General features: G+C 59.3%; 54 protein-coding genes and 1 tRNA gene (1 of these 55 cut by a window edge). 44 read left to right on the top strand and 11 right to left on the bottom strand.

All coding sequences use genetic code 11. From position 1 onward, the window contains the following. The 5 genes in view from lptF to ACWKWE_RS11425 are tightly spaced (at most 30 nt apart) and all read left to right on the top strand, a layout consistent with a single transcriptional unit that may run on beyond the window. Window positions 1–413 carry the final stretch of an LPS export ABC transporter permease LptF gene (gene lptF, locus ACWKWE_RS11445; protein WP_166594841.1) on the top strand. 664 nt of this gene lie to the left of the window's left edge, so only the last 413 of its 1,077 coding nucleotides appear in the window; the start codon falls outside the window, past its left edge; the stop codon is at window positions 411–413. Beyond that, window positions 410–1,489 (top strand): LPS export ABC transporter permease LptG, encoded by a 1,080-nt coding sequence (gene lptG, locus ACWKWE_RS11440; protein WP_483850960.1) that lies wholly within the window; start codon window positions 410–412, stop codon window positions 1,487–1,489. Before lptF ends, lptG begins: the two co-directional genes overlap by 4 nt. A 6-nt stretch (window positions 1,490–1,495) precedes the next feature. Continuing rightward, entirely contained in the window at window positions 1,496–2,530 is a 1,035-nt protein-coding gene (locus tag ACWKWE_RS11435; protein ID WP_166594839.1) for a diacylglycerol kinase family protein, read from the top strand. Window positions 2,531–2,542: 12 nt separating this feature from the next. Beyond that, the gene (locus ACWKWE_RS11430) at window positions 2,543–3,508 is read left to right on the top strand and encodes a hypothetical protein (protein ID WP_483850569.1); all 966 of its coding nucleotides are present in this window, start codon (window positions 2,543–2,545) and stop codon (window positions 3,506–3,508) included. A 30-nt stretch (window positions 3,509–3,538) separates the two neighbouring features. Next, on the top strand, window positions 3,539–4,297 hold the full coding sequence (locus ACWKWE_RS11425) for an aspartyl/asparaginyl beta-hydroxylase domain-containing protein (protein WP_166594838.1): 759 nt from the start codon (window positions 3,539–3,541) through the stop codon (window positions 4,295–4,297). 67 nt (window positions 4,298–4,364) lie between these two features. Here the strand turns inward: ACWKWE_RS11425 and ACWKWE_RS11420 are convergent, their stop codons facing one another. The 3 genes from ACWKWE_RS11420 to ACWKWE_RS11410 form a co-directional block, all read right to left on the bottom strand. Then, on the bottom strand, window positions 4,365–4,895 hold the full coding sequence (locus ACWKWE_RS11420; RefSeq protein ID WP_483850568.1) for a putative ATP-dependent zinc protease: 531 nt from the start codon (window positions 4,893–4,895) through the stop codon (window positions 4,365–4,367). 159 nt (window positions 4,896–5,054) lie between these two features. Continuing rightward, entirely contained in the window at window positions 5,055–5,564 is a 510-nt protein-coding gene (locus tag ACWKWE_RS11415) for a ProQ/FinO family protein (protein WP_483850567.1), read from the bottom strand. Window positions 5,565–5,892: 328 nt separating this feature from the next. Continuing rightward, window positions 5,893–5,983, bottom strand: a tRNA-Ser gene (locus tag ACWKWE_RS11410). 256 nt (window positions 5,984–6,239) lie between these two features. On the opposite strand from ACWKWE_RS11410, the gene ACWKWE_RS11405 reads away from it, so the two are divergent. From ACWKWE_RS11405 to ACWKWE_RS11345, 13 genes are all read left to right on the top strand, one after another. Next, entirely contained in the window at window positions 6,240–6,914 is a 675-nt protein-coding gene (locus ACWKWE_RS11405) for a Bax inhibitor-1/YccA family protein (protein WP_166594835.1), read from the top strand. 110 nt (window positions 6,915–7,024) lie between these two features. Next, window positions 7,025–7,417 carry a sulfurtransferase complex subunit TusD gene (tusD, locus tag ACWKWE_RS11400; protein WP_483850566.1) on the top strand — a complete coding sequence of 131 codons (393 nt, stop codon included), beginning with the start codon at window positions 7,025–7,027 and terminating at the stop codon, window positions 7,415–7,417. Between the two features lies 1 nt (window position 7,418). After that, entirely contained in the window at window positions 7,419–7,781 is a 363-nt protein-coding gene (gene tusC / locus ACWKWE_RS11395; RefSeq protein WP_401144454.1) for a sulfurtransferase complex subunit TusC, read from the top strand. Then, window positions 7,781–8,080 (top strand): sulfurtransferase complex subunit TusB, encoded by a 300-nt coding sequence (gene tusB, locus ACWKWE_RS11390; protein WP_483850565.1) that lies wholly within the window; start codon window positions 7,781–7,783, stop codon window positions 8,078–8,080. Before tusC ends, tusB begins: the two co-directional genes overlap by 1 nt. Continuing rightward, on the top strand, window positions 8,077–8,412 hold the full coding sequence (locus ACWKWE_RS11385; RefSeq protein WP_483850564.1) for a TusE/DsrC/DsvC family sulfur relay protein: 336 nt from the start codon (window positions 8,077–8,079) through the stop codon (window positions 8,410–8,412). Before tusB ends, ACWKWE_RS11385 begins: the two co-directional genes overlap by 4 nt. Beyond that, window positions 8,409–9,410, top strand: coding sequence for a glycosyl transferase family protein (locus ACWKWE_RS11380; RefSeq protein ID WP_483850563.1), 1,002 nt, complete (start codon window positions 8,409–8,411; stop codon window positions 9,408–9,410). The genes ACWKWE_RS11385 and ACWKWE_RS11380 overlap by 4 nt, the downstream gene beginning before the upstream one ends. Before the next feature lie 96 nt (window positions 9,411–9,506). Beyond that, on the top strand, window positions 9,507–10,505 hold the full coding sequence (locus tag ACWKWE_RS11375) for a glutathione S-transferase family protein (RefSeq protein WP_483850562.1): 999 nt from the start codon (window positions 9,507–9,509) through the stop codon (window positions 10,503–10,505). 621 nt (window positions 10,506–11,126) lie between these two features. Next, on the top strand, window positions 11,127–12,116 hold the full coding sequence (locus ACWKWE_RS11370; RefSeq protein WP_483850561.1) for a fatty acid desaturase: 990 nt from the start codon (window positions 11,127–11,129) through the stop codon (window positions 12,114–12,116). After that, window positions 12,113–13,195 carry an ABC transporter ATP-binding protein gene (locus tag ACWKWE_RS11365; protein ID WP_483850560.1) on the top strand — a complete coding sequence of 361 codons (1,083 nt, stop codon included), beginning with the start codon at window positions 12,113–12,115 and terminating at the stop codon, window positions 13,193–13,195. The genes ACWKWE_RS11370 and ACWKWE_RS11365 overlap by 4 nt, the downstream gene beginning before the upstream one ends. Then, window positions 13,188–13,817, top strand: coding sequence for an ABC transporter permease (locus ACWKWE_RS11360; RefSeq protein ID WP_483850559.1), 630 nt, complete (start codon window positions 13,188–13,190; stop codon window positions 13,815–13,817). Before ACWKWE_RS11365 ends, ACWKWE_RS11360 begins: the two co-directional genes overlap by 8 nt. Then, window positions 13,817–14,500 (top strand): ABC transporter permease, encoded by a 684-nt coding sequence (locus ACWKWE_RS11355; protein WP_341963500.1) that lies wholly within the window; start codon window positions 13,817–13,819, stop codon window positions 14,498–14,500. The genes ACWKWE_RS11360 and ACWKWE_RS11355 overlap by 1 nt, the downstream gene beginning before the upstream one ends. Before the next feature lie 42 nt (window positions 14,501–14,542). Continuing rightward, window positions 14,543–15,442, top strand: coding sequence for an ABC transporter substrate-binding protein (locus ACWKWE_RS11350; protein ID WP_483850558.1), 900 nt, complete (start codon window positions 14,543–14,545; stop codon window positions 15,440–15,442). Window positions 15,443–15,490: 48 nt separating this feature from the next. Then, on the top strand, window positions 15,491–16,816 hold the full coding sequence (locus ACWKWE_RS11345; RefSeq protein WP_483850557.1) for an NtaA/DmoA family FMN-dependent monooxygenase: 1,326 nt from the start codon (window positions 15,491–15,493) through the stop codon (window positions 16,814–16,816). Window positions 16,817–16,871: 55 nt separating this feature from the next. On the opposite strand, the gene cysG is transcribed toward ACWKWE_RS11345, so the two are convergent. The 6 genes from cysG to ftsK all read right to left on the bottom strand — a co-directional run bounded on the left by cysG (window position 16,872) and on the right by ftsK (window position 24,411). After that, window positions 16,872–18,266, bottom strand: coding sequence for a siroheme synthase CysG (gene cysG, locus ACWKWE_RS11340; RefSeq protein WP_483850556.1), 1,395 nt, complete (start codon window positions 18,264–18,266; stop codon window positions 16,872–16,874). Next, window positions 18,267–19,547 (bottom strand): serine--tRNA ligase, encoded by a 1,281-nt coding sequence (serS, locus tag ACWKWE_RS11335; protein WP_166594826.1) that lies wholly within the window; start codon window positions 19,545–19,547, stop codon window positions 18,267–18,269. Window positions 19,548–19,591: 44 nt separating this feature from the next. Beyond that, window positions 19,592–19,966 carry a fluoride efflux transporter CrcB gene (gene crcB / locus ACWKWE_RS11330; RefSeq protein ID WP_166594825.1) on the bottom strand — a complete coding sequence of 125 codons (375 nt, stop codon included), beginning with the start codon at window positions 19,964–19,966 and terminating at the stop codon, window positions 19,592–19,594. Then, entirely contained in the window at window positions 19,966–21,288 is a 1,323-nt protein-coding gene (locus ACWKWE_RS11325) for a replication-associated recombination protein A (protein WP_483850555.1), read from the bottom strand. The genes crcB and ACWKWE_RS11325 overlap by 1 nt, the downstream gene beginning before the upstream one ends. A gap of 18 nt (window positions 21,289–21,306) precedes the next feature. Beyond that, window positions 21,307–21,930: an outer membrane lipoprotein periplasmic chaperone LolA gene (gene lolA / locus ACWKWE_RS11320; protein WP_166594823.1), complete on the bottom strand. Its 624-nt coding sequence runs from the start codon at window positions 21,928–21,930 to the stop codon at window positions 21,307–21,309. A gap of 75 nt (window positions 21,931–22,005) precedes the next feature. Continuing rightward, window positions 22,006–24,411: a DNA translocase FtsK gene (gene ftsK, locus ACWKWE_RS11315; RefSeq protein ID WP_166594822.1), complete on the bottom strand. Its 2,406-nt coding sequence runs from the start codon at window positions 24,409–24,411 to the stop codon at window positions 22,006–22,008. A gap of 450 nt (window positions 24,412–24,861) precedes the next feature. Here ftsK and aat point away from each other — a divergent pair, with 450 nt between their 5' ends. The 3 genes from aat to infA all read left to right on the top strand — a co-directional run bounded on the left by aat (window position 24,862) and on the right by infA (window position 26,626). Continuing rightward, on the top strand, window positions 24,862–25,551 hold the full coding sequence (gene aat / locus ACWKWE_RS11310) for a leucyl/phenylalanyl-tRNA--protein transferase (RefSeq protein WP_483850554.1): 690 nt from the start codon (window positions 24,862–24,864) through the stop codon (window positions 25,549–25,551). Between the two features lie 47 nt (window positions 25,552–25,598). Next, window positions 25,599–26,306: an arginyltransferase gene (locus tag ACWKWE_RS11305; protein ID WP_166594820.1), complete on the top strand. Its 708-nt coding sequence runs from the start codon at window positions 25,599–25,601 to the stop codon at window positions 26,304–26,306. A 101-nt stretch (window positions 26,307–26,407) separates the two neighbouring features. Beyond that, a complete protein-coding gene (gene infA, locus ACWKWE_RS11300; RefSeq protein WP_002553999.1) occupies window positions 26,408–26,626 on the top strand; it encodes a translation initiation factor IF-1 in 219 nt (72 codons plus the stop codon). A gap of 109 nt (window positions 26,627–26,735) precedes the next feature. On the opposite strand, the gene clpA is transcribed toward infA, so the two are convergent. Both clpA and clpS read right to left on the bottom strand, forming a co-directional pair. Further along, window positions 26,736–29,006: an ATP-dependent Clp protease ATP-binding subunit ClpA gene (gene clpA / locus ACWKWE_RS11295; RefSeq protein ID WP_166594819.1), complete on the bottom strand. Its 2,271-nt coding sequence runs from the start codon at window positions 29,004–29,006 to the stop codon at window positions 26,736–26,738. A 29-nt stretch (window positions 29,007–29,035) separates the two neighbouring features. Then, on the bottom strand, window positions 29,036–29,398 hold the full coding sequence (clpS, locus tag ACWKWE_RS11290) for an ATP-dependent Clp protease adapter ClpS (RefSeq protein WP_166594818.1): 363 nt from the start codon (window positions 29,396–29,398) through the stop codon (window positions 29,036–29,038). Between the two features lie 222 nt (window positions 29,399–29,620). On the opposite strand from clpS, the gene cspD reads away from it, so the two are divergent. The 23 genes from cspD (at window position 29,621) to nuoN (ending at window position 56,629) form a co-directional block, all read left to right on the top strand. Further along, window positions 29,621–29,884 (top strand): cold shock domain-containing protein CspD, encoded by a 264-nt coding sequence (cspD, locus tag ACWKWE_RS11285; protein ID WP_483850553.1) that lies wholly within the window; start codon window positions 29,621–29,623, stop codon window positions 29,882–29,884. Between the two features lie 631 nt (window positions 29,885–30,515). Continuing rightward, on the top strand, window positions 30,516–32,741 hold the full coding sequence (locus ACWKWE_RS11280) for an NADP-dependent isocitrate dehydrogenase (RefSeq protein ID WP_483850552.1): 2,226 nt from the start codon (window positions 30,516–30,518) through the stop codon (window positions 32,739–32,741). A 261-nt stretch (window positions 32,742–33,002) separates the two neighbouring features. Next, complete coding sequence (locus ACWKWE_RS11275) at window positions 33,003–33,443, top strand: NUDIX hydrolase (RefSeq protein WP_483850551.1); 441 nt, start codon at window positions 33,003–33,005, stop codon at window positions 33,441–33,443. A 71-nt stretch (window positions 33,444–33,514) separates the two neighbouring features. Beyond that, window positions 33,515–34,645: a tRNA 2-thiouridine(34) synthase MnmA gene (gene mnmA / locus ACWKWE_RS11270; protein WP_166594814.1), complete on the top strand. Its 1,131-nt coding sequence runs from the start codon at window positions 33,515–33,517 to the stop codon at window positions 34,643–34,645. Beyond that, window positions 34,645–35,265 carry a high frequency lysogenization protein HflD gene (gene hflD, locus ACWKWE_RS11265; RefSeq protein ID WP_483850550.1) on the top strand — a complete coding sequence of 207 codons (621 nt, stop codon included), beginning with the start codon at window positions 34,645–34,647 and terminating at the stop codon, window positions 35,263–35,265. The genes mnmA and hflD overlap by 1 nt, the downstream gene beginning before the upstream one ends. A gap of 132 nt (window positions 35,266–35,397) precedes the next feature. Continuing rightward, complete coding sequence (gene purB, locus ACWKWE_RS11260; protein ID WP_166594812.1) at window positions 35,398–36,768, top strand: adenylosuccinate lyase; 1,371 nt, start codon at window positions 35,398–35,400, stop codon at window positions 36,766–36,768. An 84-nt stretch (window positions 36,769–36,852) separates the two neighbouring features. Beyond that, on the top strand, window positions 36,853–38,019 hold the full coding sequence (locus ACWKWE_RS11255) for a ribosomal protein uL16 3-hydroxylase (RefSeq protein ID WP_483850549.1): 1,167 nt from the start codon (window positions 36,853–36,855) through the stop codon (window positions 38,017–38,019). Further along, entirely contained in the window at window positions 38,012–38,443 is a 432-nt protein-coding gene (locus ACWKWE_RS11250) for a GNAT family N-acetyltransferase (protein ID WP_166594810.1), read from the top strand. The genes ACWKWE_RS11255 and ACWKWE_RS11250 overlap by 8 nt, the downstream gene beginning before the upstream one ends. A 169-nt stretch (window positions 38,444–38,612) precedes the next feature. Beyond that, complete coding sequence (locus ACWKWE_RS11245) at window positions 38,613–39,401, top strand: secretin N-terminal domain-containing protein (protein ID WP_341963462.1); 789 nt, start codon at window positions 38,613–38,615, stop codon at window positions 39,399–39,401. A gap of 482 nt (window positions 39,402–39,883) precedes the next feature. Beyond that, window positions 39,884–41,209, top strand: a complete 1,326-nt coding sequence (gene aceA, locus ACWKWE_RS11240) for an isocitrate lyase (protein ID WP_341963461.1) — start codon at window positions 39,884–39,886, stop codon at window positions 41,207–41,209. A gap of 485 nt (window positions 41,210–41,694) precedes the next feature. Then, complete coding sequence (locus ACWKWE_RS11235; protein WP_108239282.1) at window positions 41,695–42,108, top strand: NADH-quinone oxidoreductase subunit A; 414 nt, start codon at window positions 41,695–41,697, stop codon at window positions 42,106–42,108. Between the two features lie 10 nt (window positions 42,109–42,118). Then, window positions 42,119–42,793 (top strand): NuoB/complex I 20 kDa subunit family protein, encoded by a 675-nt coding sequence (locus ACWKWE_RS11230; RefSeq protein ID WP_074755324.1) that lies wholly within the window; start codon window positions 42,119–42,121, stop codon window positions 42,791–42,793. Between the two features lie 72 nt (window positions 42,794–42,865). Then, entirely contained in the window at window positions 42,866–44,647 is a 1,782-nt protein-coding gene (gene nuoC, locus ACWKWE_RS11225; RefSeq protein ID WP_166594807.1) for an NADH-quinone oxidoreductase subunit C/D, read from the top strand. Between the two features lie 2 nt (window positions 44,648–44,649). Further along, on the top strand, window positions 44,650–45,147 hold the full coding sequence (nuoE, locus tag ACWKWE_RS11220) for an NADH-quinone oxidoreductase subunit NuoE (protein ID WP_341963455.1): 498 nt from the start codon (window positions 44,650–44,652) through the stop codon (window positions 45,145–45,147). Then, the gene (gene nuoF / locus ACWKWE_RS11215) at window positions 45,144–46,505 is read left to right on the top strand and encodes an NADH-quinone oxidoreductase subunit NuoF (protein ID WP_341963453.1); all 1,362 of its coding nucleotides are present in this window, start codon (window positions 45,144–45,146) and stop codon (window positions 46,503–46,505) included. The genes nuoE and nuoF overlap by 4 nt, the downstream gene beginning before the upstream one ends. Window positions 46,506–46,645: 140 nt before the next feature. Then, the gene (gene nuoG / locus ACWKWE_RS11210; protein WP_166594804.1) at window positions 46,646–49,363 is read left to right on the top strand and encodes an NADH-quinone oxidoreductase subunit NuoG; all 2,718 of its coding nucleotides are present in this window, start codon (window positions 46,646–46,648) and stop codon (window positions 49,361–49,363) included. Further along, window positions 49,360–50,349 carry an NADH-quinone oxidoreductase subunit NuoH gene (nuoH, locus tag ACWKWE_RS11205; protein WP_166594803.1) on the top strand — a complete coding sequence of 330 codons (990 nt, stop codon included), beginning with the start codon at window positions 49,360–49,362 and terminating at the stop codon, window positions 50,347–50,349. Before nuoG ends, nuoH begins: the two co-directional genes overlap by 4 nt. An 11-nt stretch (window positions 50,350–50,360) precedes the next feature. After that, on the top strand, window positions 50,361–50,909 hold the full coding sequence (gene nuoI / locus ACWKWE_RS11200; RefSeq protein WP_062380730.1) for an NADH-quinone oxidoreductase subunit NuoI: 549 nt from the start codon (window positions 50,361–50,363) through the stop codon (window positions 50,907–50,909). Window positions 50,910–50,918: 9 nt separating this feature from the next. Beyond that, on the top strand, window positions 50,919–51,419 hold the full coding sequence (nuoJ, locus tag ACWKWE_RS11195) for an NADH-quinone oxidoreductase subunit J (protein WP_062380728.1): 501 nt from the start codon (window positions 50,919–50,921) through the stop codon (window positions 51,417–51,419). A 4-nt stretch (window positions 51,420–51,423) separates the two neighbouring features. Then, window positions 51,424–51,735, top strand: a complete 312-nt coding sequence (gene nuoK, locus ACWKWE_RS11190; RefSeq protein ID WP_166594802.1) for an NADH-quinone oxidoreductase subunit NuoK — start codon at window positions 51,424–51,426, stop codon at window positions 51,733–51,735. Beyond that, complete coding sequence (nuoL, locus tag ACWKWE_RS11185; RefSeq protein WP_483850548.1) at window positions 51,732–53,579, top strand: NADH-quinone oxidoreductase subunit L; 1,848 nt, start codon at window positions 51,732–51,734, stop codon at window positions 53,577–53,579. Before nuoK ends, nuoL begins: the two co-directional genes overlap by 4 nt. A 52-nt stretch (window positions 53,580–53,631) precedes the next feature. Beyond that, on the top strand, window positions 53,632–55,164 hold the full coding sequence (nuoM, locus tag ACWKWE_RS11180; protein WP_166594800.1) for an NADH-quinone oxidoreductase subunit M: 1,533 nt from the start codon (window positions 53,632–53,634) through the stop codon (window positions 55,162–55,164). A gap of 7 nt (window positions 55,165–55,171) precedes the next feature. Next, window positions 55,172–56,629, top strand: coding sequence for an NADH-quinone oxidoreductase subunit NuoN (nuoN, locus tag ACWKWE_RS11175; protein WP_483850547.1), 1,458 nt, complete (start codon window positions 55,172–55,174; stop codon window positions 56,627–56,629). The last annotated feature ends 657 nt before the right edge of the window (window positions 56,630–57,286 follow it).

Here is a 57,286-nt window from a genome sequence, read left to right as displayed (position 1 = left end):
ACGTGGTAAATACTTTCGACAACAAGCTGCAACTGCAGCTGAAACCTTTGGAACTTGAACCCGACAACAAGCGCAAATCAACCTCGACTGCGATGTTGAGCATTTCGGCGCAGCCTCAAGACAAGGCCGAGCTTCAATGGCGTGAAACCCGCGGCATCAGTGCAATGCTCCTGGCCCTGCTTGCAGTGCCGCTGAGCCGGACGGCGCCCCGCAAAGGACGCTTTTCCACGCTACTGCCCATCGCGATTGTTTTTGCCGTGATCTTCTACGCCGGCAACATCTGCAGAACACTGGTGGGTAACGCAGCTATCCCCCTCTTGCCTGGCGTGTGGCTCGTTCCGCTGGCCATGAGTATCGCGTTGCTAGGTTTCCTGACCAGAGACCTCGCACTTTTGCGTCGTCGTCGCAAATGATAAGACTCAGCTTCTATCTGATTCGCAACGTGCTGATCGGATTCGCGGCCGCTGCCCTGTTGTTGCTGCCATTGTTCACGACGTTCGATCTTATCGCTGAGCTCGATGACGTGACTTCCGGGGGCTATCGCTGGACGCAAGCGGTTGAAGTCGTCCTGATGACATTGCCCCGCCGGGCAGTCGATCTCGGGCCTTTCATCGCCTTGCTGGGAGGCATCACCGGGCTTGGTCAGCTTGCGTTGACTCAGGAACTGACGGCCATGCGTGCGGCCGGCGTATCGATCATGCGCATCGCTGTTACGACCATGGCGGCCGGTTTGATCGTGGTCGTCGCACTCGGCGCCATGGACGAATGGCTGGCGTCTCCACTCCAGCAGCATAGCGTTCAGCTGCGCAATACTGCGCTGGCCATTTCCGGCGAAGCGGCGAAGCCTACCGGCAGCATCTGGGCGCGCCGAGGCAACGAGGTTGCACGAATAGGTGCGATGTCACGCCACAACACGCCACTGAACGTTGAAATCTTGCGCCTCACCTCTGACATGCGCCTGGCCTCTTACATTTTCGCGGACAGCGCGGAAGTCCGCCCGGACGGTTCGTGGCTGCTCCACCATCCACGGATCAAAGAGTGGGAGCAAGACAATGAGGTGACGCGCGAAGAAGATCAGATGCTATGGAACTCTGTGTTTTCAGATCGCCGCTTGAAAGAACTGTCGCTACCGACGGACAGCTTCTCGATTCAGCAACTGAGTCACTACATCGCCTTTCTCAATGGGTCCGACCAACCCTCGGGCGAGTACCAGATGGCAATGTGGCAAAAACTGGGAAGGCCGATCCTCACATTGGCCATGATTCTCTTTGCCGTTCCATTCACCTTTGTCCAGCAACGCTCACCGGGATTGGGCGGTCGATTGGCCATCGGAGCCGTTGTGGGTCTGCTGATCTATGTGGCGAATCAGATTGTGGCCAACCTCGGTCTGCTCCTGAACGGGAACGTGATCGTCACTACGTTGGCGCCCTCGATTGTGCTGCTGGCCCTCGCCTTGTGGCTGGTCTACCGATTTGACCGTGCAGCGTGACATGACATGACTATTGCTCCTATCACCCAACAAGACACCGCCTCGAATCCTCCACAGGCTTTCGTAACCCTAAATCATGACAACGCCCCTTCAGCACAACGAATAGGCGTGGTGCTCAATCCCAAAGGGGGCTACGTACGTCGGCATCTTGTTAAATTCAGACACCACGTCGCTCAGCTCACCGACGCCCATGTTGTGGAGGCGTCAACGCCGACGCAAATCAGTGCGGCCATTCAATCCTTCGCACTCGAACCACAGGATCTCTTAGTCGTGATCGGTGGGGATGGGAGCCTGCAGGCGGCATTGACGGCCCTGATGCATCTACAGCCCATGAGTATGCCTGACGTACTCATTGTCCCGGCAGGCACCACCAACATGAGTGCAATCGATCTGGGCGTGCGGCGACGCCCACTGCAAGTGCTCCTGGCGCTCCATCGTTGGCGAAGTGGCACACGCTCGGCTCCCGCATCGAGATTGCGCAATGTGCTCAAAGTATTCGACCCAGACTCACTACAGACTCAATGCGGTCTGTTCTTTGGAGCCGGGGCGGTGGTTGAAGGCGTCAGGTATTTTCACAGCCGTGTCCGTAGCAAAGGTATCCGCGGAGCCTTGGGCCCGTCACTGGCGTTCGGCAGAATGTTGGTGTCGCTGCTCTGGAAGCGAAGCCTGCCGTTTGAGTCTGCCGCCACGGCCAGGCTGCACCTTGCGCAACACACCTTGAACGCCAAGTGGATGGTCATTCTCGCCACCACACTGGACACCCTGCTGCTCAGAAGCACTCCCTACTGGGGCACTGAGAAGGCGCCGATCCATTTCACGGCAATTGGTCACCGTGCTCCTGAGCTCGTGCGCTCCCTGTTTCATGTGCTGCGGGGCAAAACGAGTCCGGTCATCACGCAGAATCAGGCTTATGTGAGCCACAACCTCAACGCTACCACCATCGACGGGTTAACCGAGTACCTGCTGGACGGCGAGATATTCTCCACGCAAGGCCAGCTTGAGTTGTCTGCGACCCTCCCTGTCCGTTTTGTGATGTTTTAAGAGAAGCTGAACGTGGAACAGGCCTCCCCTACTTCAACAATCAGCGTCCTGATCGGCGTTATGTCCGAGGAATGCGCGCGCCCGGTCGCAGCCCCATTGAATGCACTGACTGATGAATTGGTATCGCGATTTGGCAACGCCGTCAGTGCCGTTCTTCTGTATGGATCCTGCCTTCGCAGCAGCAATTTTTCAGATGGCCTGGTCGACCTTTATGTCCTTGTAGACAGCTACGCCAACGTAAGGACAAGCAAGATCAAGGAGCTGGTGGACGCCTGGCTTCCCCCTACCGTTTTTTCGATCAATGTGCTGGCGCCGGACGGTTCGCTGCTAAGGGCAAAATGCGCGCTGATTACACTGGCGGACTTCGAGAAGGGAACCGCATCGTGGTTCCACGGTTATCTGTGGGGACGCTTTTCGCAGCCCTCTCGACTGGTTTTTTCTCGCGATCAAGCCGTTAGCACCCGTGTGCATACGGCCTTGGCCAACGCAGTGAAAAGAATGACGTCCGAAGCACTGCCTGATAAACCGCAAGTGCTGGATAGCGCCACATTGTGGGAACACGCCCTCACGTTGACCTATCGCACGGAATTGCGCCCGGAGCGCGCCAGTCGCCCGGCAGAAATCGTAGGGCATGATGTCGGCTACTACAGGCGTATCACCCTCGCGGCGGTGCAATCCGTACCAAGGCTTTCCCTTCTGCCTGGGCAGGATGACCGATACTCAGTGTCCCCCGCAGATGCAGGAGCGGTTCCCCACGCTGTCCGGTGGCAACGTAGACGAGTCGCCGGTCGCCTACTCAATGTGCTGCGCCTGATCAAATCGTTCTACACATTCGAGAATGGTCTGGATTACGTCATCTGGAAGCTTGAACGCCACCTTGGGGAGCCTGTGCCGATCAGCCCGCGCCTGCGTCGTTATCCACTCATCTTTTGTTGGCCGCTGCTGTGGCGGTTATTGAGAAACCGCCAGCTTCGCTAAGTCTTCTAAAAATCGTCGCCAGGATCAGATATGCAAACAGAGCCCACGCAGCTTCCACACAAAAAAGCCAAACGTAAGCATCGGCCAAGCGTCGCAGTAGGGTTGTGGATCATCAAAAAGCTTGAGCGGTTCATTCGCCGGCACTCCTCGGTCGGAAACACACCGTTTTTCGATCCGTCACAGTTCGAGTGGGCAAAGACGCTGGAGTCCAACTGGCCTGTGATCGTCGACGAGTTGAATGCCGTACTCAAAAATCACGACGGCATCCCAAACTTCCAAGACATTTCCAAAGACCAGCGCAACCTGACACAAGATGACCGATGGAAGACCTTCTTCCTGCATGGCTACGGTTACAAAATGGATGGCAACTGCGTCAAGTGCCCCAAAACTGCAGAGATTGTTGAATCAATCCCAGGCATGTTTACGGCTTTCTTTTCCATCCTGAGCCCTGGCAAGCACATACCTCCGCACCGGGGGCCCTACAACGGGCTGCTCCGCGCACATCTGGGATTGATCATCCCTGAGCCCAGGGAGAATTGTCGTATCCAGGTAGGAGATGAAATCAGGCATTGGCAGCCCGGCAAGGTGATGGTGTTTGACGACACCTACCGCCATCAGGTCTGGAATGACACCGACGGCATCCGCGTCGTGCTTTTCCTCGACATCCACCGCCCGCTCGACCGCTTTGGCACTGTGCTCAACAAATGCGTGCTGAAGCTGATCCAGTGGTCTCCCTTCATTCAGGATGCACGGAAAAACCATAAGGCGTGGGAGAAAGGCCTCCACTGAGACGGAGGTCGGCGCCTTCGCCCCTCTGCTTGCTTTGAACTGAAACAGAGGGACGGCAATAGAAAACTCAGGCTGATGGCTTAGCGGCAGAACTGCTGCAATCCGGTTTGACCGTGTTCGACCGCGAGGCATCCACAGCGCCTATGTGCTGCAAGGCACTTCTGCCCAAGCTCACGTTGTACCCTTTTTTACCCGGAGGCTTGAGACTGAACTCCTCCTGATAGACCTGCGTACCCAGGCACACACTCATCTTCACCACCTGGCGATGACTGCTGCCAATCACCCCCTTGGCTTTCGCATTGCGAACGATCTTTTGCTCGAAAGTGACGTCGGATAAAGACCCGGTGAGACCGGTCGGTATTTGTAAAACAAACCGCACCCACTTCTCGTCACCCTTGTCGAAAGGGACAATATTGACAGCCCCCAGAGACGAGTTTTCGGAGCCCGTATCGAGTTCTACTTTGACCGGGGTTCGATCAGGCAACAGTACGCCCTGCTCCTCCCAGCCAAAGGCTTGGTTGGGAGACGCTGAGTATGAAATGGAAGGCAGCAAAAGCGAAAAAGCGACACCAGCTATCACTTTTTTGAAGATTTTCATGAGGGATATCCCGAAGCACGCACAGGCAAACTCACCTGCGTCATAAGGCCATGGTTTAGGGCGGATTTCAAATTAAAAAAGCCGCAATGACTCTCCATAAATCCCTGGAATTCCCACCCATTTCAGCCCCAGAAAACACCCTACCAAATTGCCGGGGATTCAGTTTGTATCCTGCTCCACCGCAGCAACGGCAGCGGGAGCCTGGCCACCCTCTTTCAGCTTCGCACGGTGTCGACGATCTTGACCGCGTTGCCGCGAGGCCTGCTGCCTGGCATGCAGAGCCTGTGTGGCAGTTACTACGCCAACTGGTTGACCACTCAAGTCCAGGCGCGGCGCATTCTCCACCATGCTTGCCCAATACCGGGTTCCCCGGCACCAGGTTGAGACACCTAGCTTTAATTGTTCGTGGGTCAACCCGAGTAGCTCCAAGTGCTGCTCTGCATCGTGAAGAATGCCCTCTTTGAGCGGAACTTTAGGAGCCGGATTGACGGGGAACGCCAGTGGAAAATGCTTCTGCAATGGCCAGATGGCTTCCACAGCGGGATCATGGTTACGAGGCTTCGCCCGCGTTGAGGAATTACGCTTGATGTGTTGAGTGCCATCCACCTGTTGCGGCTTTTTTTCAGCCCGCAGTTGGTCACGTAGCCCAGCCAGTTGTTCAAAACCCATCGTTCTATTCACTACTCTTAAGCGACTGCGGAGTGCAAGGATATTCCATACAACGCTGGGGAGCAGCAGAAAGAATACTCGTCTCTTCTTCACCCCCCTACCAAGGCGAAGAACGTGACGGAATCCAGGCTAGTCGTCCCAACCCCGTCAGATGTGCCTCCGAAATGGTTTTCTCGCGGCCGTGTCCGAGAAAACAATCAAACGAACCCGATGTGAGCGGCGCATGAGGCTGTGCTTGGCTACCAAAGCAATCGCGTGCCTTTCAGCATGAAATGCAAAACACAAAAAAAGGGCCCAGATTTCTCTGAGCCCTTGATGTTACTGCGTTTGGCGGGAAACCAGGGATTCGAACCCTGGGAACGCTATTAACGTTCGCCGGTTTTCAAGACCGGTGCATTCAACCACTCTGCCAATTTCCCGAGGCATCCGATCAATGAAGGTGTAGTGTGCAGCTGTAGAGATCCTAAAATAGGAACTCAGGGACCTGTTACAGTCGGCAGTCTTCAAGACTGCTGCCTTAAACCACTCGGCCACACCTCCCATTGCGTTGCGGGCGCCATAATACCGTAATGAAACAAGCTGTCAAACTCTCTGGCTCGCGTGTCACTGCGGCTCTGTTATGATCTTTGCAACTTGAGATTTCAGATCCCCCTTTCAACCACCAGGAGTAGCGCCATGCGCGAACAGGATTACGCAGTCAACAACCGCGTGCAGGTCGAGCAGCTAGAGGTTAGCCGCGTCCTGCGCAACACTTACGGCCTTCTGGCCCTTACCCTCGCGTTCAGCGGGATCATGGCATTCGTCGCTCAGCAGATGAACGTTCGTTATCCGAACGTGTTCGTCGTGCTGATCGGTTTCTACGGGCTGTTCTTCCTCACCAACAAACTGCGCGATTCGGCGTGGGGTCTGGTGTCGGCGTTCGCACTGACCGGTTTCATGGGCTTCATTCTCGGCCCGATCCTCAACCGTTACCTCGGCATGCAGGGCGGCGCTGAAATCGTCTCTTCCGCCTTCGCGATGACGGCCCTGGTGTTCGGCGGTCTGTCGGCGTACGTGCTGATCACCCGCAAGGACATGAGCTTCCTGGGCGGTTTCATCACTGCCGGTTTCTTCGTCCTGCTGGCAGCGGTGCTGGCGAGCATGTTCTTCCAGATCAGCGGTCTGCAACTGGCAATCAGCGCGGGCTTCGTCCTGTTCTCGTCGGTCTGCATTCTGTTTCAGACCAGCGCCATCATCCACGGTGGTGAGCGCAACTACATCATGGCGACCATCAGCCTGTATGTGTCGATCTACAACCTGTTCATCAGCCTGTTGCAGATCTTCGGCATCATGGGCAGCAGCAAAGACTGATCCACAGCCTCAATAAAAAGCCCGCTTCGGCGGGCTTTTTGCTGTCTCTGCTCTTTGAATTCTTTATCATTGGCCCCATTCACCCTGCCACCCCGCTGACCGAGCCGCCCATGAAGTTCGCCATCGCTCTCTATTCACCCGCTCACGCGCCCTCTTCGCGCCGGGCTTTGCGATACGCGCAGGCCGTGCTGGAAGGCGGGCATGAGATCGTGCGGTTGTTCTTTTATCAGGATGGGGTGCACAGCGCGTCGGCCAATGTGGTCACGCCTCAGGATGAACAGGATATCCCCGCGCAATGGCGCGACTTCGTGAACGCCCACCAACTGGACGGCGTGGTGTGCATCGCCGCCGCCCTTCGTCGGGGCGTACTGAATGAAGAAGAAGCCGAGCGTTATTCGCGCCCCGCTGCCAATCTTTCTGCTCCGTGGGATCTGTCCGGTCTTGGACAGTTGCACGACGCCGTGCAGGCGGCCGACCGTTTAGTCTGCTTCGGAGGGCCTTGAGATGCCGAAGTCGTTGCTGATCATCAGCCGCCAATCGCCATGGTCCGGCCCCAGCGCCCGCGAAGCCCTGGACATTGCATTGGCGGGCGGGGCGTTCGATTTGCCGTTGGGCATGTTGTTTCTGGACGATGGCGTGCTGCAATTGTTGCCCGCTCAACGCGCCAGCCAATTGCAACAGAAAGACCTGACGGCCAACCTTCAGGCCCTGGAAATGTTCGGCGTCGAAGACTTGTACGCCTGCAATACCAGCCTGGCCGAACGCGGCATGTCGCCGAGCGCACTCAGCGTCGAGACACTACAGGTGCTGCGTGATCATGAAATCGCCGCACTCATTGACCGTTATGACCAAGTGATCACGATCTGATGTCGACCTTGCATGTGTTATCTCATTCCCCGTACGCCGACTCCCGCCTGAGCAGTTGTTTGCGCGTGCTCGGTCACGAAGACGCGATCCTGCTGTGCGGCGACGCGACGTATGCCCTGACGCCTTCAACCGCTGCGCGCAAGTCGCTGGACGACAAAGCAGACAGTCTGCGCGTGTTCGTGCTCGATGAAGACGCCCAGGCACGAAACCTGACGCTGCCCGACTGGGTGAAAAGCGTCGATTATCCTGGGTTCGTCGAACTCTCGGTGCTGTTCGACAAGGTCAACAGCTGGCTATGAAGCAGCTCATCGTCAACGGCCGCACCCTGCCGCTGGACAAGGACGGCTACCTCGAAGACCTGCACGACTGGTCCCGCGAAGTCGCCGAGGCCCTGGCGCTGGAGGAAGACATCGTCCTGAAGCCCGAACATTGGGAAATCCTTGAGCTGCTCCGCGCGTTTTACGCCGAATACCAGTTGTCTCCCGCCACTCGCCCGCTGGTGAAATACACCGCGCAAAAGCTCGGAGCTGAAAAAGGCAACAGCCTGCACCTGAATCGCCTGTTCAACGGCACTCCCGCCAAACTTGCCGCCAAGCTGGCGGGCCTGCCAAAGCCGACCAATTGCCTATGAACGATGTCGCCCCACTCCTGACTGAAACGCCCGCCGAACACCCCTTTGCGCCGTTCGTGCGCATCCTCGGAAAAGGTAAGCGCGGTGCCCGCAACATGACCCGCGAAGAAGCGCGCGAGGCCATGGGCATGATCCTTGATGAAAAGGTCGAGGACACACAACTGGGCGCGTTCCTGATGCTGCTGCGCCATAAAGAGGAAAGCCCGGAAGAGCTGGCGGGCTTTACCGAAGCGGTACGTGAACGCCTGACCGCCCCGCCGCTGACCGTCGATATCGACTGGCCAACCTACGCGGGCAAGAAACGGCATTTGCCGTGGTACCTGTTGGCAGCCAAATGCCTCGCGCAGAATGGCGTGCGCGTGTTGATGCACGGCGGCGGCGCACACACGGCGGGTCGGCTGTACAGTGAGCAATTGCTGAAGCTGCTGGGCATTCCGTTGTGTCGCGACTGGGCTTCGGTGGAGCAGGCACTGGAGCAGCACAACATCGCGTTCATGCCATTGGGAGACTGGGCACCGCAGTTGCAGCGCATGATCGACCTGCGCAACACCCTGGGCCTGCGCTCGCCGATCCACTCACTTGCACGCATTTTGAACCCGTTGGGCGCCCGCTGCGGACTCCAGAGCATCTTCCATCCCGGCTATCAGTCAGTGCACCGCGACGCCAGCAGCCTGTTGGGCGATCACGCCATCGTCATCAAGGGTGACGGCGGCGAAGTGGAAATCAACCCGGACACGATCAGTCATTTGTACGGCACTACCGACGGCCAGCCATGGGATGAGGAATGGCCTGCGATGTCCGAACGCCGCCACGTCAAGCCGGCAACGCTCGACCCGCAGCAGCTCGTCGGCATCTGGAAAGGTGAGGTCCAGGACAGCTACCCGCAACTGGCCCTGATCTCGACCATAGCCCTCGCCTTGCGCGGCCTCGGAATACCCCGCGCAGAGGCCTTCGAGCAGGCTGAGCGTTTTTGGGAAAACCGTAACAGATCGATTTAACCGATCATTACACCCGACTCTTTGCGCTATTTGTTCGAACGATTGTCTCTAGACTGACCTCCAACGTACGAACGTACTCAGTGATTGGAGTCAGACATGGGCCTTCTCGTTGAAGGGCGCTGGCAAGACCAGTGGTATGAAAGCAAAGACGGCGCGTTTCAGCGCGAGCAGGCGCAGCGCCGCAATTGGGTGACCGCAGACGGCCGTCCAGGACCGTCTGGCGAAGGCGGCTTCAAGGCCGAAGCAGGCCGTTATCACCTCTACGTATCGCTGGCCTGCCCATGGGCCCATCGAACGCTGATCGTGCGCAAACTCAAAGGCCTCGAAAGCCTGATCGACGTTTCGGTGGTCAGCTGGCTGATGCGCGAAAACGGCTGGACCTTCGACAAGCAGACAGGCTCCACGGGCGATGCGCTGGACGGTCACACCTTCTTCTATCAGCGTTACCTCGCTGACAACCCGAATTACACCGGTCGCGTGACGGTGCCCGTGCTGTGGGACAAGAAGCTGGAGCGCATCGTCAGCAATGAGTCCTCGGAAATCATCCGCATGTTCAATTCGGCGTTCGATGATCTGACCGGCAACCGTCTGGATCTGTACCCCGAGTCGCTTCGTCCGGAGATCAACCGGCTGAATGACGCGATTTATCCCGCCGTCAACAACGGCGTGTATCGCGCCGGATTCGCCACCACGCAGAAGGCTTACGAACAAGCCTTCGACGAGGTATTCGCTGAGCTGGACGTGCTGGAAAACCTGCTGGGCGAGAAACGTTACCTGGCTGGCGAATACCTGACCGAAGCCGACGTGCGCCTGTTTACCACGCTGATTCGGTTCGACGCGGTTTACCACGGGCACTTCAAATGCAACCTGCGTCGTATTGCTGACTATCCGAACCTGAGCAACTGGTTGCGCGAGCTGCACCAATGGCCGGGCATTGCCGAGACGGTCGACTTCGTGCACATCAAGCATCACTACTATGCCAGCCATGCCACCATCAACCCGACGGGCGTAGTGCCCAAGGGACCGGCGCAAGATTTTGCCGGTGGCCATGATCGCGCACGCCTTCCGGGTCTTGGGATCGTTCAGCACCTCTGATCGTCCACCCGTAGACCTTCACACGCAGGCGATCCCCTTGGGATCGTCTCGCGGGTCACCTTCCCCTGCTGGAAAAGACTGTCTTCTCCTGCTCTAACCCGCGCTTCAGCGACACCCTGCAACCGCTGCAAAACAAATTGCAGGTCGCACTGTGTAGCCACCACATATGACATTTCCTCATAAGCATAAGCGAACTTATTATTTTGAGGAATCACACAACGTGATAGTTTGAACTCACTTAAAACTGCCACCTAGCTGTTGTGATGCGATCATGCCCAAGTACGCGAATCTGAACATTGGAAATAAAAGCACGGCTTTTTTAAATCCGATGTCCACGGTCGCCTGCGCATCTAAAATATCGCTCCTCTCGCCGTCTCCCGTGCCTTGCCAAGCCAACAGTGAAACCTCCAGTGCGGTAGGTGAGGGCCTGGCGTTTCTCCTTTACGCCATGTGAAGGCTTTGCCGGACCGCTCGTTTAAATAACGTTCGACTTTTCAAACGATGAACCCGGGTGCCTGTTGCCGAGCGCCAAGGATCACTCACGACGTCATTTATTACTCCGCGATCAACTGCATTTACCTGTAACGGAATACAGCACTTTCATTTATTCAAGGGCGCGCGATGTCGAACTACCTGGACACACAGCATCAGGCGGAAGTTTCTGAAGTCCTCAATACTTTTACAGCACGCACTGAATGGCCAACATGGTTATTGATCATCGGTTTTTACAGCGCGTGGTGCGCGATCGTTTTTCACGGCCGAGCATTGGGACCGTTTATTTCGATCAGTCTGCTGTTGCCGTTGATCGTGCTGTGGATGTCGTTACAACACGAGTGCATTCACGGACACCCCACGCGTTCGCCCGCTCTGAATAAAGCGTTGGCCTACCTGCCCTTCGCAGTCTGGTACCCGTACAATGTTTACCGCGACACGCACCTCGCGCACCATATTGATGAAACACTGACCGTGCCGGGTATCGATCCCGAAAGTCGCTACATCTCCGCCGCCGACTGGGAATACCTGCCCACGGTCCAGCGTTTCATTCTCTGGACAAATAAAACGGTGGCGGGCCGCCTGCTAACCGGCGTGCCCCTGGCCATCGCTTCACTGGTGTTTTCAGACATTCCAAAGGCCATACAACGCCGGGATGAAAGTGCACACATGTGGGCGTTTCATATCGCGTGGGTCGCCGTGATGCTCTGGACGGTGGAACATTACAGTGCCGTAGGTGCCTGGGAATATGTGGTGTTCGTGTCCATACCGGCATTGGCCATTGGCATGATTCGCTCATTCTATGAACATCGCCCTTCCGAGCGGGCAGAACACCGCACGGTGATCAACGAGTCGAAAGGCCTATTGAGTTGGCTGTTTTTGAACTTGAACTTCCATCTCGTGCATCACGACTTACCCAAACTGCCGTGGTATTGCCTACCGATGGTCTACCACGCTCGGCGTCAGCAGTGGATTGAGCGCAACGGGGTGTATGTCGTGCGTAATTACCGACAACTCTTTTTCAACAACTTCCTGACGCCCATCGACAGCCCTGTCCATCCTTTGCCAACGCGGCAGGCCCATGAACGACCTTCAGTCAACGCCGGTGCTTTTGAATGATACGTTTCGAGAATGTCACGAAGTACCACAAAGGTAAGAAAGCCCCTGCAGTCACTGCGCTCAACCTCGACATACGAGAAGGCGAATTGTGCGTACTGATCGGGCCAAGCGGCTGCGGCAAGACGTCCATCCTGAAGATGATCAACCGGCTGGACGTCCAGGACGAAGGCACGATCAGCGTTGATGGCAGTGACATTGGCGAAACGGACGTTGTCAGCCTGCGTCGACGGATCGGCTTCATGATGCAAAACGCTGCCCTGTTTCCGCACAGGACCGTGGAAGCGAACATCTCCGCGGTGCCGCATCTACTGAAATGGGACAAGGATAAAACCCGGCGACGCGTGGTCGAGCTCATGGACTTGGTGGGGCTACCGCCTGAGCTGGCGGGGCGTTACCCAAGCCAGCTGTCCGGTGGGCAGCAAAGCCGGGTGGCCCTTGCTCGGGCGCTCGCCTCGGACCCGCCCGTGATCCTGATGGACGAACCTTTCAGCGCACTTGACCCGCTCATTCGCGAGCGACTTCAGGACGAACTCGTCTCCCTGCAGAAACGGTTGCACAAGACCATCGTCCTCGTCACCCACGACATGGAAGAGGCGATCAAGCTGGCGGATCGCATCGCGGTGTTCGAAGAAGAAGGCAAGCTGGTTCAGTTCGACACGCCGAAAAATATCCTGGCGTACCCGGCCAGCCCCTTCGTGCAGCAATTCGTGGGGAACGACCCGTCGCTCAAACGGCTGGCCTTGATGAAGGTCTCTGAACTGGAAGAACCCGAGAGAGCCGCGCCAACGCTAGACAGCGCGGCTGAAACACGACTGGCCCATGTCAGCCCTGCCCTGAAACTGGTGCTCAATGACCAGCACCAGCCCATCAGTTGGCTCAGCGATAACCACCATCCTGCGCCTCATTTGACGTTGGTTTCCGGCACAGAGTCGTTGCACCACGCCCTGCTGAAAATCCTGAATACGCCCTCAGGCGTCATCGTTCAGGTGGACGACGAGGGTAAATACACCCGCTGCATTTCGACGTCCCACCTCTACGAGGCCCTTCACGACCCACAGCGGGAGGTCGTGAATGATTGACACCGAATGGGTCAGCGACAACATTCCGATGATCCTCGGCCTGCTCGGTGATCATCTACAACTGGTCGCGCTTTCAATGTTATTGGGCACGCTGATCGCCAGCGTCATGATTCTGCTGACGCTGTGGTTACCGGCACTCTCCCGTCCGCTGACCTACATCAGCGGCATCCTTTTCACCATCCCGTCGCTGGCGCTGTTCATCTTGTTGATGCCCATAACGGGGCTGTCAAAAACCACCTCGGTAATAGGCCTGAGCGTCTATTCGTTATTGATCATTCTGCAAAACACGCTGGCAGGTTTAGCGAGCACATCCCCTGTCGTCTTACAGGAAGCGCGAGCCATCGGCTATACCCGTTTGCAAGGCTTTCTAGCCGTAGAACTGCCCTTGGCCATTCCCTATCTGTTCGGCGGTTTGCGCACGACAGCGGTCACGCTGGTGGGACTTGTGACCGTGACGGCGATTATTGGCCAAGGCGGGCTCGGCCAACTGTTCGTGACAGGCCTGACATTGAGTTTTCCCACCCCCGTCATTATCAGCCTGGTATTAACAGTGCTCCTTGCCATCAGTGTCGACTTTGCTTTTTACAGTGCTGAAAAGCGCCTGTTCCCGTGGGTGAGGTGATGGACACCCTTAACGCCGTTCTTACCTGGTTCCTTCAATCGGAAAACTGGCTCGGCGACGAAGGCATCTTCGTACGGCTTTCAGAACATCTTTATTACGTCGGCATCAGTCTGGCGATTGCCACCGGTATTGCGTTGCCCTTGGGTATCGCGATCGCTCATTACAAACGCAGCGCACACATCGCCATCGGCCTGTTCAATCTAGGCCGAGCATTGCCTTCTTTAGGTGTCGTTATCCTCGCCATCATGGTGATTGGCTTCGATGTCAGCGCCGTGATCCTGGCGCTAACCTTGATGAGTATTCCACCCATTCTGACCAACACCATTGTCGGTATCGGGGAAGTGGAATCGTCCTTGAAAAATTCCGCCAAAGCGATGGGCATGCGCCGTCGCGACATTATTCTCGAACTCGAACTGCCGCTTGCCTTCCCCATCATTTTCGTCGGATTTCGCACTGCACTCCTTCAATTGATTGCCACTGCCACCATCGCCGCTTATGCCGGTTTTGGAGGATTGGGGCGTTTCCTGATCGATGGACTTGGCCGCAACGACATTCCACAAACCATTGCCGGAGCCATCACGGTTTCGGTACTCGCCATGCTCAGTGAAGGGTTGTGTTCGGGCGCCGAAAAGTTGATCCGCAAACAGGCGTGGCTCGGGAAGTCCCCCTTAAACGCCGCGTAACAAAAACAGAACCTATAACGACACTGCCATTGGAGCGAACAGATGACTGCCCTCACCCTTTCAACACCTAAAACGGTATTAGCGGTATGTGTGGGAATCGGTTTATTTGCCGCCAGCCATCTCGCGAGTGCTGCCGCCATCACCGTGGGGGGCGCCAACTTTTCCGAGCAATCGGTATTGGCGAATATTTACGCGTCGGCACTCCGCAAGGCGGGCATCGAGACTCAAACCCGACTTAATCTAGGCAACCGGCAGGTCATCGCCGCGGCGCTCAAAAGTGGTGACGTCGATGTTGTGCCCGAATACATCGGCTCGTTGCTTGCCTTCTACGACAACAAGGCCGCCCTGACGGATCAGCAGGCAATCACCCAAGCGCTGAAAGCCAAACTGCCTGACAGCCTGGAATTGCTCGGTTCCTCATCCGCAGGCTCTGCGACCGCGTGGGCCGTGACCCATAAGACCGCCGAAAAATACCACCTCAAAACCCTGTCGGACCTGGCGCCTGTATCGAGCCAACTGGTGCTGGGTGGCCCGCCGGAAGTGAAAACATCGGCGCTGGGCGTGCCTGGACTCAAAGCGGTTTACGGCATCGATTTCAAATCCATCAAGTCCCTCGACATGGGCGGCCCCCTGTCCAGGCTGGCGCTGAACTCGGGCACCATCGATGTCGTCACGGTGGTCTCCACCCAAGGCATCCTGGCCACCGAGCCTTGGGTTGTCCTGGAAGATGATAAAAACCAGCAGCCCGTTCAGAACATAACGCCGGTCATCCGCAAATCCGTGCTGACACCACAGATCACCCAGACTCTCGACAAAGTCTCCGCTGCCCTCACCACCAAAGAACTGACCGAATTGAATCGTCTGGTCGACATCGACCACAAAGACCCGGCCAAGGTCGCGGACGAATGGGTCAGCAAGCACGTCTCCGTGACCGCAGGCTAACGGCGCCCCGTCCGGATGACGCATCTATTCAGCGAGTGAGCGCGCCCCATGTCCAACCGCAGCATGATTCTGAACCTGTTCTTTTTTAATCCTCAGGGTGATTACCGTTTTTCGTGGCGTCACCCGCAGGCTCCGACGACGGAGGTTTTCAGGCTTCCGTTTTTCGTGAAACTGGTGCAGCAGGCGGAGGCATCGAAATTCGATGCCGTTTTCGTCGCGGACCATGTCGGGGTCTGGGATTCCGTGCCCAGCGGCCTCAAACATTACGCCAACCCCCGACTGGAGCCGATCACTCTGTTATCGGCATTGGCAGCGGTCACGGAATCCATCGGCCTGATGGCCACCGCTTCCACGTCCTACAATGATCCGTACAACCTCGCACGTTATTTCGCGTCACTGGACCACATCAGCGAAGGACGAGTGAGCTGGAACATCGTGACGTCGTGGCTCGAAGAGGAAGCGGCCAACTTCGGCGTCACCGGGGTTCCGAAGCATGGAAACCGCTACCAGCGCGCCCATGAATTCGTCGGTGTGGTGAAGCGCCTGTGGGACTCGTGGGAAGACGATGCGCTGACGTTCAACAAGGAAAGTGGCGATTTTGCCGACCCGGCGAAAATTCACGCGCTCCACCATGACGGCGAGTATTTCAAAGTGCGTGGCCCGTTGAACGTGCCTCGTACGCCCCAGGCCTATCCGATTCTCGCCCAGGCGGGGTCTTCGGATGCAGGTCTCGACCTGGCCGCCGCCCATGCCGATGTGCATTTCTGCTTCGTAAACTCGGTTGAGGAGGCCTTGACCTATCGCGCAGAGCTGAACCGACGACTGGCCTTGAAGGATCGACAGCCGAGCGACCTGAAGGTGATCGCCGGTGTGTTGCCGGTCGTGCTGGGTGATGAGAGTGAAGCGGAGCGTCGTGAGCAACTGGTCGACAGCCTGATCATCGACGCCATCGCGATTGACTTGGTGTCCAGTTACATCCGGCTTGACCTCAGCGGATTGTCGCCCGACGGACCGTTGCCTCCCCTTCCAGACGAGGCAGAATTTGACGGCATTCGCACCAAGCTGGCCTTGATCAAAACCTATGACGCGAGCATCACTATTCGCGAGCTGGGCCGGGCACTGATCAAGAGTTCGAGCACATCGCTGGTAATCGGGACGGCCGAGCAGGTGGCTGACAGGTTGGCGGAGTACTACGAGGCGGGAGCGGTGGATGGGTACAACCTGATGTTCCCGTTCCTGCCGATGGACTTCGACAGCTTCGCGGCCAGTGTTGTGCCGCTGCTGCAAGCGAGAGGGGTGTTTCGCACCGAGTACGAGCAGGGCACGTTGCGTGACCGACTCGGATTGAAGCGCCCACGCAACAGCTTTCGGTAAGAAACGTTCGACGGTTCCCTTGAGGCGGGCTCACACCCGCTTTTAAGGCTGACAATCAAACGCCGCTTTGAGCGCCTTCGAACCACGCCAGTTTGTCCCGCAACGTCACCACTTCCCCGACAATCACCAGCGTTGGCGCATGCACTTCATGCTCCGCTACCAGTTGCGGCAGGTTGGCCAGCGTGCCGGTGAAGACGCGCTGGTTGGTCGTGGTGCCCTGCTGGATCAGCGCGGCCGGGGTGTCGGCCGAACGCCCGTGCTTGACCAGCTCGCTGCAAATGATCGGCAAGCCAATCAGGCCCATGTAGAACACCAGCGTTTGCGCAGGAGAGACCAGGTCTTTCCACGGCAAATCGGTGGTGTTGTTCTTCAAGTGCCCCGTCACAAAACGCACGGATTGCGCGTAATCGCGGTGGGTCAGCGGAATCCCGGCATACGCCGCGCAACCACTGGCCGCCGTGATGCCTGGCACGACCTGAAACGGAATGCCATTGGCTGCCAGCTCTTCAATTTCTTCGCCGCCACGGCCAAAGATGAACGGATCGCCCCCTTTGAGCCGCACGACGCGCTTGCCCTGTTTGGCCAGCGCCACCAGTTGCTGGTTGATCTGGTCCTGCGGCAGGGCATGATCGGCGCGCTGCTTGCCGACATAAATGCGGTCCGCGTCGCGACGGCACAGTTCAAGAATCGCCGGGGCGACCAGACGGTCGTAGAGCACGACATCGGCTTGCTGCATCAGGCGCAAGGCCTTGAAGGTCAGCAGGTCCGGATCGCCCGGGCCCGCACCGACCAGATACACCTCGCCTGACGCGCTTGGCGCATCGCCGTCGATCTTCGCCTGTAACAGACGTTCGGCTTCGGCGCCCTGCCCGGCCAGTTGCCTGTCCGCGATAGGCCCTTGAAACACGTCTTCCCAGAATGCCCGGCGTTGCTGGACATTCGGAAACAGGTTCTTCACCTGGTGACGGAAACGCGCTGCGAGACCGGCCAGATGGCCATAGGTCGGCGGAATCCAGCTTTCCAGCTTGGCCCGGATCAAGCGCGCCAGCACCGGCGCATCGCCGCCACTGGACACGGCAATCACCAACGGCGAGCGGTCGACGATGGCCGGAAAAATCACGCTGCACAGGGCAGGCGCATCCACCACGTTGACCGGTACGCCGCGCTGACGAGCATCGGCAGAGACTTGGGCATTGAGCGGCTCGTCGTCGGTGGCGGCGATGATCAGCACGCAGCCGTTCACATCCGCCTCATCGTAACCACGGAGAATCTGCTCGCCACCGCTGCCGTCGATCAGCTCGCGCAGCTCTGTTCCGATCTCGGGTGCAACCACCCGCAGGACCGCACCGGCGTCAGCCAGCAAGCGAGACTTGCGCAAGGCAATCTCGCCGCCGCCCACCACTAGCACGCGGGCACCCCGAAGGTTGTGGAACAGCGGCAGGAATTCCATTTAGCCGATGACCTCGATGCCACCCATCCACGGCTTGAGCACTTCCGGCACGCGAATCGAACCGTCCGCCTGCTGATAGTTCTCCAGCACCGCCACCAGGGTACGACCCACGGCCAGGCCGGAGCCATTCAGGGTGTGCACCAGTTCCGGTTTGCCGGTTTCCGGGTTGCGCCAGCGGGCCTGCATGCGGCGCGCCTGGAAGTCGCCGCAGTTGGAGCACGACGAGATTTCGCGATATTTGTCCTGGCTCGGAATCCACACTTCCAGGTCATAGGTCTTCACGGCACTGAAACCCATGTCGCCGGTGCACAGGGCCAGCACGCGATACGGCAGCTCCAGCAATTGCAGCACGCGTTCCGCGTTGCCGGTCAGACCTTCAAGCGCTTCCATGGATTTGTCAGGCTCGACGATCTGCACCATCTCGACCTTGTCGAACTGGTGCTGACGGATCATGCCGCGGGTGTCGCGGCCCGATGCACCGGCTTCGGAGCGGAAGCACGGGGTGTGGGCGACGAACTTCAGCGGCAGCTGTTTGGCATCGAGGATTTCGCCCGCCACGAGGTTGGTCAGCGACACTTCCGCCGTCGGGATCAGGTACAGATCGGCCTCACCTTCGCGCGCGATCTTGAACAGGTCTTCTTCGAACTTCGGCAATTGACCGGTGCCTTGCAACGCCGGGGCTTGAACCAGATAAGGCGTATAGGCCTCTTCATAGCCGTGTTCGTTGATGTGCAGCGTGATCATGAACTGCGCGAGGGCACGGTGCAGGCGCGCAATCGGGCCACGCAGCACGGCAAAACGGGCGCCGGACAGCTTGGCGGCGGTTTCGAAATCCAGCCAACCGAACTTCTCACCCAGCGCGACGTGATCCTGAACCGCGAAGTCGAACGACGCTGGCGTGCCCCACTTGCGCACTTCGACGTTTTCTTCTTCGTCGGCACCGACCGGCACGGATTCGTGAGGCAGGTTCGGCATGTTCAGCAGAATGACATCGAGCTCGGACTGAATGGCGTCCAGCTCTTTCTTGCCAGTGCTCAGCTCTTCAGCCATGCGGTCGATGTCGGCCATCAACGGCGCGATGTCTTCGCCGCGCTGCTTGGCCTGGCCAATGGATTTGGAACGGGCATTACGCTCGGCCTGAAGCTGCTCAGTGCGGGTCTGCACTGTCTTGCGCTGGTTTTCCAGCGCTTCGATGCGGGCCACGTCCAGTGTGAAGCCACGGGAAGCCAGGCGATCCGCTACGTCCTGAAGTTGGGTACGTAACAGTTTGGAGTCGAGCATATCGTTGCCTCGTGATTGAATCGGGTTCGTTGAATTCGGGTCTATTACATTCGGGTCAGCGACAGACCTGCCCAGGTCGCCAGCAGCCCGCCAAACACACTGATCACCGCATAGCCGATGGCCAGTGGAGCCTGCCCGCTTTCGAGCAAACGCAGGGTATCCAGAGAAAAAGACGAAAAGGTCGTCAGGCCGCCGACAAAACCGACGATCAGACCGGCACGGATTTCAATCGGCACTTCCGGGCGCAACAGGAACCAGCCGTACAGCACGCCGATGATCAGGCAACCCACCAGATTGACCGCCAGCGTCGCCGTGTAGAAATGCTTCGGCCAGTTCGCCGACACCCAAGTGCCTGCCGCAAAACGCAATAATGTACCAGCGATGCCCGCAATCGACACCGCAAGAATCGTCTGAATCACTATTTTCTCCGCTGACGGGGGCTGGCGCGGTCGAGTGCGGCCAAGTGTTTGAGTTTTTCGCCGATTTTCAGCTCCAGCCCGCGAGGGACCGGCTGGTAATACTGACGCGGTTCCAGCTCGTCAGGGAAGTAGTCTTCACCTGCGGCGTAGGCATCCGGTTCGTCATGGGCGTAGCGATATTCTTCGCCATAACCCAGCTGCTTCATCAATTTGGTCGGGGCATTGCGCAAATGCAACGGCACTTCCAGCGAACCGTGCTCGGTCGCCTCGCGCATCGCCATCTTGAAGCCCATGTACACGGCGTTGCTTTTCGGCGCGCAGGCCAGGTAAACGATGGCCTGCGCCACCGCCAGCTCGCCTTCCGGGCTGCCCAGCCGTTCCTGCACATCCCAGGCGGACATGCACAGCGGCAGCGCGCGCGGGTCGGCGTTGCCGATGTCCTCGCTGGCCATGCGCACCACGCGCCGGGCGAGGTACAGCGGATCACAGCCCCCGTCGATCATCCGGGCGAACCAGTACAGTGCCGCGTCAGGATTGGAGCCGCGAATCGATTTGTGCAGCGCGGAAATCTGGTCGTAGAACGCCTCGCCGCCTTTGTCGAAACGTCGACGGCTGTCGCCCAGCAGGCTTTGCAGCAACTCGGGCTCGATCTCGCTGTTGTCTTCCGCCAGGTCCGAGGCGTTTTCCAGCAGGTTGAGCATGCGACGGCCGTCACCATCGGCGGCGGCCAGAAGGGTCTTGAACGCTTCGTCGCCCAGGCTGAGGTGCCGGTTGCCAAGACCGCGCTCTTCGGTCAGGGCACGGTCCACCAATTGGCGCAGAGCGGTTTCGTCGAGGCTTTTCAGCACATAGACGCGGGCGCGTGAAAGCAAGGCGTTGTTCAATTCGAAGGACGGGTTTTCAGTGGTCGCGCCAATGAAAATCAACGTGCCGTCTTCCACATAAGGCAGAAACGCATCCTGTTGCGACTTGTTGAAGCGGTGCACTTCGTCGACAAACAGAATGGTGCGACGGCCATACTGACCTGCTTGTTGCTTGGCGACTTCAACGGCCTGACGAATCTCCTTGACCCCTGCCAGCACCGCCGACACGGTTTCGAAGTGCGCGTCGGAAACCTTCGCCAGAAGCCGCGCCAGGGTGGTTTTCCCCACGCCCGGCGGCCCCCAGAAAATCATCGAATGCAGCGCGCCCTGCTCCAGCGCTTCACGCAAGGGCTTGCCGTGGGCGAGCAGGTGCTGTTGGCCGACGTACTCGTCCAGGTTGGTCGCCCGCAAACGAGCAGCCAGGGGCTGGGCAATCGGCTCACTGCTGAACAGGTCCATGCTGGACTTTCGAACCTCTTATTCCTGGATGACGTCCGCGCCTTTCGGGATCTGGAACTGGAATTTGCTCGCCGCGACAGGCTCGTTGGCCTTGACGCCGGTGAACAGGATATTGGTGCGCTGGCCGACGCTGTCGATCAACTGCATGTCGTTGATCATGCCGTTACGGAACGACAGGCGCAGGTTGTCGAACAAGGTGTCCTTGGATTTCGGCTTCAGCACGAAGTCGATCACACCGCCCGCTTCCTTGGCGCTGATGTCGAAGCTTTCGCTGATCTTCGACACGTCACCGGACAGCAGCAAGGCGGGGGTCTGGGTCAGGCGCTGGTCGAGGGTCTTGATGGTGACCTGTTCCAGGTCCGGGTCCCACAGCGAGACTTTCTTGCCGTCAGAGACCATCAGTTGTTCCTGAGGCGCGTCAGTGTGCCAGTAAAACAGGCCTGGGCGCTGCAACACCATGTCGCCTGCGGTTTCCTGCAACTGCGTGCCACCGCCGTCCAGCGTCAGCTGGGAAAAGCGGCCGCTCAGGGTTTTCGAGCTTTCCAGCAGCTGGGTCAGACGCGCCACGTCCTTGCTGTCGGCGTGGGCCGGGAGAGCGGAAAAAGCCAGTGCAGATACCAACAACATGCGGATAAGACGCATGGGAGTCCTCTTTGGGGTCAATTAACACGGACGGCGCCATGAGGCGCCATCCGATCACATGTCATGGGCGAAGTGTCAATCACGCGCGGGGCTGGGTGCAATCACTTCCCGCGAGCCATTGGTGTTCATGGCGGTCACGACACCGGCCATTTCCATGGCTTCGATCATCCGCGCGGCGCGGTTGTAACCAATCTTGAGCTTGCGCTGCACGGCGGAGATCGACGCACGACGGCTTTCCAGCACGAAGTTGACCGCCTCGTCGTACAGCGCATCGGTTTCGGCGTCGTCACCGTCGCCTCCGCCGCTGCTGCCCTCGAAGCCGCTGCCCGCCTCTTCGACGCCATTGAGGATATCGTCGTTGTACTGCGGCGTGCCGCGCAGCTTCCAGGCTTCGACGACGCGGTGAACCTCGTCATCGGACACAAAGGCGCCGTGCACCCGGATCGGCAGGCTGGTGCCCGGCGGCATGTACAGCATGTCACCGTGGCCGAGCAGCTGTTCGGCGCCGCCCTGATCAATGATGGTCCGGGAATCGATCTTGCTCGACACCTGGAACGCCATACGGGTCGGAATGTTCGCTTTGATCAGACCGGTGATCACGTCAACCGACGGACGCTGGGTCGCGAGGATCAGGTGGATGCCTGCGGCACGGGCCTTCTGCGCGATACGGGCGATCAGTTCTTCGACCTTCTTGCCGACGATCATCATCATGTCGGCGAATTCGTCGACCACCACGACAATCGTCGGCAGCTTGGTGAGCAGCGGCGCTTCGTCGTGAATGCTTTCGCGGTGATACAACGGGTCTGAAATCGGCGTCCCGGCGTCTTCCGCTTCCTTGATCTTGTGGTTGAAGCCCGACAGGTTACGGACGCCCATCTTGGCCATCAGCTTGTAGCGACGCTCCATCTCGGCCACCGACCAGCGCAGGGCATTGGCGGCGTCCTTCATGTCGGTCACCACCGGGCACAGCAGGTGCGGGATGCCTTCATAGATGGACAGCTCAAGCATTTTCGGGTCGATCATGATCAGCTTGGCGTCTTCCGGGCCGGACTTGAACAGGATCGACAGAATCATCGCGTTCACCCCCACCGACTTACCGGAACCGGTCGTACCGGCTACCAGCAAGTGCGGCATCTTGGCGAGGTCAGTGATGATCGGCTTGCCGCCGATGTCATGCCCCAACGCCAGCGTGACCGGCGATTTGAAATTGTCGTATTCGGGGGTCGACAACACTTCGGAGAAGCGCACGATCTGCCGGTCTTCGTTGGGAATCTCGATACCGACCGTCGTCTTGCCCGGAATCACCTCGACCACGCGGACGCTGGTCACGGCCAGAGAACGCGCCAGGTCTTTCGCGAGGTTGGAGATGCGGCTGACCTTGACCCCTGCCGCCGGTTGTATTTCGTAGCGGGTAATGACCGGACCGGGATGGATCGAATCCACGGTGACTTCGACGCCGAATTCCTTGAGCTTGATTTCCAGCAGGTGCCCAACGGCGGCCAGTGACTCAGGCGAATAGTTGAGCTGCTTCTTTTCTGCCGGGTCGAGAATCGAGATAGGCGGCAGGGTGCCTTCCACGGCGCTGTCGACGAACAACGGCGCCTGTTTCTCTTTCAATACACGCTTGCTCGGCTCCGGCGGCTTGGCCGGCGCCGGGGCGATGACCGCAGGGATGTGTTTCTCGCGAGCCACCATGTGCTCGCTCAGGGCCTGTTCGCGCTCGATCAGGCGCTCCTTGGCCTTGGCCTGTTCACGACGATCCGGCACCACGGGCGCCACCACTTCGTCGACACGCATGTCGACTTCCCGCAGTTGAGCGACCATTTGCTTGCGCTCGGTGCGCTCGGACCACCAACGGTTGATCGCGCCCTGAAACAGCTCGAACAGGTCCAGCGTGATCTTGCCCGTGGTGTCCATCACCTTGAACCACGACAAGTCGGTGAACACGGTCAGACCGAACAGGAACAGCGCGATGAACAGCAAGGTGCTGCCCTGTACGTTAAGCGCACGCTTGGCCAGATCGCCCAGCACCTCGCCCAGCACACCACCCGCGGAACCCGGCAGGCCCGATGCGGAGTGGAAATGGATATGCGCCAACGCGGCGCCGGCCAGTATCAGGAACACCAGGCCAATCATGCGCCAGGAAAACAGCCAGCCGCTCCATTGCCACGGGTCGTGCCGCTGCCGAAACACCTGGTACGCCTTGACCCCGAGCAAAATCGGGAAGATGTAGGCGAAATAGCCCAACACCATGAACAGAATATCGGCGGAGAACGCGCCCGCACGGCCTGCGGCATTCTGCACCTGGACGGAACTGCTGGTATGGCTCCAGCCCGGATCGGCCTGATCGTAGGTCAACAAGGCCATCATCAGGTACAGGCACAAGAAGCCGAATGCGATCAGCGCACCTTCCTTGAGTCGGTAGTGCAAATGCTGCCGCCAGAGCGGAACGGGACTGGGTGCTGCGGTGGATTTCTTCAAAACGCTTCAATTCCTGCGCGCTAGCGCGAACATCTGGTGGTTGACTATAAACGACTGAATTGACGAAATAGCACTGACCGATTCCTGTCGTATCTGAAACGCGGTCGTCGTTGAACGCACGCTCGACAGGTGACTTGAAATGAGGTTAAACAACATCGGGCATTGTACGGATTTGCACGCTGCACGCCACGATAGTCTGGCGCGGACCTTGCCGATCTTCAAGCGCCGATGCCAACGGGCGATTTGAGCATGCATTTTCTTTGCTGACAAAGGGTTATGACGTGTTTTTCTCGCGCTACGGAACTGTCGAATGGCCATGATCCACATGAAGGGTGAAAATCTGCACCGCCCGTCACAATGCGGTGCCGGTCAAGGCCCTGTGACCGCATTCCTGGCGTGTAGTTGCACGGGCCCGCGCACTCCCCTCCCCTCTCGCCAAAGCGGAACGCTATGCTGACCTGGTTACAACGCGACACCTTTGATTTTCCACCGCTGGAAAAAGCCATGCGTGAACCCAACGGGTTGCTCGCAGGCGGTGGGGATCTGTCTGCCGATCGACTGATTCAGGCCTACCGGCATGGCTGTTTTCCGTGGTACCAGCAGGGCCAGCCGATCCTCTGGTGGTCGCCCGATCCGCGCACCGTCTTGTTTCCCGACGAGCTGCACGTCTCCCGAAGCCTGGCAAAAGTGCTGCGACAAGGACGTTATCAGGTGACATTCGATCAGGACTTTGAGGCCGTCATCCGCGCCTGCGCGGGGCCACGGGCCTACACCCACGAAACCTGGATCACCGGTTCCATGCAAGCGGCTTACGTCGAGCTGCATGCTCGCGGCTTCGCTCACAGCGTTGAAGTGCGTGAAAACGGTGAGCTGGTCGGCGGTTTGTACGGCCTGGCGATGGGTCAGCTGTTTTTCGGCGAGTCGATGTTCAGCCGCGCCGACAATGCCTCCAAGGTCGGTTTCGCCACCCTGGTTGAACATCTCAAGGCATGGGGTTTCGTGCTGATCGATTGTCAAATGCCGACACAACACCTGCAAAGCTTCGGCGCCCGGCCAATCCCACGACGAACCTTCGCCGACTACCTGAACAAACACCTCGATCTGACGCATTCCGCCGACTGGCTACCTAGGCGAGTTTGAGTCGGCTGGCATACACTCTTAACTAAAGTTTTTTCCGAGGGTTGATCATGACCGAGCTGGCGCGGCTTAAGTTTTATGCCACTCAACCCCACTCCTGCAGCTACCTGCCCGAAGAACAAGCCACAACGCTGTTCCTCGATCCCAGCCAGCCGATGGACGTGCAGGTCTATGCCGACCTTTCCGACATGGGCTTTCGCCGCAGTGGCGACCATCTCTATCGACCGCACTGCCAGAATTGCAGCGCGTGCGTGCCTGCGCGCATTCCTGTCGGGCTGTTCGTGCCCGATCGTCAGCAAAAGCGCATCCTCAAGCGCAACGCAGACATCGAAGTTATCAGTACAAAGCCGCATTTCAGTGAAGAGTATTTCGACCTTTACCAGCGCTACATCGAGCAGCGCCACGCGGACGGCGACATGTACCCGCCCAGCCGCGATCAGTTTTCGACCTTCCTGGTGCGCGACCTGCCTTTCTCCCGGTTTTACGAATTCCGTCTGGAAGGTCGGCTGCTCGCCGTGGCCGTCACCGACTTGCTGCCGAATGGCCTGTCTGCCGTTTACACGTTCTACGAACCTTCCGAGGAGCGCCGAAGCCTGGGACGCTTCGCCATTCTCTGGCAAATCGCCGAAGCGGCGCGTCTGCAGCTGCATGCGGTGTACCTCGGTTATTGGATCAAGAACTGCAAAAAGATGAATTACAAGACGCAATATCGCCCTATCGAGCTGCTGACCAATCAAAGATGGGTCACTCTTTACTGAATCCCTTGGCTTGCCCCTCACTTTTCGGGCACAATGCAGCCCGCTTTTGCCTGGCTGCCGTTTGCACCGGGCCATTCATTGGATACCGAGGGCTTTACTGCATGTCGAAAGAAGACAGCTTCGAAATGGAAGGCACTGTCGTCGACACCCTGCCCAACACCATGTTCCGTGTGGAGTTGGAAAATGGGCACGTCGTAACCGCGCACATCTCCGGCAAGATGCGCAAGAACTACATTCGTATTCTGACCGGCGACAAGGTCCGCGTTGAACTGACGCCGTATGACCTGAGCAAAGGGCGCATCACCTACCGCGCCCGCTAACAGGTCCACACAAAAACGCCCGGCTTATGACCGGGCGTTTTTGTTGGTGCGACTCAAGACAGCAAAAAGGCGCCAATCGGCGCCTTTTTGCTGTGCAGCGGTTGAAACGTCAGGCCATTTCCGCCGTGGTTTCGTAATCGAACGTGATCTCACCATCCTTGAAGTCGATGTGAACCACACCGCCATGCTCGGACAACTCGCCGAAGAGGATTTCCTCGGCCAGTGGACGCTTGATCTTGTCCTGAATCAGACGTGCCATTGGGCGAGCGCCCATTGCCGCGTCGTAGCCACCTTCGGCCAAGTAACTTCTGGCAGCGTCGGTGACTTCCAGCAGAACCCGCTTGTCTTCCAGCTGCGCCTGAAGTTCGGTGAGGAACTTGTCCACCACGCTTTTGATGACCTCATGGCTGAGGCGACCAAATTGGATGATGGTGTCCAAACGGTTGCGGAATTCCGGCGTGAAGCTCTTCTTGATGACTTCCATCGCATCAGACGAGTGATCCTGATGGGTGAAGCCAATCGAAGCACGCGCCGCGGTTTCAGCACCGGCGTTGGTGGTCATGATCACGATCACGTTGCGGAAGTCCGCTTTGCGACCGTTGTTGTCAGTCAGCGTACCGTGGTCCATCACCTGCAGCAGCAGGTTGAAGACTTCCGGGTGCGCCTTCTCGATTTCATCGAGCAACAAGACACAGTGGGGCTGCTTGGTGATGGCTTCGGTCAGCAAACCGCCCTGATCGAACCCGACATACCCCGGAGGCGCACCGATCAGACGCGAAACGGTATGGCGCTCCATGTACTCGGACATGTCGAAACGAACCAGCTCGATCCCCAACGCCTTGGCCAGCTGACGCGCCGCCTCGGTTTTACCCACACCGGTCGGGCCTGCGAACAGGAACGAACCGACAGGCTTGTCAGGCGACTTGAGACCGGCACGGGACAGCTTGATCGCCGTGGACAGCGAATCAATGGCTGCATCCTGACCGAAGACGGTCAGTTTCAGATCGCGTTCGAGGTTACGCAGCAGTTCCTTGTCGGAACTGTTGACGTGCTTGGGCGGAATCCGCGCGATTTTTGCGACGATGTCTTCCACCTGCGGCACTTCGATGCGCTTGACCCGAGACTCGACCGGCTGCAGACGCTGATAGGCACCCGCCTCGTCGATGACGTCAATCGCCTTGTCGGGCATGTGACGGTCATTGATGTAGCGCGACGCCAGTTCAGCAGCGGCGCGCAGGGCTTCATCGCTGTATTCGATGTTGTGGTGTTGCTCGAAACGACCTTTCAGACCACGCAAAATACCGATGGTGTCTTCGACCGAAGGCTCGGAGACGTCGACTTTCTGGAAGCGACGTGCCAAAGCGCGGTCTTTTTCGAAGATGCCGCGGAATTCCTGGAACGTGGTCGAACCGATGCAACGGATATCACCCGAAGACAGCAGCGGCTTGAGCAGGTTGGAGGCGTCCATCACGCCGCCCGACGCAGCACCGGCACCAATGATAGTGTGGATTTCATCGATGAACAGGATGGCATGCGGGCGTTTTTTCAGCTCACCGAGCAGCGCCTTGAAGCGCTTCTCGAAATCGCCACGGTATTTGGTACCGGCCAGGAGAGCGCCGAGATCAAGGGAGTAGACGACGCTGTTGGCCAGCAGGTCCGGCACCTGATTGTCAACGATACGCTTGGCCAGGCCTTCGGCGATGGCCGTCTTGCCGACACCGGCCTCACCGACCAGCAACGGGTTGTTCTTGCGACGGCGCGCGAGAATCTGAGCAACACGCTCGACTTCCAGCTCACGGCCGACAAGGGGATCGATGCGGCCTTGACGGGCCAATTCATTCAGATTGCTGGCATAGGCATCCAGAGGATTGCCCGAAGAAGAAGACTCACCGCCCTCATCATCCTGCATATCTTGCTCACCTTCAGAGTGATCGCCATGCCCAGGCACTTTGGAAATACCATGAGCGATATAGTTGACGACATCGATACGGGCAACGCTCTGCTGTTTCAGCAGAAATACCGCCTGACTTTCCTGCTCGCTGAAAATCGCCACCAGCACGTTGGCGCCAGTGACTTCACGCTTGCCGGAACTCTGCACATGGAAAACCGCACGTTGAAGCACACGCTGGAAGCCCAAAGTCGGTTGCGTCTCGCGATCCTCATCATGAACGGGGATCAACGGCGTCGTGGAGTCGATGAACTCCTGAAGGTCGTGTTTGAGTTTGTCGAGGTTCGCGCCGCAGGCACGGAGAACAGTGGCGGCAGCCTCATTGTCCAATAGGGCCAACAGAAGGTGCTCGACGGTCATGAATTCATGACGTTTGGAGCGGGCCTCCTTGAAAGCCAAATTGAGGGTGACTTCGAGCTCACGGTTTAACATAGCTTCACCTCTTACCCAAGTGTCCGGCGTTAACCGTCCTTCTCGATCTCACAGAGTAGCGGATGCTGGCTTTCCCTGGCGTATTGGTTGACCTGCATTGCCTTGGTCTCGGCGATGTCGCGGGTAAACAATCCACATACTGCCCGTCCCTCTGTATGGACGGCCAGCATGACCTTGGTCGCCAGCTCACGATTCAGATTGAAGAACACCTCCAGCACTTCAACAACGAAATCCATGGGGGTGTAGTCATCGTTGAACAAAACCACCTTGTACATCGGTGGCACCTGCAATGTCGGCTTGGCTTCCTGCACCGCGATGCCCGCCGCTTCGTCCTCATGGGACTGCGGGTCATCCTGATTGAATGTTAGTCGAATCTTGCTCATTGCATGCATGGTAAAGGACGTTCGTAGGGGACGAAATTAAATAGATTGGTCATGATCATGCACATTATCGATTGGACCGTCACATGACCTTGACTATCGGCTAATCGGTGTTACAAACAATAGAACCCACATTGGGTAAAAAGGGTCCGCGCAGTCAACCAAAATTTTTTAGGTCCGGCGGATGAGAGGTGATGATACTCCCATCGGAGTCCTTTGCAGAGGGATGTGACTATGCTAAGCGGTAAGGTCAAGTGGTTTAACAACGCCAAGGGGTATGGCTTCATCGTTGAAGACGGCAAGTCCGAGGACCTGTTCGCCCACTACTCGGCGATCAAAATGGACGGCTACAAGACGCTCAAGGCCGGTCAGCCGGTCAACTTTGAGATCATCCAGGGCCCCAAAGGTCTGCACGCGGTAGAGATCAGCGCCGCAGCGACCAAAGATCCCGTTCACGCTCCTACCACGCAACACGAACACAGCAAAGATCACGCCTGAGCCGGACCGTTCAAGCGCGAGACTCTAAAACCGGCCAGCCCTTCATTGGGCTGACCGGTTTTTTTATGCGCCGTCACCGTGGTTTTCTATCTATAGAGGCAACGCAGGCCTGCAAAGACAGCAAACTGGCCCTGACCCGCTACCGCTCTTGAGCTTGTGTGCGGGATCGCTGATACCCTCCCCCGGCATCCAATGCTCCTTTAGTCGAAAACCGGCTTGCGATTCACGAAGCCTTCACTACGCTTCAACGACTGCGACAGTCTGCCGCAGACCCCGTGAGACGCGGGCTTCAAGGTTTTGCGGAATTTCTGCGGTGGCAACCGGGAGGCTGGACCGATCAACGCGAGCGTCAAGCGTTCACACTACTATCGTATTAATGGCCGGGACCGGTGGTATACTCGCCGCCGGTGACCATAGGGTCATTGGGGGCCGAGCCATCTGAAACGCGACTTTCAGCCCTCCGAGGCCGAACGCTCAACCCGCATTCGGCCGCTTGACGCTCGATTGATGAACCCCATATCACGCGACGAAATTCTCGACTTTCGGCTCATCGTTTCCTTGGGCGAAAGTGCCTACCCTGCGCATCTCGAAATTTTGTGTACGCTCAGCAAAGAAGAGAGTTATCCCGAAAATGTCCAACCGCTCGAAGATCATCTATACCTTCACCGACGAAGCTCCTGCCCTCGCCACCTACTCACTGCTGCCGATCATCGAAGCGTTCACCGCTTCCGCTGACATCGCCGTCGAGACTCGCGACATCTCCCTTGCAGCCCGTATCCTTGCCAGCTTCCCTGAGCAGCTGGGCGACAAGAAGGTTTCCGACGATCTGGCAGAGCTGGGTGAACTGGCGACCACGCCGGAAGCCAACATCATCAAGCTGCCGAACATCAGCGCCTCGGTTCCACAACTGAAGGCCGCGATCAAGGAACTGCAAGCCAAGGGCTACAACGTCCCGAACTACCCGGACGAAGTTGTCACCGAAGCCGACAAAGTCGCTCAGGCCGGTTACGACAAGGTAAAAGGCAGCGCCGTGAACCCGGTTCTGCGTGAAGGTAACTCCGATCGCCGCGCACCGCTCTCGGTCAAGAACTACGCGCGCAAGCACCCGCACAAGATGGGCGCCTGGGCTGCAGACTCCAAGTCCCACGTTGCCCACATGGACAGCGGCGACTTCTACGGCAGCGAGAAATCCGCGCTGATCGAAAACGCCGGCTCCGTGAAGATCGAACTGATCGGCAAGGACGGCAAGAACACCGTTCTGAAAGAAAAGACACCGGTCCTGGCCGCTGAAATCATCGACTGCGCCGTCATGAGCAAAAAAGCCCTGCGCGCATTCGTGGCCAAGGAAATCGAAGACGCCAAGAAGCTGGGCGTGCTGTTCTCCGTTCACTTGAAAGCCACCATGATGAAGGTCTCCGACCCGATCATGTTCGGCGAGTTCGTGGCCGAGTACTACCAGGACGCGCTGAAGAAGCACGCTGAAGTCCTGAAAGAAATCGGTTTCAACCTGCACAACGGCATCGGCGACCTGTACGCCCGCATCAAGGATCTGCCCGCTGACCAGCAGGCGCAGATCGAAGCGGACGTCAAAGCCGTGTACGCGACCCGCCCTCCTCTGGCAATGGTCAACTCCGACAAAGGCATCACCAACCTGCACGTGCCGAGCGACGTCATCGTCGACGCTTCGATGCCTGCGATGATTCGTGATTCCGGCAAGATGTGGAACAACGACGGCGTCCTGCAGGACACCAAGGCCGTGATCCCGGATCGTTGCTACGCCACCATCTATCAGGCTGTCATCGAAGACTGCAAAAAACACGGCGCCTTCGATCCGACCACCATGGGCAGCGTACCGAACGTTGGCCTGATGGCTCAGAAAGCCGAAGAATACGGCTCTCACAACAAGACCTTCCAGATCGAAGCTGACGGCGTGGTTCGCGTCACCGACGACAAAGGTCAGGTGTTGATGGAGCAGAACGTTGAAGCGGGCGACATCTTCCGCATGTGTCAGACCAAAGACGCGCCGATCCAGGACTGGGTCAAACTGGCCGTCAACCGTTCGCGCCTGAGCAACACCCCGGCCATTTTCTGGCTGGACCCACAGCGCGCCCACGACGCCGTGATGATCAAGAAGGTCGAGAAGTACCTGAAAGACCACGACACCACTGGCCTGGACATCACCATCAAGTCGCCAGTCGACGCGATGAAGGTTTCCCTGGAGCGCATCCGCGCTGGCAAGGACACCATCTCGGTCACCGGTAACGTGCTGCGTGACTACCTGACCGACCTTTTCCCGATCATGGAACTGGGCACCAGTGCCAAGATGCTGTCGATCGTACCGCTGATGAATGGCGGCGGTCTGTTCGAAACCGGCGCTGGCGGTTCGGCACCGAAGCACGTTCAACAGCTGAACGAAGAGAACTTCCTGCGTTGGGACTCGCTGGGCGAATTCCTGGCACTGGCGGCTTCCCTGGAGCATCTGGGCAACGTCTACAACAACCCGAAAGCGCTGGTACTTGCCACTGCCCTGGACAAGGCCACCGGCCAGTTCCTGGACAACAACAAGTCGCCATCGCGCAAGGTTGGCGGTATCGACAACCGCGGTAGCCACTTCTACCTGGCGACCTACTGGGCTCAGGCCCTGGCCGCTCAGACCGAAGATAAAGAGCTGCAAGCCAAGTTCACCCAGCTGGCTAAAACCCTGACCGACAACGAAGCGACCATCGTCGCCGAGCTGAACGGCGTACAGGGCAAGCCTCTGGACATCGGCGGCTACTACTTCGCCACGCCGGAACTGGCCAGCAAAGCCATGCGTCCAAGCAAGACCTTGAACGACGCGATCAACGCGCTGAAGTAAGGCTTGCCGGATCGGCGGCTTATGCCGTCGAACGCAACATGAAAACCCCGGCCTTGTGCCGGGGTTTTCTTTTTCTGATCGGTTTTGAAACCCTGCGCTGGTCGAGGCCGTCAACCGGATCACCCTGTGGGAGCGAATTCATTCGCGAAGTGGTGTGTCAGACGATAACGATGCCTGGTGTGCCGACGCCATCGCGAATGAATTCGCTCCCACAGAGACCAGCGTCGCTCGTCCCCTCCCACATAAATAAGAGCCCTTTACATGACCTGGCAACCCCACATCACTGTCGCCACCATCGTCGAAGACAACGGTCGCTTCCTGTTCGTCGAAGAACTGAAAAACGACACGCTGGTCCTCAATCAGCCTGCCGGGCATCTGGAACCGGACGAAACCCTGCGCGAAGCTGCGATCCGCGAAACCCTGGAAGAAACCGGCTGGGAGGTCGAGCTGACCGGCGTGGTCGGCATTTATCTGTACACCGCGCCCAGCAACGGCGTGACCTACCAGCGCGTGTGCTTCGCCGCCAAACCGATCAAGCATCATCCGGGGCGCGAGCTGGACACCGGCATCGTCGGCGCCCCTTGGCTGACCCGCGACGAGCTGGCCCATCAGCCCGACCGCTGGCGCAGTCATCTGGTGCTGGACTGCCTCGACGACTACCTCGCTGGCCCCCTACACAGCCTCGATGTTGTGCGCAATTGAATAGCTTTTAGCCTTGGCGCCGACTCCCTGCTAGAATCGCGTCCTTTTCCAAGCTACCCATCGAAACCCCTATGTCTGATTCAGCCTTTTCCAATACAGAAAAGAAGCGCGTCATTGTCGGCATGTCCGGCGGCGTGGATTCTTCGGTCTCCGCCCTTCTGCTCATGGAGCAGGGGTATCAGGTGGAAGGCCTGTTCATGAAGAACTGGGAAGAAGACGACGGAACGGAATACTGCACCGCCATGGACGACCTCGCGGACGCCCAGGCCGTGTGCGACCGAATCGGTATCAAGCTGCACACAGTGAACTTCGCCGCCGAGTACTGGGATAACGTCTTCGAGCACTTCCTTGAAGAGTACAAGGCCGGTCGCACGCCGAACCCGGACATCCTGTGCAACCGCGAGATCAAGTTCAAAGCGTTTCTCGATTACGCCTTCATGCTCGGCGCCGACCTGATCGCCACCGGACACTACGTGCGGCGTCGCGACATCGATGGCCGCACCGAGCTGCTCAAGGGCCTGGACCCCAACAAGGACCAGAGCTACTTCTTGCACGCCGTCGCGGGCGAACAGATCGCGAAGACCCTGTTCCCCGTTGGCGAACTGGAAAAGCCGGAAGTCCGTGCCATCGCCGAGAAGTACGAACTGGCCACCGCCAAGAAAAAGGATTCCACCGGCATCTGCTTCATCGGCGAGCGCCGCTTCACTGACTTCCTGAAGCAGTACCTGCCCGCTCAACCGGGCGAGATCAAGACCACCGAAGGCGACGTCATCGGGCGCCACGCTGGCCTGATGTACCACACCATCGGTCAGCGTCAGGGCCTGGGCATCGGCGGCCTGAAAGACGCGGGCGACGAGCCGTGGTATGTGCTGGAAAAGGACCTGGTGAACAACGAATTGATCGTCGGCCAGGGCAACGAGCACCCATGGCTGTTCTCGCGCGCCCTGCTCGCTTCGGAAATCTACTGGGTCAACCCGATCGACCTCAGCACACCACGCCAGTTAACCGCCAAGGTCCGTTACCGCCAGGGCGATCAACACTGCACCCTGGAACGCACCGCCACCGGCTACCGCGCCACGTTCGACGAGCCGCAACGCGCCGTGACGCCGGGGCAGTCCGTGGTCTTCTACGACGGCGAAATCTGTCTCGGCGGTGGCGTCATTGAAATCGCCGAACCCTGGCACAGCAAGGACCCTCGTTGATGAGTCCGATTCAAGAGCAACTCACCGCATTGGGCGGCGTGTTTCAGGCCGCCGTGCTGGTGGACCGCATCGCCAAGACCGGTCAGGCCAGCGAAACCGCCGTGGGCTGCCTGCTGGGCGGCCTGCTGGTGATGGACCCCAAGGACACACTGGAAGTGTTCGGCGGTGACGACCTGAACCTGCGCGAAGGTTATCGCGCCCTCGCCAGCGCTCTTGAACGCGACCCGGGCACATTGCAACGGGAGCCATTACGTTACGCACTGGCCATGCTCGGCCTGGAACGTCAGTTATCCAAGCGCGACGACATGCTGGAAACCATCGGCAAACGCCTGCCTCAGATCCAGTCGCAAGTGGAGCATTTCGGCATCGTTCACGAGAACGTGATCGCCGCCAGCGGCGCGCTGTATCAGGACACCCTGAGCACCCTGCGTCAGCGGATTCAGGTCCACGGCGACATGCGCAACCTGCAACAACCCAACAACGCCTCGAAAATCCGCGCCCTGCTGCTGGCCGGGATTCGCTGCGCACGGCTTTGGCGACAAGTGGGCGGTCACCGCTGGCAACTGGTCATCAGCCGTCGCAAGTTATTGAAAGAACTGTATCCGCTGATGCACGGCTGATCGCCGCGCACCTGGAAACAGCCCGTTACGCACACACGGCGCGATCCATCTCGGTCAGTCGGCCTCGGCTGACCCGAATTTTCATGTATGATACGCGCCCCATTTCGTTGCCCGACTGTCCGAGAGCACCCCATGCAGCTTTCTTCGCTCACTGCGGTTTCCCCTGTAGACGGCCGCTACGCCGGCAAAACCCAGGCCCTGCGCCCTATATTCAGCGAATACGGCCTGATCCGTTTCCGCGCCCTCGTCGAGGTTCGCTGGCTCCAGCGCCTGGCGGCACACCCGCAAATCCCTGAAGTCCCGGCGTTTTCCGCCGAAGCCAATGCCATCCTCGATGCGCTGGCCGATGACTTCGCCCTCGAACACGCCGAGCGCGTGAAAGAAATCGAGCGCACCACCAACCACGACGTCAAGGCGATCGAATACCTGCTTAAAGAGCAGGCGGCCAAATTGCCGGAGCTGGCCAAGGTCAGCGAATTCATTCACTTCGCCTGCACCAGCGAGGACATCAACAACCTGTCCCACGCGCTGATGCTGCGCGAAGGCCGTGACACCGTGCTGCTGCCGCTGATGCGTCAGATCGCCGAGTCGATCCGCGAGCTGGCGATCCGTTTCGCCGCCGTGCCGATGCTGTCGCGCACCCACGGCCAGCCTGCCTCGCCGACCACCCTCGGCAAAGAGCTGGCGAACGTCGTCTACCGCCTGGAGCGTCAGATCGCTCAAGTCGCCGCCGTTCCGCTGCTGGGCAAGATCAACGGCGCCGTCGGCAACTACAACGCGCACCTGTCCGCCTACCCGGACATCGACTGGGAAGCCAACGCGCGCGCCTTTATCGAAGGCGAGCTGGGTCTGGGTTTCAACCCGTACACCACGCAGATCGAACCGCACGACTACATCGCCGAGCTGTTCGACGCCATCGCGCGCTACAACACCATTCTGATCGACTTCGACCGCGACATCTGGGGCTACATCTCCCTCGGTTACTTCAAGCAGAAGACCGTCGCAGGCGAAATCGGCTCGTCGACCATGCCGCACAAGGTCAACCCGATCGACTTCGAAAACTCCGAAGGCAACCTGGGCATCGCCAACGCGCTGTTCCAGCACCTGGCGAGCAAGCTGCCGATTTCCCGCTGGCAGCGCGACCTGACCGACTCCACCGTCCTGCGCAACCTCGGTGTGGGCTTCGCTCACAGCGTGATTGCCTACGAAGCCAGTCTCAAGGGCATCGGCAAGCTGGAGCTGAACGAGCAGAAGATCGCCGCTGATCTGGACGCGTGCTGGGAAGTCCTGGCCGAGCCGATCCAGACGGTGATGCGTCGCTACGACATCGAGAACCCGTACGAAAAACTGAAAGAGCTGACACGCGGAAAGGGCATCAGCCCAGAGGCGTTGCAGACTTTCATCGACGGCCTGGACATGCCTGCCGAAGCCAAGGCCGAGCTGAAAAAGCTCACCCCGGCCAACTACATTGGCAACGCCGTGGCACAAGCCAAGCGTATCTGATCCAGCCGCACACGCTCTGAACGCCCGGCTGAGCCGGGCGTTTTTATTCCAGTCTGAAAAACACGTTTTTTCAATAGGTTACACATGAATCCTGATATTCCTGTTCAGCTGCTTGGTGGCATTACAGCGCGTGAGTTCCTGCGCGATTACTGGCAGAAAAAACCCCTGCTGATCCGCCAGGCGATTCCGGACTTCGAAAGCCCGATCGACGCTGACGAACTGGCCGGCCTGGCCCTGGAAGAAGAGATCGAGTCGCGCCTGATCATCGAGAACGGCATTCGCCCATGGGAACTGCGCCGCGGCCCGTTCGCCGAGGACGAGTTCAGCAAGCTGCCGGAAACCGAGTGGACCCTGCTGGTTCAGGCCGTCGATCAATTCGTGCCTGAAGTGGGCGAGCTGCTGGACAATTTCCGCTTCCTGCCGAGCTGGCGCATTGACGACGTGATGATCAGCTACGCCGCGCCAGGTGGCAGTGTTGGCCCGCACTTCGATAACTACGACGTTTTTCTGCTACAAGGCCATGGCAAGCGTCACTGGAAAATCGGCCAGATGTGCGACACCGACAGCCCGCTGCTTGAGCATGCCGACCTGCGCATCCTCGCCGACTTCCAGGGCACCGATGAGTGGACGCTGGAACCGGGCGACATGCTGTACCTGCCGCCACGCCTGGCTCACTGGGGCGTTGCCGTCGACGACTGCCTCACCTATTCGGTCGGTTTCCGCGCCCCGAGCGCGGCGGAAGTGCTGACCCACTTCACCGACTTCCTCAGCCAGTTCATGTCGGACGAAGAGCGTTACACCGACGCCGACGCGCAACCGGTCAGCGACCCGCACGAAATTCAACGCGACGCGCTGGATCGCCTGAAGGCCCTGCTCGCCGAACACATGAGCGACGAGCGCCTGCTGCTGACTTGGTTCGGCCAGTTCATGACCGAGCCACGCTACCCGGAAATGGTGGTCGGGCCGGAACTGGACGATGCTGAACTGCTCGACAGCATGGAACAGGGCGCGATCCTGATTCGCAACCCGAGCGCGCGCCTGGCGTGGTCCGAAGTCGACGAGGACCTGCTGCTGTTCGCCAGCGGCCAGAGCCGTCTGCTGCCCGGTCGTCTGCGCGAGCTGTTGAAACTGGTCTGCTCGGCCGATGCACTGCATATCGACAATCTGGGCCAATGGCTGGCAGATGACGATGGTCGTAACCTGCTCTGCGAGCTGGTCAAGCAAGGAAGTCTGGGGTTTGCTGATGAATAAGATCCACGTACGGGTAGCCGACTGGCAGAAAGACAACGCCGACATCCGGCGTATTCGCGAAGCTGTGTTCATCGCCGAGCAATCGGTGCCGCCCGAACTGGAGTGGGACGCCGAAGACGCAGGCGCAGGCGCACTGCATTTTCTGGCACTGGAAGGCGACTACCCGATTGGCACGGCCCGGCTGCTACCAGACGGCGAGATCGGGCGACTGTCGGTCCTCAAGGACTGGCGTGGCCTGAAAGTCGGAGACGCGCTGCTCAACTTCGTCATTGCCGAAGCGGAAAAGCGCGACCTCAAGGAGCAGAAACTCAGCGCCCAGGTGTACGCCACGGCGTTTTATGAGCGTTTTGGCTTTACCGTGGTGAGTGAGGAGTTCCTGGAAGCCGGTCTGCCTCACGTGGACATGGTGCGCAGCTCGCGCTAAACCGGCGATCTCGCGCACACTGAACGCCCCGCCGCCCTCGCCTTGGCTGACTATGCTGAGACCAGGACGCCGGGGCGTTCTGCTGTCTGCGATTCAATTTGGCCGTGTGCAGGCCGACAAACTGGCACACTCAACGCTTTGATGCGCCCCCTTCGCGGAGATCACACCGATGTCGTTACGCACCCTGCTCGCTTCAGTGCTGTTGGCTTGCAGCTTCACAGCCGTTGCCGCCACCGAAGTCATTCCCTTGAATTACCGCACCAGCGACGACCTGATGCCCACCGTGAAATCCTTTCTCGGCAACGAAGGCACCGTGAACGCCTACGGCAATAAGCTGATCGTGAATGCTGAACCGGCGAAAATCGGCGAGCTCCGCGACCTGCTGTCTCAGCTCGACACCGCGCCGAAACGCCTGATGATCAGCGTCGACACCAGCGACAACACCGTCCAGAACGACCAGGGCTATTCGGTCAACGGCACCGTGCGCTCACAAAATGGCCGCGTCAGTGCCGACGGCAAAACCCGGATCATTAATTACGGCACTGCCAGTCGTGACGGCGGCGTGCAACAGGTGCAGGCCAACGAAGGCACCCCGGCACTGATCCAGGTTGGTCAGAGCATTCCGATCACCAATGTGCAGACCGACTCATACGGCTATGCACAGACCAACACCCAATACCGCAACGTCACCCGCGGCTTCTACGTGACAGCCACGATTACTGGCGACATCGTTCACCTGAACATCAGCACCAACAACGACCGCATGAGCCAGCAACAGGCCGACGCGATCAAGGTGCAGAGCACAGACACGCAAGTCAGCGGGCGATTGGGCGAATGGATCACCCTCGCCGGGGTCAGCGACCAGTCCCGCGCCGACGAGCAGGGCGTTACCCGCCGCTACTCGACCCAGGGCCGCGACGACATGACCCTGCGCGTGAAGGTCGACAGCCTCGACTGAGCCCCTCCTGAGACCCCCTTCCCTCCCACAATATGTAGTGCCATTCAGCGCACTACATCTCGCCTGTTTCCCGTGACCACCCAGCATTCCCGCCGACTCCCCCGTACCAGCACCTCCGAGCCCGAAACTGACTGATGAGTCGTATTAGACGAAAGATGTAGTGCGCTAAAAATATCACTACAAAACGTTTGACGACGAAAAAAAGCCGAGGCATGATGGCCTCGCTCCCGCAGAAAAGAAGGTTTTGTAGAACGCAGCAGAATCGCGTCCGAACTTAACAAGATCGAGCCGATTCGCGTCTTTTAAGCCCAAAAGGCCGTTTCATCGCCTCACTACCGTGATCGCGAACAAACACCCCGATTGCAACGCATGCTTTCCGATTTCGTGAGCACCCAAAAGTGCGCCTTGAAGAAACCTCAGGCGCTGACAGAGCAACGAGCTTCACCTCTAGACCCACAAGACCAAGCGACGAGGTTTACCCCATGGCACTGACACGCGAACAACACATTGCAGCCATCGAGAAAGACTGGGCCGAGAATCCACGCTGGAAAGGCGTGACCCGCACCTACTCCGCTGCTGACGTCGTCCGCCTGCGTGGCTCGATCCAGCCAGAACACACGTTCGCCAAATTGGGCGCTGAAAAGCTCTGGAACCTGGTGACCCAAGGCGCGAAACCGTCCTTCCGTCCCGACAAAGACTTCGTCAACTGCATGGGCGCCCTGACCGGCGGTCAGGCCGTGCAACAAGTGAAGGCCGGCATCCAGGCGATCTATCTGTCCGGCTGGCAAGTGGCCGCGGACAACAACTCCGCCGAATCGATGTACCCCGACCAGTCGCTGTACCCGGTGGACTCGGTGCCGACCGTGGTCAAGCGCATCAATAACTCGTTCCGCCGCGCTGACCAGATTCAATGGAAAGCCGGCAAGAACCCGGGCGATGAAGGTTACATCGACTACTTCGCGCCGATCGTGGCGGACGCCGAAGCCGGTTTCGGCGGCGTACTGAACGCCTACGAGCTGATGAAAAGCATGATCGAAGCAGGCGCCGCAGGCGTGCACTTCGAAGACCAACTGGCCTCAGTGAAGAAATGCGGCCACATGGGCGGCAAGGTGCTGGTGCCGACTCAGGAAGCCGTGCAGAAGCTGGTGGCTGCGCGCCTGGCGGCTGACGTCGCTGGCGTTCCGACCATCATCCTGGCCCGCACCGACGCCAACGCGGCGGACCTGCTGACCTCGGACTGCGACCCGTACGACAAGCCGTTCGTGACCGGCACCCGTACCCCGGAAGGCTTCTACAAAGTGCGCGCCGGTCTGGATCAGGCCATCGCTCGCGGTCTGGCGTATGCGCCGTATGCCGACCTGATCTGGTGCGAAACCGCCAAACCGGACCTGGACGAAGCCCGTCGTTTCGCCGAGGCGATCAAGAAGGAATACCCGGATCAACTGCTGTCGTACAACTGCTCGCCTTCCTTCAACTGGAAGAAGAATCTGGACGACGCGACCATCGCCAAATTCCAGCGCGAGCTGTCGGCGATGGGCTACAAGCACCAGTTCATCACGCTGGCGGGCATCCACAACATGTGGCACAGCATGTTCAACCTGGCGCACGACTACGCCCGCAACGACATGACCGCCTACGTGAAGCTGCAAGAGCAGGAGTTCGCTGACGCTGCCAAAGGCTACACCTTCGTGGCGCACCAGCAGGAAGTGGGCACCGGCTACTTCGACGACATGACCACCGTAATTCAGGGCGGCCAGTCCTCGGTCACCGCGCTGACCGGCTCGACCGAAGAAGAACAGTTCCACTGAGTTCAACGCATCATGCAGAGGCCGCCCATGGGCGGCCTTTGTCATTTGCGGGCATTTAATCTCCTACTCAAGTAGTAGGTCATCAGTCGATAGACATGACGAATGGATCTGCAAAAGTTAATAAGAAAGATCGCCTATTAGCTCGTCATTTGACGGAAGCTGTTACGCCAACTTCATCAGCTCACGAGGACAGATGCAGAAGGCAGTTTCAAATGATAGTAATTATCATTTAACCCCTCGCTTTTTCTTTACCGTTTACAGAAAACATAATTAACGAAATGAGCTGTAATGCCCGTGTTCAGAGGCCCTAAGCACGTCATCCGTGATCTGGCTCATTAATCCCGTGAATAAATTTGATGTAGAAAATTTACTTGCCCCTGTTTTGCACATAAAATCCCGTGATTGATCGCTCTGCGACATATCGTCACTGCCTCTACTTCTTTTTCAAGCTCAGAGACCTTTGCTCTCTGCTAAGGATTGCCAGCATGTCCGAATCGACAGGTTTGATTGCCCACAACTGGGGCTTCGCCATTTTCCTTTTGGGCGTCATCGGCCTCTGCGCATTCATGCTCGGTCTCTCCAGCCTGCTCGGTTCCAAAGCCTGGGGTCGCAGCAAGAACGAACCGTTCGAATCCGGCATGCTGCCTACAGGCGGCGCCCGCCTGCGGCTCTCCGCAAAATTCTATCTGGTCGCGATGCTGTTCGTGATTTTCGATATCGAAGCCCTCTTTCTGTACGCCTGGTCTGTGTCCGTCCGCGAAAGCGGCTGGACCGGCTTCGCCGAAGCTCTCGTTTTCATAGCAATTCTGTTGGCAGGTCTTGTCTACCTATGGCGGGTAGGGGCGCTCGATTGGGCTCCCGTTGGTCGTCGTAATCGGCAGGCGAAGCTAAAACAATGAGGCTTTGGCAATGCAATACAATCTCACCAGGATCGACCCCGATGCTCCTAACGAGCAGTATCCGATTGGCGAACGGGAAACCGTTTCCGATCCGTTAGAGGATCAAGTTCACAAAAACATCTTCATGGGCAAGCTCGAAGACGTGCTGAGCGGTGCTGTCAACTGGGGTCGCAAGAACTCCCTTTGGCCGTACAACTTCGGTCTGTCTTGCTGCTACGTGGAAATGACCACCGCCTTCACGGCGCCTCACGACATCGCGCGCTTTGGCGCCGAAGTCATCCGGGCATCGCCGCGTCAGGCCGACTTCATGGTCATCGCCGGCACCTGCTTCATCAAGATGGCCCCGATCATCCAGCGCCTTTACGAGCAAATGCTCGAACCTAAATGGGTCATTTCCATGGGTTCGTGCGCCAACTCCGGTGGCATGTATGACATCTATTCCGTTGTGCAGGGCGTGGACAAGTTCCTGCCTGTCGATGTCTACGTGCCCGGCTGCCCGCCCCGCCCAGAGGCATTTCTGCAAGGCTTGATGCTGTTGCAGGAATCCATTGGCCAGGAGCGACGTCCTCTGTCCTGGGTCGTCGGCGACCAAGGCGTGTACCGCGCCGAGATGCCGTCGCAGAAGGAACAGCGCCGCGAACAGCGTATCGCGGTGACCAACCTGCGCAGCCCCGACGAAGTCTGATCCAGTTTTCTTTACAAAAAGAAGCCTGAACCTGGGTTCATTCTGTACGTTGACCGATAGCGATCGAGACCTATGACTGCAGACACCGCTCTGTACATCCCGCCTTACAAGGCTGACGACCAAGAGGTCGTCGTTGAATTGCACAACCGTTTTGGCGCCGACGCGTTCACCGCCCAATCCACCGTCACTGGCATGCCAGTGCTGTGGGTGGCGCGCGCCAGACTGTTCGAAATCCTGACATTCCTGCGCAACGTGCCCAAGCCGTACTCGATGCTGTACGACCTGCACGGCGTCGACGAACGCCTGCGCACCAAGCGCCGTGGCTTGCCGGACGCTGACTTCACCGTCTTCTACCACCTGCTGTCGGTAGAGCGTAATAGTGACGTCATGATCAAAGTGGCCTTGTCCGAGGGCGACCTCAGCGTGCCGACCGTCACCAGCATCTGGCCGAACGCCAACTGGTACGAGCGTGAAGTGTGGGACATGTTCGGGATCGACTTCCCGGGCCACCCGCACTTGAGCCGCATCATGATGCCGCCGACCTGGGAAGGTCACCCGCTGCGCAAGGACTACCCTGCCCGCGCCACCGAATTCGACCCGTACAGCCTGACGCTGGCCAAACAGCAACTGGAAGAGGAAGCTGCGCGTTTCCGTCCGGAAGACTGGGGCATGAAGCGTTCCGGCACCAACGAGGACTACATGTTCCTCAACCTGGGTCCGAACCACCCTTCCGCTCACGGTGCATTCCGTATCGTGTTGCAGCTGGACGGCGAAGAGATCGTCGACTGCGTACCTGACATTGGCTACCACCACCGTGGTGCCGAAAAGATGGCCGAGCGTCAGTCCTGGCACAGCTTCATCCCGTACACCGACCGTATCGACTACCTCGGCGGCGTGATGAACAACCTGCCGTATGTGCTTTCGGTCGAGAAGCTGGCCGGCATCAAGGTGCCTGAGAAGGTCGACGTCATCCGCATCATGATGGCCGAGTTCTTCCGGATCACCAGCCACCTGCTGTTCCTGGGTACGTACATCCAGGACGTCGGTGCGATGACCCCGGTGTTCTTCACCTTCACCGACCGCCAGAAAGCCTACACCGTGATCGAAGCCATCACCGGTTTCCGCCTGCACCCGGCCTGGTACCGCATCGGTGGCGTCGCTCACGACCTGCCACGCGGCTGGGACAAGCTGGTCAAGGATTTCGTCGAATGGCTGCCGAAACGCCTGGACGAATACACCAAGGCTGCGCTGCAGAACAGCATCCTCAAGGGCCGTACCATCGGCGTCGCCGCCTACAACACCAAAGAGGCCCTGGAATGGGGCGTCACCGGTGCCGGGCTGCGTTCCACCGGTTGCGACTTCGATCTGCGCAAGGCGCGCCCGTACTCGGGTTACGAGAACTTCGAATTCGAAGTGCCGCTGGCGCACAACGGCGATGCCTATGACCGCTGCATGGTCCGCGTCGAAGAGATGCGCCAGAGCATCAAGATCATCGACCAGTGCATGCGCAACATGCCGGAAGGCCCGTACAAAGCGGATCACCCGCTGACCACGCCGCCGCCGAAAGAGCGCACCCTGCAGCACATCGAAACCTTGATCACGCACTTCCTGCAAGTTTCGTGGGGCCCGGTCATGCCGGCCAACGAATCCTTCCAGATGATCGAAGCGACCAAGGGCATCAACAGTTATTACCTGACGAGCGACGGCGGCACCATGAGCTACCGTACCCGGATTCGCACCCCAAGCTACCCGCACCTGCAGCAGATCCCTTCGGTGATCAAAGGCAGCATGGTCGCGGACTTGATCGCGTACCTGGGTAGTATCGACTTCGTTATGGCCGACGTGGACCGCTAAGCATGAACAGCACGCTTATCCAGACAGACCGTTTCGCCTTGAGCGAATCCGAGCGCTCGGCCATCGAGCACGAAATGCATCACTACGAGGACCCGCGCGCGGCGTCCATCGAAGCCCTGAAGATTGTCCAGAAGGAACGCGGCTGGGTGCCGGACGGCGCGATTTACGCCATTGGCGAAGTGCTGGGCATCCCCGCCAGCGACGTTGAAGGCGTGGCCACGTTCTACAGCCAGATCTTCCGTCAGCCCGTGGGCCGTCACATCATCCGCGTCTGCAACAGCATGGTCTGCTATATCGCCGGTCACGAAGACATCGTCGGCGAAATCCAGAACAAGCTGGGCATCGGCCTGGGTCAGACCACCGCCGATGGCCGCTTCACGCTGCTGCCGGCCTGCTGCCTGGGCAACTGCGACAAGGCGCCGGCGGTCATGATCGACGACGACACTTTCGGCAATCTGCAGCCGGCTGGCGTTGCCCAGCTGCTGGAGGGTTACGTATGACCATCACTTCCTTCGGCCCGGCCAACCTGATCCAGCGCACGCCGGAAACCCACCCGCTGACCTGGCGCCTGCGCGACGACGGCGAGCCCGTGTGGTTCGACGAATACGTGGCCAAAGACGGCTACGCGGCTGCCCGCAAGGCCTTTGCCCAGCAATCGCCTGACGAAATCGTTCAGTCGGTCAAGGACTCCGGCCTCAAGGGTCGCGGCGGTGCAGGCTTTCCCACGGGCGTGAAGTGGGGCCTGATGCCTAAAGACGAATCCATGAACATCCGCTACTTGCTGTGCAATGCGGACGAGATGGAACCGAACACCTGGAAAGACCGCATGCTGATGGAGCAACTGCCCCATCTGCTGGTAGAAGGCATGCTGATCAGTGCCCGCGCGCTGAAGGCCTACCGGGGCTACATCTTCCTGCGTGGCGAATACGTCACCGCTGCCAAGCACTTGAACCGCGCCGTGGCTGAAGCCAAGGCGGCAGGTCTGCTGGGCAAGAACATCCTGGGCACCGGGTTCGACTTCGAACTGTTCGTGCACACCGGCGCCGGGCGTTACATCTGCGGTGAAGAGACCGCGCTGATCAACTCCCTGGAAGGCCGTCGCGCCAACCCGCGCTCCAAGCCGCCCTTCCCTGCCGCTGTCGGCGTGTGGGGCAAGCCGACCTGCGTGAACAACGTCGAAACCCTGTGCAACGTCCCGGCGATCGTGAACAACGGCAACGACTGGTACAAATCGCTGGCCCGCGAAGGCAGCGAAGACCACGGCACCAAGCTGATGGGCTTCTCCGGCAAGGTGAAGAACCCCGGCATCTGGGAATTGCCGTTCGGTCTGCCCGCGCGCGAGCTGTTCGAAGACTACGCGGGCGGCATGCGCGATGGCTTCAAGCTCAAATGCTGGCAGCCCGGCGGTGCCGGTACCGGTTTCCTGTTGCCTGAGCACTTGGACTGCGCCTTCTACGCCGGTGGCGTGGCCAAGGTCGGCACCCGAATGGGTACGGGCCTGGCGATGGCGGTGGACGACAAGGTCAACATGGTGTCGTTGCTGCGCAACATGGAAGAGTTCTTCGCCCAGGAGTCGTGCGGTTTCTGCACCCCTTGCCGCGATGGCTTGCCATGGAGCGTGAAGATGCTGCGCGCCCTCGAAAATGGCCAGGGTCAACCGGGCGATATCGAGACGCTGCTGGGGTTGGTCAACTTCCTCGGCCCAGGCAAGACCTTCTGCGCCCACGCACCGGGCGCCGTGGAACCTCTGGGCAGCGCGATCAAATACTTCCGCTCGGAATTCGAAGCCGGCATCGCACCTCAACGTGCGGCGCCCGGTCTCGTTCCCGGCAAAGCACCGACGATTGTCGGCGCATAAAAAAGACTGACCGGTCGATAAGCCTCAAAAACCTGTCGACCTTTGCCCCGGTTGCGCCTCACTGGCTGTTTGAACCGTGGCAGCACCGAGATTCCATTAGCCACGCCCGCTGACACCGGGCCAACGAAGAACTTTGAACCATGGCTACTATCCACGTAGACGGCAAAGCGCTCGAAGTCGATGGCGCAGACAACCTGTTACAGGCCTGTCTGTCGCTGGGGCTCGACATCCCTTATTTCTGCTGGCATCCAGCCCTTGGCAGCGTTGGCGCCTGTCGCCAGTGCGCGGTCAAGCAGTACACCGACGAGAACGACACCCGTGGTCGTATCGTCATGTCCTGCATGACCCCTGCCACGGACAACACCTGGATCTCCATCGACGACGACGAATCCAAGGCGTTCCGCGCCAGCGTCGTCGAATGGCTGATGACCAACCACCCGCACGACTGCCCGGTCTGCGAGGAAGGCGGTCACTGCCATTTGCAGGACATGACCGTGATGACCGGCCACAACGAGCGCCGGTATCGCTTCACCAAACGCACCCACCAGAACCAGGAGCTGGGCCCGTTCATCGCGCATGAGATGAACCGTTGCATCGCCTGCTATCGCTGCGTGCGCTTCTATAAAGACTACGCCGGGGGCACCGACCTCGGCGTGTTCGGCGCCCACGACAACGTGTACTTCGGTCGCGTTGAAAGCGGCACGCTGGAAAGCGAGTTCTCCGGCAACCTCACCGAGGTCTGCCCGACCGGTGTGTTCACCGACAAGACCCACTCCGAGCGCTACAACCGCAAATGGGACATGCAGTTCTCGCCGAGTATCTGCCATGGCTGCTCCAGCGGTTGCAACATCAGCCCCGGCGAGCGTTACGGCGAAATCCGCCGCATCGAGAACCGCTACAACGGTTCGGTGAACCAATACTTCCTGTGTGACCGTGGCCGTTTCGGCTATGGCTATGTCAACCGCACTGACCGTCCACGTCAGCCGCTGCTGACCCAAGGCAACGTCAAGCTGAGCCTGGACGAAGCACTGGACAAGGCCGCCGACCTGCTGCGCGGTCGCAACATCGTCGGCATCGGTTCGCCACGTGCCAGCCTGGAAAGCAACTTCGCCCTGCGCGAACTGGTCGGTGCCGAGCATTTCTACTCGGGCATCGAAGCCGGTGAGCTGGAGCGTGTGCGTCTGGTCGTTCAGGTCCTGAAAGACAGCCCGCTGCCGATCCCGACCCTGCGTGAAGTCGAAGAGCACGACGCCGTGTTCATCCTCGGCGAAGACGTCACTCAGACCGCCGCACGCATGGCCCTCGGTCTGCGTCAGTCGGTGAAAAACAAGGCTGAAGACATGGCCGCTGCGATGAAAGTCCAGCCATGGCTCGACGCCGCCGTGAAGAACATCGGTCAGCACGAACTGAACCCGCTGTTCATCGCCAGCCTCGCTGACACCCGTCTGGACGACATCGCCGAAGAGTGTGTACACGCCGCTCCCGACGATCTGGCCCGCATCGGTTTTGCCGTGGCCCACGCCATCGATGCAAGCGCCCCTGCGGTTGCGGGTCTGGACGCCGAAGCGCTGGAACTGGCCGGTCGTATCGCTGAGGCCCTGCTGGCCGCCAAGCGTCCGTTGATCGTGTCCGGCACTTCGCTGGGTTCCAACGCGCTGATCGAAGCCGCTGCCAACATCGCCAAAGCCCTGAAACTGCGCGACAAGAACGGCTCCCTGAGCCTGATCGTGCCGGAAGCCAACAGCATGGGCCTGGCCCTGTTCGGTGGTGATTCGGTCGATGCCGCGCTGGATCAAGTGATCTCGGGCAAGGCCGACGCCATCGTCGTGCTGGAAAACGACCTGTTCACCCGCGTTGACGCTGCCAAGGTCGAAGCTGCACTTAAAGCCGCAAAAGTGGTGATCGTCGCTGACCACCAGAAGACTGCGACCACTGACCGTGCTGACCTCGTGCTGCCAGCCGCCAGCTTCGCTGAAGGCGACGGTACGCTGGTCAGCCAGGAAGGCCGCGCCCAGCGCTTCTTCCAGGTCTATGATCCGACCTACCTCGACGCCAGCATCCAGATCCATGAAGGCTGGCGCTGGCTGCACGCCCTGCGCGCGACCCTGCTGAACAAGCCTGTGGACTGGACGCAACTGGACCACGTCACCGAAGCCGTCGCCGCGAGTAATGCGCAACTGGCCGGTATCGTCGGTGCCGCCCCTTCCGCCAGCTTCCGCATCAAGGGCCTGAAACTGGCCCGCGAACCGCTGCGTTACAGCGGCCGGACGGCCATGCGCGCCAACATCAGTGTGCATGAACCGCGTACCTCTCAGGACAAGGACACCGCGTTCTCGTTCTCGATGGAAGGTTACTCGGGCTCCGCCGAACCGCGCTCCCAGGTGCCTTTCGCCTGGTCGCCGGGCTGGAACTCCCCACAAGCGTGGAACAAGTTCCAGGACGAAGTGGGTGGTCACCTGCGTGCAGGCGATCCGGGCGTACGCCTGATCGAAAGCAGCGGCGACAAGCTGAGCTGGTTCGCAGCCGTGCCTCGCGCCTTCTCCCCTGCCCAAGGCACCTGGCAGGTCGTGCCGTTCTTCCACCTGTTCGGCAGCGAGGAAAACTCCTCGAAAGCCGCACCGGTGCAAGAGCGTATCCCTGAAGCCTACGTGTCGCTGGCCAAGTCCGAAGCGGACCGCCTGGGCGTCAACGACGGTGCCTTGCTCAGCCTCAACGTTGCCGGTCAGACCCTGCGTCTGCCACTGCGCATCAATGAGGAACTGGGCGCAGGTCTGGTGGCACTGCCATCGGGTCTGGTCGGCATTCCTCCGGCCCTGGCCGGGAAAACCGTTGAGGGTCTGCAGGAGGCAGCACAATGACGTGGTTTACCCCTGAAGTGATCGACTCGATCATCGCGGTTCTCAAGGCCATCGTGGTGCTGCTCGCCGTGGTGGTCTGCGGCGCGCTGCTCAGCTTCGTCGAACGTCGTCTGCTGGGCTGGTGGCAGGACCGTTACGGTCCGAACCGCGTCGGCCCGTTCGGTATGTTCCAGATCGCTGCGGACATGCTGAAGATGTTCTTCAAGGAAGACTGGAACCCGCCCTTCGTCGACAAGATGATCTTCACCCTGGCGCCGGTCGTCGCCATGAGTGCCCTGCTGATCTCGTTCTCGATCATCCCGGTCACCCAGACCTGGGTGGTCGCCGACCTGAACATCGGCCTGCTGTTCTTCTTCGCCATGGCCGGTCTCTCGGTCTACGCGGTGTTGTTCGCCGGTTGGTCCTCGAACAACAAGTACGCCCTGCTGGGCAGCTTGCGTGCCTCGGCACAAACCGTCTCGTACGAAGTGTTCCTGGGCCTGTCCCTGATGGGCATCATCGTGCAGGTCGGTTCGTTCAACATGGGCGACATCGTTCAGTACCAGGCCGATCACCTGTGGTTCATCATTCCGCAGTTCTTCGGCTTCTGTACCTTCTTCATCGCTGGCGTCGCCGTGACTCACCGTCACCCGTTCGACCAGCCGGAAGCGGAACAGGAACTGGCCGACGGTTACCACATTGAATACGCCGGCATGAAGTGGGGCATGTTCTTCGTCGGTGAGTACATCGGCATCATCCTGATCTCGGCGCTGCTGGTGACCCTGTTCTTCGGTGGCTGGCACGGCCCGTTCAACATCCTGCCGCAACTGTCATTCATGTGGTTCGTCCTGAAAACCGCGTTCTTCATCATGCTGTTCATCCTGCTGCGCGCTTCTATCCCGCGTCCGCGTTATGACCAGGTGATGGATTTCAGCTGGAAGTTCTGCCTGCCACTGACCCTGATCAATTTGCTAGTGACCGCTGCGGTCGTCTTGGCGGCTCAGTGAGGATTTGACCCATGTTCAAATATATTGGCGACATCGTTAAGGGTACGGGTACCCAGCTACGCAGCCTGATCATGGTCTTCGGCCATGGCTTCCGTAAGCGCGACACCCTGCAATACCCGGAAGAAGCGGTTTACCTGCCACCGCGTTACCGTGGCCGTATCGTCCTGACCCGCGACCCCGACGGCGAAGAGCGCTGCGTAGCGTGCAACCTGTGCGCCGTGGCCTGCCCGGTCGGCTGCATCTCGCTGCAGAAAGCCGAGACCGAAGACGGTCGCTGGTACCCGGACTTCTTCCGCATCAACTTCTCGCGTTGCATCTTCTGCGGTCTCTGTGAAGAAGCCTGCCCGACCACCGCGATCCAGCTCACGCCGGATTTCGAAATGGCCGAGTTCAAACGTCAGGATCTGGTGTACGAGAAGGAAGATCTGCTGATCTCCGGTCCCGGCAAGAACCCTGACTACAACTTCTACCGCGTTGCGGGGATGGCGATCGCTGGCAAGCCGAAAGGCGCCGCACAGAACGAAGCCGAGCCCATCAACGTCAAGAGCTTGCTGCCTTAAGGAAGAAAGATGGAATTCGCTTTCTATTTCGCATCCGGCATTGCTGTTGTGGCCACCCTTCGGGTGATTACCAACACGAACCCGGTGCACGCCCTGCTCTACCTGATCATTTCGCTGATCGCCGTGGCCATGACGTTCTTCAGCCTCGGCGCGCCGTTCGCCGGTGCCCTGGAAGTGATCGCCTACGCCGGTGCCATCATGGTGCTGTTCGTGTTCGTGGTGATGATGCTGAACTTGGGCCCGGCCTCGGTTCAGCAGGAACGCGCCTGGCTTAAGCCCGGTATCTGGCTCGGCCCGATCCTGCTGGGCGGCTTGCTGCTGGCCGAGCTGCTGTATGTGCTGTTCGCCAACTCCACCGGTGCCGGTATCGGTCACACCACGGTGGACGCCAAGGCCGTCGGCATCAGCCTGTTCGGTCCTTACCTGCTGGTTGTCGAACTCGCGTCGATGCTGCTGCTCGCTGCAGCCGTGACGGCGTTCCATGTCGGCCGCAACGAGGCGAAGGAGTAACCCCATGCACTCGACGATCCCTCTCGAACATGGCCTGGCGGTTGCCGGTGTCCTGTTCTGCCTCGGTCTGGCGGGCCTGTTGGTACGCCGCAACATTCTGTTCGTGTTGATGAGCCTGGAAGTGATGATGAACTCTGCCGCACTGGCCTTCGTCGTGGCGGGCAGCCGCTGGGCGCAGCCTGACGGTCAGATCATGTTCATTCTGGTGATCAGCCTTGCCGCAGCCGAGGCCAGCATTGGCCTGGCGATCCTGCTGCAACTGTATCGCCGCTTCCACACTCTCGATATCGACGCTGCCAGCGAGATGCGCGGATGAACCTACTCTTCCTGACGTTCGTATTCCCTCTGATCGGCTTTTTGCTGCTGTCGTTCTCGCGCGGCAAATGGTCGGAAAACCTGTCTGCCCTGATCGGTGTCGGCTCCATTGGCCTGTCGGCCATCGTCGCTGCCTACGTGATCTGGCAATTCAACGTCGCGCCGCCGGAAGGCGGTCACCTGACCCTGGTGCTGTGGCAGTGGATGTCGGTTGACGGCTTCGACCCTAACTTCGCCCAGTACGTCGATGGCCTGTCCATCACCATGCTGGGTGTCGTGGTCGGCGTCGGCTTCCTGATCCACCTGTTCGCGTCCTGGTACATGCGCGGTGAAGACGGCTACTCGCGTTTCTTCTCCTACACCAACCTGTTTATTGCCAGCATGTTGTTCCTGATCCTGGGCGACAACCTGCTGTTCATCTACTTCGGTTGGGAAGGCGTGGGCCTGTGCTCGTACCTGTTGATCGGTTTCTATTACAGCAACCGCAACAACGGCAACGCCGCACTGAAAGCCTTCATCGTGACCCGCATCGGCGACGTGTTCATGGCGATCGGCCTGTTCATCCTGTTCCAGCAACTGGGCACGCTGAACATTCAGGAACTGCTGGTCCGTGCGCCTCAGCACTTCAAGGTCGGCGATTTCTGGATCGTGCTGGCGACCCTGATGCTGCTGGGCGGTGCGGTCGGTAAATCGGCGCAACTGCCGCTACAAACCTGGTTGGCAGACGCAATGGCCGGTCCTACCCCGGTGTCGGCACTGATCCACGCCGCCACCATGGTGACCGCGGGCGTCTACCTGATCGCCCGTACCCACGGCCTGTTCGCCCTGGCGCCGGACATCCTGCACCTGGTCGGCATCGTCGGCGGTGTGACCCTGGTGCTGGCCGGTTTCGCAGCACTGGTGCAGACCGACATCAAACGTATCCTCGCCTACTCGACCATGAGCCAGATCGGCTACATGTTCCTGGCGCTGGGTGTGGGTGCCTGGGAAGGCGCGATCTTCCACCTGATGACCCACGCATTCTTCAAGGCCCTGCTGTTCCTTGCCTCCGGTGCGGTGATCGTTGCCTGCCACCACGAGCAGAACATCTTCAAGATGGGCGGCCTGTGGAAGAAACTGCCGCTGGCCTACACCAGCTTCATCGTCGGCGGCGCGGCCCTGGCGGCACTGCCGATCCTGACCGCAGGCTTCTACTCCAAGGACGAGATCCTCTGGGAAGCCTTCGCCAGCGGCCATCAGTATCTGCTCTACGCAGGTCTGGTCGGTGCCTTCATGACGTCGCTGTACACCTTCCGCCTGATCTTCATCGCCTTCCACGGCGAAGCGAAGACCGAAGCCCACGCTGGCCATGGGATTTCCCACTGGCTGCCGTTGAGCGTGCTGATCGTGCTGTCGACCTTCATCGGCGCCTGGATTCATCCACCGCTGGCTGGCGTACTGCCGGAAAGCGCGGGTCACGCCGGTGGCGAAGCCAAGCACAGCCTGGAAATCGCCTCGGGTGCCATTGCCCTGGCCGGTATCCTGCTGTCCGCGCTGCTGTTCCTCGGCAAGCGTCGTCTGGTGACGGCCATCGCCAACAGCGGTCCGGGTCGTTTCCTGTCCGCCTGGTGGTTCGCGGCTTGGGGCTTCGACTGGGTTTACGATTTGCTGTTCGTCAAACCTTACCTGGCTATCAGCCGTCTGCTGCGTGGCGACCCGCTCGACCACACCATCGGCCTGATCCCGCGTCTCGCGAAAGCCGGTAACACGTTGATGAGCCGCAGTGAAACCGGTCAGCTCCGCTGGTACGCCGCTTCGATCGCCGCAGGTGCCGTACTGGTGCTTGGCGCGATTGTGCTGGTCTGATGAGTCGATCTGACATGAACCTTGCGACTTTGCGAAAGGAATTGAGCCCGTCATGATTCTGCCTTGGCTAATCCTGATCCCCTTCATCGGCGGCCTGCTGTGCTGGCAAGGTGAGCGCTTCGGCCCTACCCTGCCGCGCTGGATTGCGCTGCTGACAATGTCCCTCCTCACGGCCCTGGGTCTGTGGTTGTGGATGACCGGTACTTACAGCTACGCGCCAGCCCCTGGCGCCGATCCGACCTGGGCCGTTGAATTCAAGGCCCAGTGGATCCAGCGCTTCGGCATCAGCGTGCACCTGGCGCTGGATGGCCTGTCGTTGCTGATGATTCTCCTGACCGGCCTGCTGGGTATCCTTTCGGTACTCTGCTCGTGGAAAGAGATCCAGCGTAACGTCGGCTTCTTCCACCTCAACCTGATGTGGATCCTGGGCGGTGTCGTCGGCGTGTTCCTCGCCATCGACCTGTTCATGTTCTTCTTCTTCTGGGAAATGATGCTGGTGCCGATGTACTTCCTCATCGCGCTCTGGGGTCACAGCTCGGCAGACGGCAAGAAAACCCGTATCTACGCCGCGACCAAGTTCTTCATCTTCACTCAGGCCAGCGGCCTGATCATGCTGGTGGCGATCCTCGGTCTGGTGCTGGTGCATTTCAACCAGACCGGCGTAATCACCTTCGCCTACGCGGACCTGTTGAAGACCAAGCTGTCCCACAGCACCGAGTACATCCTGATGCTGGGCTTCTTCATCGCCTTCGCGGTGAAGCTGCCGATCGTGCCGCTGCACTCCTGGTTGCCTGACGCTCACGCCCAGGCCCCAACCGCAGGTTCCGTGGACCTGGCGGGTATCCTGCTGAAGACCGCTGCGTATGGTCTGTTGCGTTTTGCCCTGCCGCTGTTCCCGAACGCCTCGGCAGAGTTCGCGCCGATTGCGATGATCCTCGGCCTGATCGGTATCTTCTACGGCGCCTTCCTGGCGTTCGCGCAGACCGACATCAAGCGCCTGATCGCCTTCTCCAGCGTCTCGCACATGGGCTTCGTGCTGATCGGTATCTACTCCGGCAGCCTGCAAGCGCTGCAAGGTGTGGTGGTTCAGATGCTGGCGCACGGTCTGTCGGCCGCCGCGCTCTTTATCCTCAGCGGTCAGCTGTACGAGCGCACCCACACTCGCGACATGCGTGAAATGGGCGGCTTGTGGAACAAGATCGCGTACCTGCCGGCCATCAGCCTGTTCTTCGCCGCCGCGTCGCTGGGCCTGCCAGGCACCGGTAACTTCGTCGGCGAGTTCCTGATCCTGATCGGCAGCTTCGTCCACGCACCGTGGATCACGGCCATCGCGACGTCCGGCCTGGTGTTCGGTTCGGTGTATTCGCTGATCATGATCCACCGCGTGTACTTCGGCCCGGCCAAGACCGAGGAAATCCTCAAGGGCATGGACGGTCGGGAATTGATCATGGTGCTCGGCCTGGCCGTGTTGCTGGTCCTGCTGGGTATCGCCCCGCAGCACGTTCTCGACACTTCCACGGCGACCATGCATGGCGTGCAGCAATGGCTCGGCACCGCCTTCACTCAACTCGCTTCGGCCCGGTAAGAGCGCTATGGACCTGACGATTCAACACTTTATTGCGCTGGCGCCGCTGCTGATTACCAGCATCACCGTTGTGGTGGTGATGCTGGGCATCGCATGGCGTCGCAATCACTCGCAATCGTTCCTGCTCACCGTGGCGGGACTCAACCTGGCATTGCTGTCGATTTACCCGGCCCTCAAGGTCGCGCCGCTGGTGGTCACTCCCCTGCTGCAGATCGATAGCTTCGCCCTGCTGTACATCGGCATCATCCTGGTCTCGACCCTGGCGTGTGTCACCCTGGCACACGCCTATCTGGGTGAAGGCAAGGCGGGTTACCCGGGCAACCGCGAAGAGCTTTACCTGCTGATCCTCATGGCTGCGGCCGGTGCGATGGTGCTGGTCGCCGCGCAACACCTGGCCAGCCTGTTCATCGGTCTGGAACTGCTGTCGGTGCCGGTCTACGGTCTGGTGGCGTACGCCTTCTTCAACAAGCGTTCGCTGGAAGCCGGTATCAAGTACATGGTGCTGTCGGCCGCCGGTTCCGCGTTCCTGCTGTTCGGCATGGCGCTGCTGTACGCCGACGCGGGCAGCCTGGGCTTCGCTGAAATCGGCAAGGCTCTCGCGGCCACCGGCATGCCAAGCCAGATGGCGAGCCTGGGTCTGGGCATGATGTTGATCGGCCTGGGCTTCAAGCTGTCGCTGGTGCCGTTCCACCTGTGGACCCCGGACGTGTACGAAGGCGCTCCTGCCCCGGTGGCGGCGTTCCTCGCCACCGCCAGCAAGGTCGCGGTGTTCGGTGTGCTGGTTCGCCTCTTCCATATCTCCCCGGCCGCCACCAGCGGCGTGCTGACCGATGTCATGTCGGTCATCGCCGTCGCGTCGATCATCATCGGTAACCTGCTGGCCCTGACTCAGAACAACCTCAAGCGTCTGCTGGGTTATTCGTCCATCGCGCACTTCGGCTACATGATGATCGCGATGGTCGCCAGCAAAGGCATGGCCGTCGAGGCGATCAGCGTGTACCTGGTGACCTACGTCCTGACCAGCCTGGGTGCGTTCGGCGTGATCACGCTGATGTCGTCGCCGTACAGCGGCCGCGATGCGGATGCGCTGTTCGAATACCGTGGCCTGTTCTGGCGCCGTCCGTACCTGACCGCTGTACTGACCGTGATGATGCTGTCGCTGGCCGGTATTCCGCTCACCACGGGCTTCATCGGTAAGTTCTACATCATCGCGACGGGCGTCGAAGCTCACCTGTGGTGGCTGACCGGTTCGCTGGTGATTGGCAGTGCGATCGGTGTGTTCTATTACCTGCGGGTGATGGTGACGCTGTATCTGCAAGACTCGAAGATCCAGCGCCACGATGCCCCGTTCAACTGGGCGCAACGTGCGGGTGGTGTGATGCTGTTGGGGATTACGCTGCTGGCGTTCTTCCTGGGTGTCTATCCACAGCCGCTGCTGACGCTGGTGCAACACGCCGGGTTGTGATGGTTCGGTAGATGTGAAGAAGCCCTGCTCTTGAGCGGGGCTTTTTTGTGGGTGAGGGTTTTGGGTGTATATCCATTGCTGCGGTAACGGCAGCTAATGGTTCCGCCCTTACGGCGGGTCACTTTTGGCAAGAGCGCCCGGAATGCCGGCCCAGCCAAAAGTAACCAAAAACGCTTTGCTCCTGGTTTGGCCCTCCTTCGTCGGGTTCCCTCACTCCGGCGACACTCCGTGGGCCCGCGCCGAACGGACATCCATGTCCTTGCGGCGCTCTCGCGGCATCCCTGCCGCTCGACCCACTCCGCATCGCCTGCGTTCGGCCTGCACCCAAGTCGCGTTCTGCGGTGTCTGGTCTATCGCGGAAGAAGAGCAACAGCGATTCTGGCTGGAGCTAACGCTCTTCGCGGGTTGGGCGCTCACGCTCTCCCCGTCATACCTCAATCCCCTGTGGGAGCGAATTCATTCGCGAAAAATGGCTCTGGCGATAGAGATGCACCGGATGTACCGGCATTGCGGTCGGGCGCCCACGGAATCTTAGTCATGCCCCAATCCCTGTGGGAATTCATTCGCGAAAAGTGGCTGACGATAGAGATGCACCGGATGTACCGGCATTGCGGTCGGGCGCCCACGGAATCTTAGTCATGCCCCAATCCCTGTGGG

It is taken from the genome of Pseudomonas salicis, assembly GCF_057128705.1.
This window is presented reverse-complemented; position numbering and strand designations above follow the sequence as displayed.

Excerpts from the sequence above, each read along its gene's own strand:
- lptG (WP_483850960.1), top strand. The coding sequence starts at position 410 with ATGATAAGACTCAGCTTCTATCTGATTCGCAACGTGCTGATCGGATTC.
- ACWKWE_RS11435 (WP_166594839.1), top strand. The coding sequence starts at position 1,496 with ATGACTATTGCTCCTATCACCCAACAAGACACCGCCTCGAATCCTCCA.
- ACWKWE_RS11425 (WP_166594838.1), top strand. The coding sequence starts at position 3,539 with ATGCAAACAGAGCCCACGCAGCTTCCACACAAAAAAGCCAAACGTAAG.
- ACWKWE_RS11420 (WP_483850568.1), bottom strand. The coding sequence starts at position 4,895 with ATGAAAATCTTCAAAAAAGTGATAGCTGGTGTCGCTTTTTCGCTTTTG.
- ACWKWE_RS11415 (WP_483850567.1), bottom strand. The coding sequence starts at position 5,564 with ATGGGTTTTGAACAACTGGCTGGGCTACGTGACCAACTGCGGGCTGAA.
- ACWKWE_RS11405 (WP_166594835.1), top strand. The coding sequence starts at position 6,240 with ATGCGCGAACAGGATTACGCAGTCAACAACCGCGTGCAGGTCGAGCAG.
- tusD (WP_483850566.1), top strand. The coding sequence starts at position 7,025 with ATGAAGTTCGCCATCGCTCTCTATTCACCCGCTCACGCGCCCTCTTCG.
- tusC (WP_401144454.1), top strand. The coding sequence starts at position 7,419 with ATGCCGAAGTCGTTGCTGATCATCAGCCGCCAATCGCCATGGTCCGGC.
- tusB (WP_483850565.1), top strand. The coding sequence starts at position 7,781 with ATGTCGACCTTGCATGTGTTATCTCATTCCCCGTACGCCGACTCCCGC.
- ACWKWE_RS11385 (WP_483850564.1), top strand. The coding sequence starts at position 8,077 with ATGAAGCAGCTCATCGTCAACGGCCGCACCCTGCCGCTGGACAAGGAC.
- ACWKWE_RS11380 (WP_483850563.1), top strand. The coding sequence starts at position 8,409 with ATGAACGATGTCGCCCCACTCCTGACTGAAACGCCCGCCGAACACCCC.
- ACWKWE_RS11375 (WP_483850562.1), top strand. The coding sequence starts at position 9,507 with ATGGGCCTTCTCGTTGAAGGGCGCTGGCAAGACCAGTGGTATGAAAGC.
- ACWKWE_RS11370 (WP_483850561.1), top strand. The coding sequence starts at position 11,127 with ATGTCGAACTACCTGGACACACAGCATCAGGCGGAAGTTTCTGAAGTC.
- ACWKWE_RS11365 (WP_483850560.1), top strand. The coding sequence starts at position 12,113 with ATGATACGTTTCGAGAATGTCACGAAGTACCACAAAGGTAAGAAAGCC.
- ACWKWE_RS11360 (WP_483850559.1), top strand. The coding sequence starts at position 13,188 with ATGATTGACACCGAATGGGTCAGCGACAACATTCCGATGATCCTCGGC.
- ACWKWE_RS11355 (WP_341963500.1), top strand. The coding sequence starts at position 13,817 with ATGGACACCCTTAACGCCGTTCTTACCTGGTTCCTTCAATCGGAAAAC.
- ACWKWE_RS11350 (WP_483850558.1), top strand. The coding sequence starts at position 14,543 with ATGACTGCCCTCACCCTTTCAACACCTAAAACGGTATTAGCGGTATGT.
- ACWKWE_RS11345 (WP_483850557.1), top strand. The coding sequence starts at position 15,491 with ATGTCCAACCGCAGCATGATTCTGAACCTGTTCTTTTTTAATCCTCAG.
- cysG (WP_483850556.1), bottom strand. The coding sequence starts at position 18,266 with ATGGAATTCCTGCCGCTGTTCCACAACCTTCGGGGTGCCCGCGTGCTA.
- serS (WP_166594826.1), bottom strand. The coding sequence starts at position 19,547 with ATGCTCGACTCCAAACTGTTACGTACCCAACTTCAGGACGTAGCGGAT.
- ACWKWE_RS11325 (WP_483850555.1), bottom strand. The coding sequence starts at position 21,288 with ATGGACCTGTTCAGCAGTGAGCCGATTGCCCAGCCCCTGGCTGCTCGT.
- lolA (WP_166594823.1), bottom strand. The coding sequence starts at position 21,930 with ATGCGTCTTATCCGCATGTTGTTGGTATCTGCACTGGCTTTTTCCGCT.
- aat (WP_483850554.1), top strand. The coding sequence starts at position 24,862 with ATGCTGACCTGGTTACAACGCGACACCTTTGATTTTCCACCGCTGGAA.
- ACWKWE_RS11305 (WP_166594820.1), top strand. The coding sequence starts at position 25,599 with ATGACCGAGCTGGCGCGGCTTAAGTTTTATGCCACTCAACCCCACTCC.
- infA (WP_002553999.1), top strand. The coding sequence starts at position 26,408 with ATGTCGAAAGAAGACAGCTTCGAAATGGAAGGCACTGTCGTCGACACC.
- clpA (WP_166594819.1), bottom strand. The coding sequence starts at position 29,006 with ATGTTAAACCGTGAGCTCGAAGTCACCCTCAATTTGGCTTTCAAGGAG.
- clpS (WP_166594818.1), bottom strand. The coding sequence starts at position 29,398 with ATGCATGCAATGAGCAAGATTCGACTAACATTCAATCAGGATGACCCG.
- cspD (WP_483850553.1), top strand. The coding sequence starts at position 29,621 with ATGCTAAGCGGTAAGGTCAAGTGGTTTAACAACGCCAAGGGGTATGGC.
- ACWKWE_RS11280 (WP_483850552.1), top strand. The coding sequence starts at position 30,516 with ATGTCCAACCGCTCGAAGATCATCTATACCTTCACCGACGAAGCTCCT.
- ACWKWE_RS11275 (WP_483850551.1), top strand. The coding sequence starts at position 33,003 with ATGACCTGGCAACCCCACATCACTGTCGCCACCATCGTCGAAGACAAC.
- mnmA (WP_166594814.1), top strand. The coding sequence starts at position 33,515 with ATGTCTGATTCAGCCTTTTCCAATACAGAAAAGAAGCGCGTCATTGTC.
- hflD (WP_483850550.1), top strand. The coding sequence starts at position 34,645 with ATGAGTCCGATTCAAGAGCAACTCACCGCATTGGGCGGCGTGTTTCAG.
- purB (WP_166594812.1), top strand. The coding sequence starts at position 35,398 with ATGCAGCTTTCTTCGCTCACTGCGGTTTCCCCTGTAGACGGCCGCTAC.
- ACWKWE_RS11255 (WP_483850549.1), top strand. The coding sequence starts at position 36,853 with ATGAATCCTGATATTCCTGTTCAGCTGCTTGGTGGCATTACAGCGCGT.
- ACWKWE_RS11250 (WP_166594810.1), top strand. The coding sequence starts at position 38,012 with ATGAATAAGATCCACGTACGGGTAGCCGACTGGCAGAAAGACAACGCC.
- ACWKWE_RS11245 (WP_341963462.1), top strand. The coding sequence starts at position 38,613 with ATGTCGTTACGCACCCTGCTCGCTTCAGTGCTGTTGGCTTGCAGCTTC.
- aceA (WP_341963461.1), top strand. The coding sequence starts at position 39,884 with ATGGCACTGACACGCGAACAACACATTGCAGCCATCGAGAAAGACTGG.
- ACWKWE_RS11235 (WP_108239282.1), top strand. The coding sequence starts at position 41,695 with ATGTCCGAATCGACAGGTTTGATTGCCCACAACTGGGGCTTCGCCATT.
- ACWKWE_RS11230 (WP_074755324.1), top strand. The coding sequence starts at position 42,119 with ATGCAATACAATCTCACCAGGATCGACCCCGATGCTCCTAACGAGCAG.
- nuoC (WP_166594807.1), top strand. The coding sequence starts at position 42,866 with ATGACTGCAGACACCGCTCTGTACATCCCGCCTTACAAGGCTGACGAC.
- nuoE (WP_341963455.1), top strand. The coding sequence starts at position 44,650 with ATGAACAGCACGCTTATCCAGACAGACCGTTTCGCCTTGAGCGAATCC.
- nuoF (WP_341963453.1), top strand. The coding sequence starts at position 45,144 with ATGACCATCACTTCCTTCGGCCCGGCCAACCTGATCCAGCGCACGCCG.
- nuoG (WP_166594804.1), top strand. The coding sequence starts at position 46,646 with ATGGCTACTATCCACGTAGACGGCAAAGCGCTCGAAGTCGATGGCGCA.
- nuoH (WP_166594803.1), top strand. The coding sequence starts at position 49,360 with ATGACGTGGTTTACCCCTGAAGTGATCGACTCGATCATCGCGGTTCTC.
- nuoI (WP_062380730.1), top strand. The coding sequence starts at position 50,361 with ATGTTCAAATATATTGGCGACATCGTTAAGGGTACGGGTACCCAGCTA.
- nuoJ (WP_062380728.1), top strand. The coding sequence starts at position 50,919 with ATGGAATTCGCTTTCTATTTCGCATCCGGCATTGCTGTTGTGGCCACC.
- nuoK (WP_166594802.1), top strand. The coding sequence starts at position 51,424 with ATGCACTCGACGATCCCTCTCGAACATGGCCTGGCGGTTGCCGGTGTC.
- nuoL (WP_483850548.1), top strand. The coding sequence starts at position 51,732 with ATGAACCTACTCTTCCTGACGTTCGTATTCCCTCTGATCGGCTTTTTG.
- nuoM (WP_166594800.1), top strand. The coding sequence starts at position 53,632 with ATGATTCTGCCTTGGCTAATCCTGATCCCCTTCATCGGCGGCCTGCTG.
- nuoN (WP_483850547.1), top strand. The coding sequence starts at position 55,172 with ATGGACCTGACGATTCAACACTTTATTGCGCTGGCGCCGCTGCTGATT.